The 54466-nt window shown below is 64.7% G+C and carries 59 protein-coding genes (2 of these 59 only partly in view); 31 read left to right on the top strand and 28 right to left on the bottom strand.

Annotation, left to right across the window (positions count from 1 at the left end; genetic code table 11):
• The 6 genes from Q2M23_RS04555 to Q2M23_RS04530 form a co-directional block, all read right to left on the bottom strand.
• Positions 1-1326, bottom strand: partial view of a methylmalonyl-CoA mutase family protein gene (locus Q2M23_RS04555; RefSeq protein ID WP_316394567.1) — the 5' portion only. The gene continues 549 nt to the left of window position 1, outside the view; only the first 1326 of its 1875 coding nucleotides appear in the window; the start codon lies at positions 1324-1326; its stop codon lies off the left edge, out of view.
• Between the two features lie 105 nt (positions 1327-1431).
• Positions 1432-1923 carry a 2-amino-4-hydroxy-6-hydroxymethyldihydropteridine diphosphokinase gene (gene folK, locus Q2M23_RS04550; RefSeq protein WP_028331647.1) on the bottom strand — a complete coding sequence of 164 codons (492 nt, stop codon included), beginning with the start codon at positions 1921-1923 and terminating at the stop codon, positions 1432-1434.
• 6 nt (positions 1924-1929) lie between these two features.
• Positions 1930-2310: a dihydroneopterin aldolase gene (gene folB / locus Q2M23_RS04545; RefSeq protein WP_316394564.1), complete on the bottom strand. Its 381-nt coding sequence runs from the start codon at positions 2308-2310 to the stop codon at positions 1930-1932.
• Positions 2307-3164, bottom strand: coding sequence for a dihydropteroate synthase (gene folP / locus Q2M23_RS04540; protein WP_410469685.1), 858 nt, complete (start codon positions 3162-3164; stop codon positions 2307-2309). Before folP ends, folB begins: the two co-directional genes overlap by 4 nt.
• A gap of 87 nt (positions 3165-3251) precedes the next feature.
• Positions 3252-3659, bottom strand: coding sequence for a DUF4332 domain-containing protein (locus Q2M23_RS04535; protein ID WP_018270650.1), 408 nt, complete (start codon positions 3657-3659; stop codon positions 3252-3254).
• Between the two features lie 57 nt (positions 3660-3716).
• Complete coding sequence (locus Q2M23_RS04530) at positions 3717-4082, bottom strand: hypothetical protein (RefSeq protein ID WP_016841849.1); 366 nt, start codon at positions 4080-4082, stop codon at positions 3717-3719.
• A gap of 352 nt (positions 4083-4434) precedes the next feature.
• On the opposite strand from Q2M23_RS04530, the gene Q2M23_RS04525 reads away from it, so the two are divergent.
• Both Q2M23_RS04525 and Q2M23_RS04520 read left to right on the top strand, forming a co-directional pair.
• Entirely contained in the window at positions 4435-6057 is a 1623-nt protein-coding gene (locus tag Q2M23_RS04525; RefSeq protein WP_316394553.1) for a helicase HerA-like domain-containing protein, read from the top strand.
• A 95-nt stretch (positions 6058-6152) separates the two neighbouring features.
• Positions 6153-7553 (top strand): M20/M25/M40 family metallo-hydrolase, encoded by a 1401-nt coding sequence (locus Q2M23_RS04520; protein WP_316394551.1) that lies wholly within the window; start codon positions 6153-6155, stop codon positions 7551-7553.
• 103 nt (positions 7554-7656) lie between these two features.
• Here the strand turns inward: Q2M23_RS04520 and Q2M23_RS04515 are convergent, their stop codons facing one another.
• Both Q2M23_RS04515 and Q2M23_RS04510 read right to left on the bottom strand, forming a co-directional pair.
• On the bottom strand, positions 7657-8436 hold the full coding sequence (locus Q2M23_RS04515) for a class II aldolase/adducin family protein (RefSeq protein WP_028331642.1): 780 nt from the start codon (positions 8434-8436) through the stop codon (positions 7657-7659).
• 146 nt (positions 8437-8582) lie between these two features.
• Positions 8583-10232 (bottom strand): glycosyltransferase family 39 protein, encoded by a 1650-nt coding sequence (locus Q2M23_RS04510; RefSeq protein ID WP_076833154.1) that lies wholly within the window; start codon positions 10230-10232, stop codon positions 8583-8585.
• Between the two features lie 339 nt (positions 10233-10571).
• On the opposite strand from Q2M23_RS04510, the gene Q2M23_RS04505 reads away from it, so the two are divergent.
• Positions 10572-11462, top strand: coding sequence for a DUF308 domain-containing protein (locus tag Q2M23_RS04505; RefSeq protein ID WP_316394547.1), 891 nt, complete (start codon positions 10572-10574; stop codon positions 11460-11462).
• 177 nt (positions 11463-11639) lie between these two features.
• Positions 11640-12053, top strand: a complete 414-nt coding sequence (locus Q2M23_RS04500) for a MucR family transcriptional regulator (RefSeq protein WP_057015640.1) — start codon at positions 11640-11642, stop codon at positions 12051-12053.
• A 4-nt stretch (positions 12054-12057) separates the two neighbouring features.
• On the opposite strand, the gene Q2M23_RS04495 is transcribed toward Q2M23_RS04500, so the two are convergent.
• The 3 genes from Q2M23_RS04495 to Q2M23_RS04485 all read right to left on the bottom strand — a co-directional run bounded on the left by Q2M23_RS04495 (position 12058) and on the right by Q2M23_RS04485 (position 13337).
• A complete protein-coding gene (locus Q2M23_RS04495) occupies positions 12058-12489 on the bottom strand; it encodes a SufE family protein (protein WP_141343262.1) in 432 nt (143 codons plus the stop codon).
• Positions 12490-12633: 144 nt separating this feature from the next.
• Entirely contained in the window at positions 12634-13014 is a 381-nt protein-coding gene (locus Q2M23_RS04490; RefSeq protein ID WP_316394540.1) for a DUF5330 domain-containing protein, read from the bottom strand.
• Positions 13015-13031: 17 nt separating this feature from the next.
• Positions 13032-13337 (bottom strand): hypothetical protein, encoded by a 306-nt coding sequence (locus Q2M23_RS04485; protein WP_316394539.1) that lies wholly within the window; start codon positions 13335-13337, stop codon positions 13032-13034.
• A gap of 119 nt (positions 13338-13456) precedes the next feature.
• Here Q2M23_RS04485 and Q2M23_RS04480 point away from each other — a divergent pair, with 119 nt between their 5' ends.
• Positions 13457-15259, top strand: coding sequence for a PAS domain-containing sensor histidine kinase (locus Q2M23_RS04480; RefSeq protein WP_410469690.1), 1803 nt, complete (start codon positions 13457-13459; stop codon positions 15257-15259).
• Positions 15252-15992, top strand: coding sequence for a peptidoglycan-binding domain-containing protein (locus Q2M23_RS04475; RefSeq protein WP_199805192.1), 741 nt, complete (start codon positions 15252-15254; stop codon positions 15990-15992). The genes Q2M23_RS04480 and Q2M23_RS04475 overlap by 8 nt, the downstream gene beginning before the upstream one ends.
• A 120-nt stretch (positions 15993-16112) precedes the next feature.
• Here Q2M23_RS04475 and Q2M23_RS04470 read toward each other — a convergent pair whose 3' ends face one another.
• A complete protein-coding gene (locus Q2M23_RS04470; RefSeq protein WP_310885003.1) occupies positions 16113-17756 on the bottom strand; it encodes an ankyrin repeat domain-containing protein in 1644 nt (547 codons plus the stop codon).
• A gap of 225 nt (positions 17757-17981) precedes the next feature.
• Here Q2M23_RS04470 and Q2M23_RS04465 point away from each other — a divergent pair, with 225 nt between their 5' ends.
• On the top strand, positions 17982-18326 hold the full coding sequence (locus Q2M23_RS04465; RefSeq protein ID WP_092079509.1) for a DUF1491 family protein: 345 nt from the start codon (positions 17982-17984) through the stop codon (positions 18324-18326).
• On the opposite strand, the gene Q2M23_RS04460 is transcribed toward Q2M23_RS04465, so the two are convergent.
• Positions 18323-19255: a DUF2336 domain-containing protein gene (locus tag Q2M23_RS04460; protein ID WP_143271184.1), complete on the bottom strand. Its 933-nt coding sequence runs from the start codon at positions 19253-19255 to the stop codon at positions 18323-18325. The two genes, Q2M23_RS04465 and Q2M23_RS04460, sit on opposite strands and share 4 nt — an antisense overlap.
• A gap of 295 nt (positions 19256-19550) precedes the next feature.
• Here Q2M23_RS04460 and Q2M23_RS04455 point away from each other — a divergent pair, with 295 nt between their 5' ends.
• Together Q2M23_RS04455 and Q2M23_RS04450 are read left to right on the top strand one after the other, a co-directional pair.
• Complete coding sequence (locus Q2M23_RS04455) at positions 19551-19745, top strand: hypothetical protein (protein ID WP_316394530.1); 195 nt, start codon at positions 19551-19553, stop codon at positions 19743-19745.
• Positions 19746-19761: 16 nt separating this feature from the next.
• Positions 19762-20529 carry a hypothetical protein gene (locus Q2M23_RS04450; protein WP_038379546.1) on the top strand — a complete coding sequence of 256 codons (768 nt, stop codon included), beginning with the start codon at positions 19762-19764 and terminating at the stop codon, positions 20527-20529.
• A gap of 1 nt (position 20530) precedes the next feature.
• On the opposite strand, the gene Q2M23_RS04445 is transcribed toward Q2M23_RS04450, so the two are convergent.
• Positions 20531-21391: a LysR family transcriptional regulator gene (locus tag Q2M23_RS04445; RefSeq protein WP_316394526.1), complete on the bottom strand. Its 861-nt coding sequence runs from the start codon at positions 21389-21391 to the stop codon at positions 20531-20533.
• 91 nt (positions 21392-21482) lie between these two features.
• Between Q2M23_RS04445 and Q2M23_RS04440 the strand changes: the two genes are divergently transcribed.
• Positions 21483-22325 (top strand): MBL fold metallo-hydrolase, encoded by an 843-nt coding sequence (locus Q2M23_RS04440; RefSeq protein WP_316394524.1) that lies wholly within the window; start codon positions 21483-21485, stop codon positions 22323-22325.
• On the opposite strand, the gene Q2M23_RS04435 is transcribed toward Q2M23_RS04440, so the two are convergent.
• From Q2M23_RS04435 to Q2M23_RS04425, 3 genes are read right to left on the bottom strand one after another with little or no spacing between them, the layout of a single operon-like run.
• The gene (locus Q2M23_RS04435; protein WP_057020197.1) at positions 22322-22942 is read right to left on the bottom strand and encodes a DUF1254 domain-containing protein; all 621 of its coding nucleotides are present in this window, start codon (positions 22940-22942) and stop codon (positions 22322-22324) included. The two genes, Q2M23_RS04440 and Q2M23_RS04435, sit on opposite strands and share 4 nt — an antisense overlap.
• Complete coding sequence (locus Q2M23_RS04430; RefSeq protein ID WP_057020198.1) at positions 22939-23517, bottom strand: DUF1214 domain-containing protein; 579 nt, start codon at positions 23515-23517, stop codon at positions 22939-22941. Before Q2M23_RS04430 ends, Q2M23_RS04435 begins: the two co-directional genes overlap by 4 nt.
• A gap of 1 nt (position 23518) precedes the next feature.
• Positions 23519-25792, bottom strand: coding sequence for a transglycosylase domain-containing protein (locus Q2M23_RS04425; protein WP_253609526.1), 2274 nt, complete (start codon positions 25790-25792; stop codon positions 23519-23521).
• Between the two features lie 288 nt (positions 25793-26080).
• On the opposite strand from Q2M23_RS04425, the gene Q2M23_RS04420 reads away from it, so the two are divergent.
• From Q2M23_RS04420 to Q2M23_RS04390, 7 genes are all read left to right on the top strand, one after another.
• On the top strand, positions 26081-26617 hold the full coding sequence (locus tag Q2M23_RS04420; protein ID WP_092079527.1) for a YcgN family cysteine cluster protein: 537 nt from the start codon (positions 26081-26083) through the stop codon (positions 26615-26617).
• A 159-nt stretch (positions 26618-26776) separates the two neighbouring features.
• A complete protein-coding gene (locus Q2M23_RS04415) occupies positions 26777-28372 on the top strand; it encodes an MDR family MFS transporter (protein WP_316394515.1) in 1596 nt (531 codons plus the stop codon).
• Positions 28373-28850: 478 nt separating this feature from the next.
• The gene (locus tag Q2M23_RS04410) at positions 28851-30074 is read left to right on the top strand and encodes an ABC transporter substrate-binding protein (RefSeq protein ID WP_076833190.1); all 1224 of its coding nucleotides are present in this window, start codon (positions 28851-28853) and stop codon (positions 30072-30074) included.
• A 94-nt stretch (positions 30075-30168) separates the two neighbouring features.
• Complete coding sequence (locus tag Q2M23_RS04405) at positions 30169-31044, top strand: branched-chain amino acid ABC transporter permease (RefSeq protein WP_050424320.1); 876 nt, start codon at positions 30169-30171, stop codon at positions 31042-31044.
• Between the two features lies 1 nt (position 31045).
• Positions 31046-31972: a branched-chain amino acid ABC transporter permease gene (locus tag Q2M23_RS04400; RefSeq protein ID WP_076833577.1), complete on the top strand. Its 927-nt coding sequence runs from the start codon at positions 31046-31048 to the stop codon at positions 31970-31972.
• On the top strand, positions 31973-33451 hold the full coding sequence (locus Q2M23_RS04395; RefSeq protein WP_141342550.1) for an ATP-binding cassette domain-containing protein: 1479 nt from the start codon (positions 31973-31975) through the stop codon (positions 33449-33451).
• Between the two features lie 41 nt (positions 33452-33492).
• Entirely contained in the window at positions 33493-34737 is a 1245-nt protein-coding gene (locus Q2M23_RS04390) for an ABC transporter substrate-binding protein (protein ID WP_076833195.1), read from the top strand.
• A gap of 154 nt (positions 34738-34891) precedes the next feature.
• On the opposite strand, the gene Q2M23_RS04385 is transcribed toward Q2M23_RS04390, so the two are convergent.
• Entirely contained in the window at positions 34892-36100 is a 1209-nt protein-coding gene (locus tag Q2M23_RS04385) for an NAD(P)/FAD-dependent oxidoreductase (RefSeq protein WP_316394504.1), read from the bottom strand.
• An 83-nt stretch (positions 36101-36183) separates the two neighbouring features.
• A complete protein-coding gene (locus tag Q2M23_RS04380) occupies positions 36184-37818 on the bottom strand; it encodes a thiamine pyrophosphate-requiring protein (RefSeq protein ID WP_141342553.1) in 1635 nt (544 codons plus the stop codon).
• A 424-nt stretch (positions 37819-38242) separates the two neighbouring features.
• Here Q2M23_RS04380 and Q2M23_RS04375 point away from each other — a divergent pair, with 424 nt between their 5' ends.
• Positions 38243-38407 carry a Flp family type IVb pilin gene (locus tag Q2M23_RS04375; RefSeq protein WP_016841801.1) on the top strand — a complete coding sequence of 55 codons (165 nt, stop codon included), beginning with the start codon at positions 38243-38245 and terminating at the stop codon, positions 38405-38407.
• Between the two features lie 30 nt (positions 38408-38437).
• On the opposite strand, the gene Q2M23_RS04370 is transcribed toward Q2M23_RS04375, so the two are convergent.
• Positions 38438-38665 carry a hypothetical protein gene (locus Q2M23_RS04370; protein ID WP_016841800.1) on the bottom strand — a complete coding sequence of 76 codons (228 nt, stop codon included), beginning with the start codon at positions 38663-38665 and terminating at the stop codon, positions 38438-38440.
• 54 nt (positions 38666-38719) lie between these two features.
• The gene (locus Q2M23_RS04365; protein ID WP_057020206.1) at positions 38720-39697 is read right to left on the bottom strand and encodes a Ku protein; all 978 of its coding nucleotides are present in this window, start codon (positions 39695-39697) and stop codon (positions 38720-38722) included.
• Positions 39698-39961: 264 nt separating this feature from the next.
• Here Q2M23_RS04365 and Q2M23_RS04360 point away from each other — a divergent pair, with 264 nt between their 5' ends.
• The 8 genes from Q2M23_RS04360 (at position 39962) to Q2M23_RS04325 (ending at position 44513) form a co-directional block, all read left to right on the top strand.
• Positions 39962-40114, top strand: coding sequence for a hypothetical protein (locus tag Q2M23_RS04360; protein WP_016841798.1), 153 nt, complete (start codon positions 39962-39964; stop codon positions 40112-40114).
• Between the two features lie 415 nt (positions 40115-40529).
• The gene (locus Q2M23_RS04355; RefSeq protein ID WP_168856472.1) at positions 40530-40688 is read left to right on the top strand and encodes a hypothetical protein; all 159 of its coding nucleotides are present in this window, start codon (positions 40530-40532) and stop codon (positions 40686-40688) included.
• Positions 40689-40848: 160 nt separating this feature from the next.
• A complete protein-coding gene (locus Q2M23_RS04350; RefSeq protein ID WP_028331616.1) occupies positions 40849-41046 on the top strand; it encodes a hypothetical protein in 198 nt (65 codons plus the stop codon).
• A gap of 169 nt (positions 41047-41215) precedes the next feature.
• On the top strand, positions 41216-41494 hold the full coding sequence (locus tag Q2M23_RS04345; protein WP_057020207.1) for a hypothetical protein: 279 nt from the start codon (positions 41216-41218) through the stop codon (positions 41492-41494).
• 55 nt (positions 41495-41549) lie between these two features.
• Entirely contained in the window at positions 41550-41966 is a 417-nt protein-coding gene (locus tag Q2M23_RS04340; protein WP_057020208.1) for a hypothetical protein, read from the top strand.
• A gap of 94 nt (positions 41967-42060) precedes the next feature.
• Positions 42061-43089, top strand: a complete 1029-nt coding sequence (locus Q2M23_RS04335; RefSeq protein WP_141342556.1) for an NAD-dependent epimerase — start codon at positions 42061-42063, stop codon at positions 43087-43089.
• 182 nt (positions 43090-43271) lie between these two features.
• The gene (locus Q2M23_RS04330) at positions 43272-43529 is read left to right on the top strand and encodes a hypothetical protein (protein ID WP_246786786.1); all 258 of its coding nucleotides are present in this window, start codon (positions 43272-43274) and stop codon (positions 43527-43529) included.
• A 774-nt stretch (positions 43530-44303) separates the two neighbouring features.
• The gene (locus tag Q2M23_RS04325) at positions 44304-44513 is read left to right on the top strand and encodes a hypothetical protein (RefSeq protein ID WP_016841790.1); all 210 of its coding nucleotides are present in this window, start codon (positions 44304-44306) and stop codon (positions 44511-44513) included.
• A gap of 186 nt (positions 44514-44699) precedes the next feature.
• Here the strand turns inward: Q2M23_RS04325 and Q2M23_RS04320 are convergent, their stop codons facing one another.
• Positions 44700-44888 (bottom strand): hypothetical protein, encoded by a 189-nt coding sequence (locus Q2M23_RS04320; RefSeq protein WP_028331611.1) that lies wholly within the window; start codon positions 44886-44888, stop codon positions 44700-44702.
• Positions 44889-45555: 667 nt separating this feature from the next.
• Here Q2M23_RS04320 and Q2M23_RS04315 point away from each other — a divergent pair.
• A complete protein-coding gene (locus Q2M23_RS04315; RefSeq protein WP_018270679.1) occupies positions 45556-45930 on the top strand; it encodes a helix-turn-helix domain-containing protein in 375 nt (124 codons plus the stop codon).
• A gap of 13 nt (positions 45931-45943) precedes the next feature.
• On the opposite strand, the gene Q2M23_RS04310 is transcribed toward Q2M23_RS04315, so the two are convergent.
• Positions 45944-46249 carry a hypothetical protein gene (locus tag Q2M23_RS04310; protein ID WP_016841787.1) on the bottom strand — a complete coding sequence of 102 codons (306 nt, stop codon included), beginning with the start codon at positions 46247-46249 and terminating at the stop codon, positions 45944-45946.
• Positions 46250-46368: 119 nt separating this feature from the next.
• Between Q2M23_RS04310 and Q2M23_RS04305 the strand changes: the two genes are divergently transcribed.
• A complete protein-coding gene (locus Q2M23_RS04305) occupies positions 46369-47787 on the top strand; it encodes an undecaprenyl-phosphate glucose phosphotransferase (protein WP_229193131.1) in 1419 nt (472 codons plus the stop codon).
• 29 nt (positions 47788-47816) lie between these two features.
• Here the strand turns inward: Q2M23_RS04305 and Q2M23_RS04300 are convergent, their stop codons facing one another.
• The 5 genes from Q2M23_RS04300 to Q2M23_RS04280 all read right to left on the bottom strand — a co-directional run bounded on the left by Q2M23_RS04300 (position 47817) and on the right by Q2M23_RS04280 (position 51292).
• Positions 47817-48401 (bottom strand): hypothetical protein, encoded by a 585-nt coding sequence (locus Q2M23_RS04300; protein WP_310880756.1) that lies wholly within the window; start codon positions 48399-48401, stop codon positions 47817-47819.
• Positions 48402-48417: 16 nt separating this feature from the next.
• The gene (locus tag Q2M23_RS04295; protein WP_316394485.1) at positions 48418-49194 is read right to left on the bottom strand and encodes a metallophosphoesterase family protein; all 777 of its coding nucleotides are present in this window, start codon (positions 49192-49194) and stop codon (positions 48418-48420) included.
• Positions 49195-49201: 7 nt separating this feature from the next.
• Positions 49202-50485, bottom strand: coding sequence for a hypothetical protein (locus Q2M23_RS04290; protein WP_316394483.1), 1284 nt, complete (start codon positions 50483-50485; stop codon positions 49202-49204).
• A gap of 109 nt (positions 50486-50594) precedes the next feature.
• The gene (locus Q2M23_RS04285) at positions 50595-50879 is read right to left on the bottom strand and encodes a hypothetical protein (protein WP_316394481.1); all 285 of its coding nucleotides are present in this window, start codon (positions 50877-50879) and stop codon (positions 50595-50597) included.
• Between the two features lie 104 nt (positions 50880-50983).
• Positions 50984-51292 (bottom strand): hypothetical protein, encoded by a 309-nt coding sequence (locus Q2M23_RS04280; RefSeq protein WP_316394479.1) that lies wholly within the window; start codon positions 51290-51292, stop codon positions 50984-50986.
• A gap of 225 nt (positions 51293-51517) precedes the next feature.
• Here Q2M23_RS04280 and Q2M23_RS04275 point away from each other — a divergent pair, with 225 nt between their 5' ends.
• The 3 genes in view from Q2M23_RS04275 to Q2M23_RS04265 are tightly spaced (at most 58 nt apart) and all read left to right on the top strand, a layout consistent with a single transcriptional unit that may run on beyond the window.
• Positions 51518-52702 carry a polysaccharide biosynthesis/export family protein gene (locus Q2M23_RS04275; RefSeq protein WP_194295410.1) on the top strand — a complete coding sequence of 395 codons (1185 nt, stop codon included), beginning with the start codon at positions 51518-51520 and terminating at the stop codon, positions 52700-52702.
• 31 nt (positions 52703-52733) lie between these two features.
• Positions 52734-54248 (top strand): O-antigen ligase family protein, encoded by a 1515-nt coding sequence (locus Q2M23_RS04270; RefSeq protein WP_316394475.1) that lies wholly within the window; start codon positions 52734-52736, stop codon positions 54246-54248.
• Between the two features lie 58 nt (positions 54249-54306).
• Positions 54307-54466: the beginning of a hypothetical protein gene (locus Q2M23_RS04265; RefSeq protein WP_253640270.1), read on the top strand. 503 nt of this gene lie beyond the right edge of the window; the window shows 160 of its 663 coding nt (coding positions 1-160); it begins with the start codon at positions 54307-54309; the stop codon falls past the right edge of the window.

Below are 54466 nucleotides of genomic sequence, written 5' to 3'. Positions count from 1 at the left end.
CGGAAATTCGCTGGCGCCGGTCAGCACGTCGCGGCGCTTCGCCACATTGGTCTCGCGCAGCAATCGCGTCGCGGTGACCTTGTTTTGCAGCAGTCCCTGCTCGAGTGCGGCGAAGATGCCGCCGGCCTTCTCGATCTCCTGGAACAGCGTCCACGCCGCCTCGCAGAGCTGCGAGGTCAGCGTCTCGATGCCGCCGGCGCCGGCCGCGGGATCGGAGACCTTGGCGAGGTTGGACTCATCGAGCAGCACGAGTTGCGTGTTGCGCGCCACGCGCCGGGCGAAGTCATCAGGCAGGCCGAGCGCCAGCGTGTGCGGCAGCACCGTGATCGCATTGGCGCCGCCGAGCCCGGCCGCAAAGGTCGCGATCGTCGCGCGCAGCATGTTCACATTGGGATCGCGCTGGGTCAGCATCCGCCAGGCGGTTTGCGCGTTGACGAAGATCGGCTTCGGCGCAAGTCCGCAGGCTTGCTCGACACGTGCCCACAGCAGCCGCAGCGCGCGAAATTTCGCCATCGTCAGGAACTGGTCGGCGTCGGCGCTGAGGCGGAACGAGATCGCCGCGCGCGCCGCGTCGAGCTCGATGCCGGCGCCCTCCAGCATGCGCAGATAGGCGAGGCCAAGCGCAAGCGTGAACGCGAGTTCCTGCACCTCGGAGCCGCCGGCATCATGGACCGGCCGGCCGTCGGCCAGCACGAACGGCCCCTTGAAGCCGCGCTTGATGAGGCCATTGACGACCTGGCCGAACGACTTTTCGTAGTCGGGCCAGGCGATGGCCGCAGCACCGCGCACGGCCATGGTGCTGAGCGCCTGGTAATTGAAATGCAGATCGAGCTTGGCCGGGTCGAGCTTGCGGGCCTCGACCATGTCGGCAAAGGTCTCGCCGGCGTTCTCGCGGCCGATCACCGGATTGAGCGCGATCATGATGCCGGCATCGAGATGGACGCCGCCGCAGGCGCGCGCCAGCGTCTTCTTGCTGGCGTCGGCAAGACCGAAGCCGCGCGCACCGGGACCCCCGGCGAACTCGAATTCGAGGCCGGTCGCCCCGTTCTCGAGATCCTGCAGCGCTTGCGCATTGGCCTGTGCGGCATCGGGATGATCGACCCGCTGCAGGATCTGCCAGGGTGCAGCGGCGGCGCGGCCGGCAAGCGGGCTTGAATTGGCGGCGCGGCGGTAGATCGGATCGATCTTCAGGCCGTCATAGGTCTTGCCGACCAGCTTCTCGAACGGGGCGCCCTTCAGCACGCCGTCGACCAGCTTGCGCCAGTCGTCATAGGTCGCAGGTCGAAAATCCGAAGCCAGAGCCAAATCGTCAGTCGAGGTCGTCATCCGCCCAAATCGTCCTTCACCGGCCCCGCGCGGGGCCCCTTGATTTGGCCGGAAATTGCCACGGGCGGGCGGCCAAGCCAAACGGTTGTTTGCGGTGGTTTCGCTTTAATCGAGGTCCGCTAGACGGAAAATACCGTCTGTAGAGACCTTCGCCAGCGCATCGGCGACGCGGCGCCCGGCGATGACGCGGTCAGGAACGATCTCGGCGAGCGGCACCAAGACGAAGGCGCGTTCGAACAAACGCGGGTGCGGCAGCGTCAGTTCCGGCTTGTTCAGTGTGACGTCGTCATAGGCGATCAGGTCGAGGTCGAGGGTGCGCGGCCCCCAGCGCTGCTCATTGGCACGGTCGCGGCCGAATTTGGCTTCGATCTTGTGCAGCGTGAACAGCAGCGCATGCGGATCGAGACTGGTCTCGATCTCGATGCAGGCGTTGATGAAGCTGTCCTGCTGCTGCTCGCCCCAGGGCGGCGTCGAATAATCCGACGAGCGTGCGATAAGCGCGGCCTGGGTCATGCCGCAGATATTGGCGATCGCCTTGCGAAACGTGGTGCGGACGTCGCCGACATTGCCGCCGAGGGCGATCAGGACGTCAGCCATCTGCGTTCAACCCTGGGGCGGTTGATGGCGCGAGCGGGTCAGCACGACGCCGACATCGTCGAAGATCGCGGCGATCGGCGCGTGCGGCTTGTGCACCGTGACCTTGACCGCCCGGATGCGCGGGAAGCTCGCCAGGATGTCCTCGGCCACCGCGCCGGCGGCGCGCTCCAGCAGCTTGTAGTTGGTGTTCTTGAATGCCGATGTCGCGGTCGCCACCACGTTGGAATAGGAGACCGTATCTGAAAGGCGGTCGGTGCGCGAGGATTCCGAGAGGTCGGTATAGAGCTTGAGATCGATGACGAAGCGCTGCCCGACCTCCGTTTCATGTTCCATCACGCCATGACGGGCATGGATGACGATCCCGGTGATGAAGATCGTATCGGTCATTGCTGTCCCTCGATTGCTGCGGCCACGCGCAGCGCCTGAACGGTTTCGGCGACGTCATGCGCGCGGATGATACGGGCGCCATTCTGCGCGGCGATCAGATGCGCCGCGATCGAGCCGCCGATCCGCTGTTGCGGCTCCGACGGCGCGACCGTGCTGATGAAGCGCTTGCGCGAGGCGCCGACCAGCAGCGGCAGGTGGAACGCGTCGAGCTCGGCAAGCCGCGCCAGCGCGATCATGCTCTGCTCAGGGGTCTTGCCGAAGCCGATGCCGGGATCGAGCACGATCCGATCGGGCGAAATGCCGGCGCTTGCGGCGATCGCGAGCGAGCGCTCGAAGAAGGCGGCGATGTCCTGCATGATGTCGATCGCCGGATCGGCCTGCTCGCGATTGTGCATGATGATCACGGGCACGCCGCGTGCGGCGACCAGCGGCGCCATGCCGGCATCGCGCTGCAGGCCCCAGACGTCATTGGCGATGACAGCGCCGTGGTCGAGCGCCCAGGCCACGACCTCCGATTTCATGCTGTCGATCGAGACCGGCACGCCAAGCGCGATCACGTCGGCCAACACCGGTTTAAGCCGCGCCATCTCGGCCTCGGCGGTGACCGGCTGCGAGCCGTAGGGACGGGTGGATTCCGCGCCGATGTCGATGATATCGGCGCCCTCGGCGACCAGCTTGCGGGCCTGTGCCAACGCCTCTTCGGGTACGGCGAACTGGCCGCCGTCGGAGAACGAGTCCGGCGTCACGTTCAGGATGCCCATCACGGCCGGATAGGGCCGCGACAACAGCGCCGGCAGCCGCGCCGATACGGCCGGGCCGGTCACCGTCGATGCCATGGGCTTGCTCGCCATCATGCGGTGGCTTTGCGCTGACCGCAGCGGCAAGTCAAGGTGTGGCGATGGCGGGTGACGCGGCCGGCGGCCGAATGCCGTTAAGACAGGCTAATAGGTGATCTTGGGAGGCAGCTTGCGTGCCTCTTCGATCAGCAGCTCGACCGACTTCTCCGACGGCATCACGCGGACGAGCTTACGCCGCACATTGGCGTCCTTCATGCTCTGCGCGAGCCGCGACGGGTTGCGGTGCGCGAGCTCGCGCACGGTGGTGACGCCGGCGGCGCGGACCAGACCGACCTTCGCCTTGCCCATGCCGGGAATCCGCATGTAGTCGGAGATGTTGGCCCATTCGAGCAATTGTTGTTCGCTGATCCCGGTCTTGGCGGCGAGCGCCTTGCGTCCCTTGACGGTGCGGGCGGCTTCAAGCAGTGCGTCGGTCGTGCGGATACCCTGCGATTTCAGTTTGGTGGCGCAATAGGCGGACAGGCCTTCGATCTCGGAGAGGGGGTATGTCATGATACTCGTATGCAGGTAGAAGGGAGCGCACGTGCAATGGCGTTTTGGGAGAATGCTTCAGGCAAACTGGCTGAGGCCCGGCGTCCCCGAGATGATCTCGCCCATTTGATCCGCTCCGATTTTGTCGCGGCCGAACCTGAAAAGTTCACGCGCGACGTTCTGAATCTCACTCATGCTCAATCCGAGCGCCATCAGCCGGGTGCCGACAGCCATCAGACCGCCACCCATCAACCGCGATAGGCCACCGCTGTTGTTGGAGGCGGCGATTGCCGCTTCGGCGCCGGGGATTTGGTCGATCAGAGCCTGAACTTTGTCGGAAGGTCCCTCGTTACGGAGGAAACCCAGAACGATGCCGATGGTTTTTTCAGCGACAGCACCGTCGATGCCGGCCTTCGCGGCCAGCTGCCCAACCAATTCGTCCATATTGCCCCGCCTCAACCGGTTTTTGCCGGATCATTCTTGAAGATTTATCTTGAGCGCCTGTGTCACGAAATACAAGCGATCCGCGCATTTCAGTTCGTTTTCTTTTTCGATCGCGTCGGGAGTGTTGCACCTCTGCAAGATTGAGCGGCGGATTCACACCATCTTGTCGCAATGCGCAATGCCTTTCGTCACTTGGCCCGGAATCTTGGCCGGGAATAAAGTATGAGGAACTGGTGCAGCGACAATATACATCAGTGCGCGCCGATGGTTTCAATCGACCTGCAAGATGCAATATGATGTCATCGGTTCGAATGGATCGAGCCGATTTAAAATCGCGTTAAGAGGCGAAGCGATGGCGACGTCCGACACCAAGTTGGCCGATACCGATGAGAAGATCTTTATCGGCAAGGGCGAGGAAACAGCCTGGCTGACGCTTGCACTGGCCAACCGCCACGGCCTTGTGACCGGTGCGACCGGAACCGGCAAGACCGTCACGCTACAGGTCATGGCTGAAGGATTTGCGCGCGCCGGCGTTCCGGTTTTCGCAGCCGACATCAAGGGCGATCTTTCCGGTATCTCCGAAGTCGGCGAGGCCAAGGACTTTATCCTGAAGCGCGCCAAGGAGATGGACCTGACCTTCCAGCCGGATCAGTTCTCGACCGTATTCTGGGACGTGTTCGGCGAGCAGGGCCATCCGGTGCGTGCCACCGTCACCGAGATGGGACCGTTGTTGCTCTCGCGGATGCTCGATCTGAACGACGTGCAGGAGGGCGTACTCAATGTTGCCTTCCGTGTCGCCGACGAGAACGGTCTCACGCTGATCGACATGAAGGACCTGCGGGCGCTGCTGGATGCGATCGCCCCGGACGGCAGCAAGAAGGCTGCCGACGACGAGGAGGATCCGCTGGCGCCGATCCGTAAGGCCGCGCAAGGCTACGGCAATGTGTCCAAGGCGACCGTCGGAACGATCCAGCGTCAGCTCCTGGTGCTCGAGAACCAGGGCGGTGCCAAGTTCTTTGGCGAGCCGGCGCTGGCGCTCAAGGATTTCATGCGGACCGACCGCGACGGCCGCGGCATCGTCAATATCCTGGTCGCCGACAAGCTGATGCAGAGCCCGCGGCTTTACGCCACCTTCCTGCTCTGGATGCTTTCGGAATTGTTCGAGGAATTGCCGGAGGCCGGCGACCTGCCGAAGCCGAAGCTGGTGTTCTTCTTCGACGAGGCGCATCTCTTGTTCACCGACGCACCGAAGGCGCTGATGGACAAGATCGAGCAGGTGGTGCGGCTGATCCGCTCCAAGGGCGTCGGCGTCTATTTCGTCACGCAGAATCCGATCGACGTGCCGGACAAGGTACTGGCGCAGCTCGGCAACCGCGTGCAGCACGCGCTGCGCGCCTTCACGCCGCGCGATCAGAAGGCGGTTGCCGCGGCCGCACAGACCTTCCGGCCCAATCCGAAGCTCGACACCGCGCGGGTGATCATGGAGCTCGGCAAGGGCGAGGCGCTGGTGTCGTTCCTCGAGGGCGGCGGCACGCCGTCGATGGTCGAGCGCGTCATGGTGCGCCCGCCGTCGGCGCGGATCGGGCCGATCACGCCGGAGGAGCGCAAGGCGATCATGGATGCGAGCCCGGTCAAGGGCAAATACGACACCGCGGTCGATGCCGAATCCGCCTACGAGATCATCCAGAAGCGGCTCGCCGGGACGGCGGCGCCGGCGGACGGCCGCGCTGGCGGCGAGGGTGGCGGCATCCTCGGCCAGCTCGGTTCGATCGCGTCCACGATCTTCGGCACCAACGTCAAGCGCGGCCGCATGTCGACCGGACAGGTGATCGCGCGCAGCGTCACGCGCTCGGTGACCGACAAGGTGATCGGTGGCGTGGCCGCCGATCTCGGCAAATCGCTCGGCGGTTCGGTTGGCGGCTCGATCGGCCGGGCGCTGGTGCGCGGCGCGCTCGGTGGATTGCTGCGCCGATAGCATCGCGCCGGTCGGCTGAAGCGGGAGACCGGCTTTGCCTCCCGCGGCGGGCGCGCTACAACTTGGCGCAACGTCCAACAAAAAGGATATCCGCGATGTCCAACGCCAAGCTGCAGCCCGTCCTCGACCGCATCGACGCCGATTTCGACAACAGTCTCGAGCGGCTGTTCACGCTGCTGCGGATCAAATCGATCTCGGCCGATCCGGCCTTCGCTGATGACTGCAAGGCGGCTGCCGATCATCTCGCCAAGGATATCGCAACCCTCGGCTTCAAGACCGAAGTGCGGCCAACCGCCGGCCATCCGGCCGTGGTCGGCAAGCTGAACGGCTCGAGCGACGGACGCCCGCATGTGCTGTTCTACGGCCACTACGACGTGCAGCCGGTCGATCCGTTGAATCTCTGGCACCGTCCGCCGTTCGAGCCTGTCGTGACCGACCATGCCGACGGGCGCAAGATTATCGTCGCGCGCGGCGCCGAGGACGACAAGGGACAGTTGATGACCTTCGTCGAGGCGTGCCGTGCCTGGAAGACGGTGACGGGATCGCTGCCGGTCGACATCACGATCGTCATCGAGGGTGAAGAGGAGATCGGTTCGAAGAATTTCGTGCCGTTCCTCGAGGCGAACAAGGACGACCTCAAGGCCGACTTCGCGCTGGTCTGCGACACCGGCATGTGGGACCCGAATACGCCGGCGATCACCACCTCATTGCGCGGCCTGGTCTATGACGAGGTCAAGATCAAGGCCGCCAATCGCGACCTGCATTCCGGCGTGTTCGGCGGCGGCGCGCAGAACCCGATCCGCGTGCTGACGCGGATCCTCGGCGGCCTGCATGACGAGAACGGCCACATCACCATCCCCGGTTTCTATGACGGCGTGAAGGATTTGCCGCCGGATATTCTGGCCCAGTGGAAGCAGCTCAATCTGACGCCGGAGAGCTTCCTCAAGCCGATCGGCCTCTCGGTGCCCGCCGGCGAAAAGGACCGGCTCCTGATCGAGCAGGTCTCCTCGCGCCCGACCTGCGACATCAACGGCATCGTCGGCGGCTATACCGGCGAGGGCTCCAAGACGGTGATCGCGGCCGAGGCGTCAGCGAAGGTCTCGTTCCGCCTGGTCGAGGGACAGGATCCCGAGAATATCCGAAAGGCGTTCCGCGACTATGTGAAGGCGCGCCTGCCGGCCGACTGCAAGGCCGAGTTCACCGACCATTCCAGCGCGCCGGCGATCGCGCTCGACTGGAACATGAAGCCGCTGGCAGCCGCGCGCCGTGCGCTGACCGACGAATGGGGCAAGGAGGCGCTGCTGATCGGCTCCGGCGCCTCGATCCCGATCGTCGCCGATTTCAAGCACACGCTCGGCCTCGACAGCGTGCTGATCGGCTTCGGGCTCGACGACGACAACATCCATTCGCTGAACGAGAAGTACGACCTCAAGAGCTACCACAAGGGCATCCGCTCCTGGGCGCGGATCCTGGCGGCGTTCGGCGACGCCAAATAGCGCAACGGCAATTCACGTAAAAACGCCGCCCGGAATTGGGCGGCGTTTTGATTCGGTAGTGCAGAGGATGTTGGCCGATAGCCTACCCGAAGATTGAGAAATTTCAATCACGGTAGCCGGGATTGACCCGGTCGAGCTTGCGCAGCAGCGGCGGCCAGACCAGCTGGGTCGAGCGCAGCTCGGCGCGGTCCGGGTTGGAGAGCAGCTCGGTGTTCTTGTCGATCGCATGCTGGTCGACCGGATAGGCGATCGGTCCGAGCGCGCGGGTCGCCACCTGCATCGAGCAGGCGCGCTCCAGATGGTACATCCGCTCGAACGCGGATGCGACCGAGCGGCCGACCGTCAGGGTGCCGTGATTGCGCAGCAGCATGTGGTTCTTGCTGCCGAGATCGCGCTGCAGGCGCGGGCGCTCGTCATGATCGAGCGCGATGCCTTCATAGTCGTGATAGGCGAGGTCGTGGGTGACGAGCTGCGCGGTCTGGTTCAGCGGCAGCAGCCCGTCGGGGCCGCTCGACACCGCGGTGCCGTCGACGGTGTGCAGATGGAGCACGCAGCCGGCGTCCTCGCGCACCTCGTGGATCGCCGAATGGATGGTGAAGCCGGCCGGGTTGATGCTGTAGTCGCTCTTCGAAAGCTGGTTGCCGTCGAGGTCGACCTTGACGAGGCTCGACGCGGTGATCTCGTCGAACATCAGCCCGTAGGGGTTGATCAGGAAGTGATGCTCGGGCCCCGGTACGCGGGCGGAGATGTGGGTATCGACCAGATCGTCCCAGCCATAGAGCGCGACCAGCCGGTAGCAGGCAGCAAGATTGATCCGCTGCTCCCATTCCGCCGCACTCATATCCGACGGCACTTCCTTCAGGCGCGCTTCCGCTGGCGACATGGCCGATTGCTCCATTGATGGCGTTATTGCTTGATCCAAGCGTAGCGCCGCCGCCGGACCGCAGCAAGGCAGGGTAACGGCGTGACAGTCATGTCGGCATGCGGCCCACGATCCGAACGGCAATCGTCAGTGGGCAGCGTGATGCGCTACGGCGCCGGGATCGCCAGCAGGCTCGAGATGCTGCGGCCGCGGATGTCGTAGACGCGGGCGAACACGACGTCGTCGCGCTTGATCTCGACCATGACAGGCGCGGCCAGGCCCTTGCAGTAGAATTCGCCGAGCGTCATCGCGAAGTCGGCGGCATTGCTGTCCCATCCGATCGTGAAATCAGGGCCGAGCGCCACCTGCGCGGGGCGCTGCGGTCCGCACACCGCGACCTTCCACTTGCGGTTCTGCGGCGGCACTTCCTGCCGCTCCGCCAGCTGTTCGCGCAGTCCGTCGGATGCCTGCTTCAGCGCCAGGCCCCAATAGTCCAGCATGAAGAAGTTGTCCGCGGTCCGCACCGTGCCGGCGATGTGGTTGAAGTGCGTGTACTGATACGGATGCAGGCGGATCATTTCGCTGAGTGGCAGCAAGAGGCCGAACGCGAACATGGCGAGCGCCGCGGGCTGCCAGGCCCGGCGGTTCTCGCCGAGCCAGTCCATGCCGCGCGCGAATGCGACGCCGGCCAGCACCGTCATCGGCGGAATCACGAAGATGAAGTGGCGGATGCCGTTATAGAGCGCCGGCCGCTTCACCATCGCGATCACCAGCGGCAGCGTCGCCGCCAGCGTCAGCATCAGCATGATCGACTTGCGCTTTGCGGTGACGTCGTAGCGCGACAGCGACATCAGGGTGATGACGACGGCGGCTGCCAGCAGCACCAGCAGCACTTCGGGAAGCTGCAGCGCGAACAAGGTGGGCAGATAGGACCACGGCATGTCCGGCACCGACACCAGCGCGCCGTCGAACATCTCCTTCCACGGTTTCTCGAAGAAGTGCGAGAAATAGGTTACCGCTTCGAGCGGATGTCCGGGCTCCATGATCGACCACGGCCAGATCAGGCCCATCACGAGATAGCCCAGCAGAAGTCCCGGCAGCAGCACATAGACGACATGGGCAAAGCGGTGGGTCGCCTCGCGCGGGCCCTGCTTGCGGAATTCCTCGATCAGGAGCGGGACGAAGCCGACCACGGCGTAGATCAATGCGAGCCCGCCAAGCACGCGGCAGCCGATCGACAGGCCTGCCCCCAGGCCGACGATCAGGATGGTGCGCGGCGAGGGCGCCGGATATTCCTCGATCAGGCGGACCAGGCCCATGATCAGGACCACCATCGCCACGGCGAACGGGGCATCCTTCGGATTCATGAACATGTGGCCGTAGAAGGTCGGGCACAGCGCCAGCAGCAGCAGCGCCGCCAGTCCCGCCAGCGGGCCGCCGACACGGCGTGCCAGGCGCCAGGTTACGGCAAGGCCGATAACGCCGACGATCGCGCCGAGCAGGCGGCGCGTCTCGAACAGTTCGAGCGGAATGAGCTTGTGCAGCAAGGCCGCGGCCATGTCGAAGCCGCCGCCGTACATATACAGATTGGCGAACGACAGCGCGCCGGTGTCCTTGAACCCGGACTCGTACATGCGCAGCAGGAGGTCGGCATATTCAGCGTGGGTGTAATCGTCCCAGCCCAGACCGTAATCGCGGAACGTCAAGCCGGCGACCACGGCGACCACGCCGAGGACGAGGACAGCGAGATCGTCGCAGGTCTTCTCCACCGAGCGCCGCGCAGGCGCCTCGAGGGCAGACGTCGTAATCGATGACATAGCTAGTGATACCGGCGTGCCTGTGGCCCAGATTGGCGCTTTAGGGCCTCATTCCCCGGCATCCATAGCGCAGTTCCGTTTCCGAGTAATTGGTAATTGTGGCGTAATTTCCCAGATGCGTTGCAATAAATTGGCAGCAATTCGTAGCCAGTAGATCTACGGGAGCTGGCTGCCCGACAGCCACTGCGGCCGCGGTGAAGCAACGCATCGCGGCTTGGTTAAGCGGGATTTTAGGGAACTCTGTCTACAATTGGCGGTTGGCGGTGTGGGCAATATGACGGTATCGTGGCGTTGGTGGCCCGCGCCGATTTTCGGATGGGTCTCCCGGGGGTTAGTTCGATGAAGGTTGGTCTGTTGGTCGTCGGCGCGGGCCTGGTCGTGGCGGGCTTGGCGGCGATCGGCCTCGGAATTCCAAACAAGGAATTCAGCGTCGGCGGCACGTTGATCGCAACAGGCGTGACCGGCGCATGTACCGGCGTGATTGTTCTCGCCCTTGCCGCCATCCTTCGCGAACTCCAGGCCATGGGCGACCGGCTCGATGCCGTCGTGGCAGTGGGTCTGCGGTCCGGGTCGCCGTCTGCAACTTCCCCGCGCGGCACTCCCGACGATCCGGTGTTCCCGCCGCCTGAGCCGAAGGTCTCGGCGCCTCCGCCGCTGGCTCCAGCGTTCCCGCCATCCGCTCCCGCGGCGCCGCCCTGGCACGACGAGATCGCGTCGCGCGGCGCATCAGGCGAGGTGCCGCCGCCCGCACCGGCGGCCGCGCCCGCGGATGGCGCTGCGCCGCCCAAGCGGCGCAATCTGCTGTTTTCCTCCTCGCGCAAGGAGCGCGAGCGGAGCCAGGGGCGTGCCGCCGAACCGCTCACGCCGGATCTGTTGTCGCCGGAACTGCGTCCGAATCCGGGTGGTTCGGCCGAACCGGCGTCGGCAACCTTCGACGATGCCTGGCCGAAGGCCGACCGGCCGCGGCCGGTCGACGTCGCCCCGCGGCGCGGCCCCCGGACGCCATCCACCTTCGGCGAGGCCCAGTCGGCCGCCGCCGCCTCGCCGTCGTCGGGCCATCCGCCGCCGCCGCAGGAGCAGCCGCCGGTGACCGTGCTCAAATCCGGCGTCGTCGACGGCATGGCCTATTCGCTCTATTCGGACGGATCAATCGAGGCGCAGATGCCGGAGGGCATGATGCGATTTGCCTCGATCGACGAGCTCAGGTCGCATCTGGAGCAGCGGCCTTAAGATCCGGGCCAATACTTGCGCGCGGCCGGCCCGTAGCCGGAAACGCGGCCGTTGTTGTCAGATTTGCTGCAATTCGTGCATATTCGCAAAGTAGTACGCGATTCCATTAATGTATTGCTGCGCATGGATACTGTCCGGTGGGCGCCGGGCTGCCGAGAGCACGGGGAAGATTGAGCCATGTCCGATACGTCAGGCAAAACGCCGGTCGAGCTGACCGCCAACATCGTTTCGGCCTATCTCAGCAACAATCCGACGCCGGCCTCGGACATTCCGAACCTGATCAGCCAGGTCCACTCCGCTTTGCTGCGGGTGTCGAGCGGACGCAACGACACGCCGAGCGAGCCGGCCAAGCCTGCGGTGTCGATGAAGAAGTCGATCACGCCCGAATATCTGGTGTGCCTCGAGGACGGCAAGCGCTTCAAGTCGCTGAAGCGCCATCTGCGCACCCAGTACAACATGACCCCGGAGCAGTATCGCGACAAATGGGGCCTGCCGGCCGACTATCCGATGGTGGCGCCGAACTATGCGGTGGCGCGATCGCAGCTCGCCAAGAAGATGGGTCTCGGTCAGCAGGCGCGGAAGCGGAAGTAAAGATCTACGCGGCGGACGCCAGCGCCTCGCGCGCATCGTTGCGGATGCGGTCAACCATCGAGCGCAGGCCGTTGGAGCGCTGCGGCGTCAGATGGTCGCGGAAGCCGAATTCGTCGAACAGCGCGAGCGCGTCGGTGCCGAGGATTTCCTTGGGCGTTTGCCCGGAAAACAGCGTCAGCACGATCGCGACCAGGCCGCGCACGATGTGGGCGTCGCTGTCGCCGATATAGATCAGGCGCGGTTCGCCGTTGGCATCGCGCTCGATCCGCTTCGACAGCCAGACCTGGCTGACGCAGCCCTGCACCTTGTTCTCGGCCGAGTGCTCCGCCTCCGACAACGGTTCGAGCGTGCGGCCGAGCTCGATGACATAGCGGTAACGGTCGTCCCACTCGTCCAGCAGCGCAAAATTGTCCCTGATTTCGTCGATCGTCGTCATCGTGGCCCGCGTCCTGTCCTTGACGGCTTATATAGGAAGGCGGGCCGCGAAAGCGATGAAAATGGAACCGGTTCCCGGCTGTTTTGACGCGTTTTCTTCACGCGAACCGGTGCCTGCCTCGCTCGACAGCGCCTTGGTTTCCGCTCACGGCGTCGGCGGCAGGCGGAATTCGATCGACTGATCCTCCGCGGTCAGCGTATCGCGGAACGCGGTGGCTGAATCGGTATCGTCCTGGCCGATCGAGCCGGTGTGATCGGGTGGCTTCTTGTCGGTGATGATCTGGTAGAGCTTGCGCGCCCCGTCGGTCGCGCGCTGGCCGATTGCGGTCGCGGCCTGGCCGCCGACCTCGCAGGCGGACGGCTGGCGCTTGCAGAACTGACCCATGTCGTTGATCGTCGCGGTCGCGGCCGACACCGCGTCCGACGCGCTGATCTGCGGCGCCTTGTCCGCTTCAGGTGTTTTGTCTCTCGGCAGCAGCACGAGCACAAGCCCGAGCCAGAATGCCAAACGCAGCAGGAAGAACATGGCGCGATCCCGGTCGTCTATCTTGTCTTGCTTCTTGAGCGGTCGATGCCGCTATTGGCCTTGAGGGTTAGCATCGGTCGATAAATCGGAAGTATCTGCATTGAAGTAAATCCGCCGAAAAATCGCGGAAAATTCGCCTGAATTGATTCGCCGTAAATTTTCGATTGATGGCGGCCGACGCGCGCCGGATACGCAGGATTCGCCGCGTCCACCATTTCGAAACCATAGAATGTCGCATCCGGAAACCAGCCGTTCACCATCCCCGACAAATGGCCGGTGAATAGCGGGTCAAACCCGCTCCAATGCACGGTGTTTGGCGGCACGCCGCCCAGCCTTAGCGTTCGCTTAAGTTCGCTCTGACACGTTGACCTGCAATCACGAAGGAGGCGTTCCGGCGCGTCTGAGTTGACGATTGAGCCGAAGCGCGAGTGCTGTGAGTAGTTTGAGTCTGATCCGCGATTGCCTGGATGCGCTGCTGCATCCGTCGGCGCAATATGATGCGCTGACGCGTGCGCGCCATCGTGCCTTCATGGCGCCGCGGCTGCTCGGCAGCCTGGCGGCGCTTGCCTCGTTCCCTGCCTTTCTTGCGATGCGCGGTGCGCCGACGGCGATCGAGGTCGCGGCATTCGCCTGGCTGATCGCGCCGATCCTGCTGTCGTGGTTCCTGTCGCGCACCGGCCGCTATGAAGGCGCGCATGTGCTGTCGTCGCTGGCGCTCGCCGGTCTCGTGATGATGATCGCGGCGACGACCGGCGGCCTCGCCTCGTTCGCCGCCGTGTGGCTCGTCGTCATTCCGATCGAGGCGGCGCTGTCGGCCTCCCGGCGCGTGGTGGCGTTTGCGTTCGCGCTGGCGATGATCTGCGCGGCGCTGCTGAGCGTGCTCGGCCATTATCATGTACTGCCGGTCGTCGATCCCGCGGTTGCTTCGAACAGCACGCTGGTCGGCTTCGGCGTCGTGTCGGGGATCTTCTACGCCGCCGGGCTCGCCTTCGGTGCGGAGTCGCTGGCGCGCACCAGCGTGGCGCTGCTCTATGTCGAGGAAGAGCGCTACCGCCTGCTCGCGCATAACATGAGCGACGTGCTGTCGCGGCACAGCCGCAACGGCGCGGTGCGCTTCATTTCGCCCGCGGCCGAGAACATGCTCGGCGTGCCGGCATCGCGGCTGTTGGGCCACGGCCTGTTCGACCGCGTTCATGTCGCCGATCGCCCGGCCTATCTCACGGCGCTGTCGGACGCCGCGCGCGGTGACTCCCGCAGCGTCGAGTTCCGCGTGCGCCGTGACGGTGCGCGGGGCGAAGCCGTCGCCGAATTCATCTGGGCCGAGATGCGCTGCCGCCCGCTCGATCAGGCCGCCGCCGATGCCGAGGTCGTCGCCGTGATCCGCGACGTGACCGATCGCAAGGTGCAGGAGCAGGCGCTCGAACAGGCGCGCAATGTGGCCGAGCAGGCCGATGCGTCGAAGACGCGCTTCCTGGCCACCATGAGCCACGAACTGCGCACCCCGCTCAACGCCATCATCGGCTTCTCCGAGATGATCGCGCAGGAAGACGTGCTCGGCCTCGACGTGGCCCGCCGCAAGGAATACGCGCAGCTGATCAACGATTCCGGCCAGCATCTGCTGTCGGTCGTCAACGGCATCCTCGACATGTCGAAGATGGAGTCCGGCAATTTCGAGATTTCGCCGGAGCCGTTTGCGCCGCGGCCGGCGCTGCTCAATTGCTGCAATCTTGTGGCGTTGAAGGCGCGCGAGAGCGGCGTCGATCTCGTCACCCGCGTGCCCGACGATCTGCCGATCGTGAACGGCGATCCGCGCGCGTTCAAGCAGATCGTGCTCAATCTGGTCTCGAACGCCATCAAGTTCACCGAGCGCGGCGGCAAGGTCACCGTGTCGGCCGGTGTCGAGGGATCGCGGCTGGTGCTGCGTGTCTCGGACACTGGCGTCGGCATCGCCGCCGATGATCTCAAGCGGATCGGCGATCCGTTCTTCCAGGCCGGCAAGACTTATCAGCGCCGCCACGAGGGCACCGGTCTTGGTCTTTCCATCGTGAAGGGGCTGGTCGGCCTGCACCACGGCGAAATCAATGTGGAGAGCAAGGTGGGCGAGGGCACCATTGTATCGGTCGCGCTGCCGCTGGCGTTCACCCCGCCCGCCGCCGTCGAGCCGTCCAGCAATGTCTCGACCCTGAAGCCCGCGCTGCGTTCCGGACTACAAGAGCAAACCCATCAGGTGAAGAAGAGTGCCTAGACAGACTTTGGATGACGATGAAACGCCGCGCCGTCGCCGCGGCGCCAAGGCAGTGGCCATCGCGGCCGAGGAGGAACGTGGCCTCGTCCTGCGCCTGCTGCTGCACAGTCCGAAGGATCTGGTCGCCGGCGTGCTGGCGACGTCTGCCATCGTTGCGATCCTGATCAATGCGCTGTTCCTGCAGGCGGGCCGTCATCCGTCGCCGATGTTCGGCGGTTCGGTTGTGACGTTGCCGCCGCCGGCCCCGGTTGCCGCGGCCACCAGCCCGATACCGCGCCCGCGTCCGGCCGAGGCGGCTGCCCGATCGGCCGAGCCCGTCGACGTGAAGCCGGTGGAGACCAAGCCGGCCGAGACCAGGTCCGTCGAAGCCAAGCCGGCAGAACCCAAGGTCGAGGCCAAGCCGGTCGATCCGATGGCCAATCTGGTGCTGAAATCGACCACTGCGCCACCGGCCGCAGCACCGTCCCCGGCCGCCGCGCCGTCCAGCGTCATTCGTCCGCCGGCGTCGATTCCGACACAGCATCTGAGCCCGGCCGGAAAACGCATCGCCGCGGTCCAGCGTACACTGACCGAGTATGGCTACGGCCAGCTCAAGCCGACCGGCACGATCGGCGCCGACACCCAGCACGCGATCGCGAAGTTCGAGCGCGCCCGCAAGCTGCCGGTGACCGGACAGATGTCCGATCGCCTGGTGCGCGAGCTCGGCGCGATGATCGGCCATTCGATCGAGTAGTCTCTCTGCGAAGGCATTGAATATGTATTCGTCATGCCCGGGCTTGTCCCGGGCATTGACGTCTTTGAGACTTGTTGCAGCCAAGACGTGGGTGGCCGGGACAAGCCCGGCCATGACGAGTTAAGGCGCGTCGCCCAGCAGAACGTCCCTGACCTCGTCGGAGAACAGCTTCCTGCGGCCGGCCACCAGCACCCATTCCGGATCGTCGCGATCCGGAATAGCGCGCGGCATGCCGTGATCGAGCAGGGCCTGCGCGCAGGCCACCCAGTCGCCGCCCCTGACCGGCTCGTTGCAGGAGGCCCATGACAAGGAGCCGGACACGTTGTCGCCGAAGCCGTGCTGCTCGGTCCACTCCGCGCCGTGCTCGAGCAGGAATCGCGTCAGGCCGGCATTGCCGCGGAACACCGCGTGATTGAGTGCCGACGCATCCCAATCGCCGCCGCGCACCGTGATCGGCCAGCCGAGCTCGACCATCAGCCGCACCGCATCGTCGCCGCCTGCCGCGGCGAGCTCCGGGAGCAACCGCAATTGCCGCGGTGAAAGTGAACCTGGAAGATCGGGCCGACCGGCCTGGATTCGCCGCGCCTCGCTCTCGTCACCGCTGCTGCACGCCGCGACGAACCGCTCATCATCGGCAAGCGTCTCGTCGCCGGTACGCTCGCGGAGCAACTCGGCGACCTCGGTCAGTCCGAACTGCAGCGCGTACCTGTAGGCGCTGAGCCCGCCTGGTGTCGTGATGCGCGGATCCGCGCCGGCGTCGAGCAGTATCGCGATGCAGGTTCGCGACCGCCGCCGGCGGATCGCCCACAGCAACGGCGAGCCGCATTCGGTCAGCGGCGCGTTGCCGGCGGGTTCGTTTGGATTGCCGCCGTGCCGCAGCAGCAGGTCGAGCGCCGCCACGTTCTCGTCATCGAGCACCTTGTACATCGCGTTGGTGCCGGCGATCCGTGCGCCATGCTCGAGCAGCAGGCCAGTCGTCACCGAGCCTTCGAGCGAGTGGTAGAGCGATTCATTGTCGTTCGGATTGGCGCCCGCTTCGAGCAACAGTTTGGTCAGTTCGAGATCGTGGTTGCGGCCGGCGGCGCCGTACAGCGCTGACAGCGGATTGCTGTCATCGGGTGCGTCGAGCGTTCCGGGCGGCCAGCGGCTGCTGATGTGCTGGTCGGGATCGGCGCCGGCCTGCAGCAGCAGGCGTGCGCAGCGATGCAGCCGCGCTTCAAATTCCGGAATCTGCAGCAGGCTGGAATGCGTCACGGCGACCAGCGGCGGCAGTTTGAACGGACCGCCGGCACGGTTGACCCATGTGGGATCGTCGTTGGCGGTGCGTTGCACTGTCTCCTCGTCACCGATGGCGCAGGCGAGATAGGGATCGTCGGCGACAAGACTGGAATCCTCGGTGAGCATCCGCGCCGCAACGCGCGGATTGGCGCGGTCGGTGGTGCCGGCGACGTCCGCGGCATAGACCAGCTGCAGCCATCGCCGCACGCGATCGGCCTTGCTTTTACCGGACGGCAATTGTGCGTCGACATAGCGCCGCAGGTCCGGCCAGGAGGCGAAGCCGAGATCGCGCGCCACGCAGGACTGCGCATCGTGCAGCCGCAGATTGAGCGCGGCGATTTGAGCGTCGCTGCGCCCGGCCGCAGCCGGAAGCGCATGCCGGAAACGCGCGTAGGCCTCTGGCGCCTGCCGCCGATAAAGGCGAATGAGCTCCTTGGCCTGCTTCTTCAGATGATCGAGATTCAATCGCCCGGGCGATCGGTCCATGGAAACCTCCGTGCATCATCGCCGATGGTCCACAAAACCGGCTGCACAAAGGCTTGGTTGGCCGCTCAATTGGTGCAAGTGGGTTCAACCCTTCCCGTGGACCCGGGCGCGGCTTGCACCGCAGATGCAAGGATATGGGTGACGATTGGTTCGGTCAACCCGCCGCGGCGTGACGACATCTGTGACAATTGGACGTGACCGCGCCGCTGGCCTATAGCTCGGCGCATGCGATTGAAAACCAGCATATGGGTCGCGGCGTATCTGCGCCGCTGCCAGACCGAAGGCGTGTTCGGCGCAGTCCGCAAGAAGGGCGCCGAGGAAGCCGGCGCCGTGTTCGTCAAGGTGGCGCTGATGGACGGCAACGCGATGTTGTATGCGCCGGCGCCGCAGACGGTCTATGATGACAGCCGTCCGGTCGAGCGGCTGTTCGTGCCGACGGCACCACAGCCGGTATCCGAGCCATCTGTCGAGGAGCGCTTGACCAAGGAGCTCCGCTTCGATCCCGACGCCTGGATCGTCGAGACCGAGGACCGTGCCGGGCGGCACTTTCTTGATCTGGCGAAAAACTAGCTTCCGGACTTCTGGTTGCGAATGGCGGGCGCGCTGCCGGGCTGCAACGCGGGGCGCGTCTGCGACGCCGTCGCGCGCACGCGATGACGCTCATCGTCATAGAGCGACGAGCGATACCTGGCGCGGGCCACCGCCATGGTCGAGCCGCGCCACGCCGCCAGCATCACCAACGCCGAGCGCTCGCTCAGGCGATCGTAGAGCCGCGACAGCCGATAGACGTAGTTGACCGAGGAGCCGGCTTCCGGATTGAGGAACATCAGGATCCGCTGGAACGCGGCGCTCGACACGTCAAGCGCCCGCATCGCGCAGGCGAGCGGCTCGCCGCCGGGATCGTTGACGACGTCCGCGGCGATCCGCGACGGCAGGATCAGCGCCTCGCCGAGTTCGAGCGTGAAGTTATCGAGGTCCTCGGCAAACGCTGCCATCTCCAGGATATGGATCGCGCGCGCGGCGCGCGCGGCCGGGATCCGCGCCGCGGCCTTCAGCGGCGTCTCCTGCAGATTGTGCAGGATCTGCGCGCGCTCCCTCGTGCTGGCGGCAAAGAACATGTCGGAGATTTCGGCGGCATCGTTTGGCCGCATGGCAAGGCTCGCGGCCATCCGCAGCTCGGCTTCGGTCGGGACCTTGGCCGGCAGCGCTGACGGGGCGGGCGCGGGAATTGGCGTGGCCGCCGGCATCGGCTGGTCGGGACCGACGCGGCGCAGCCCGAGCTTGTCCACGATCCGCGCGGGCGTCGCCGGATAGATCGCAAGCCGCGCGCGGACCGCGGCACGCGTCGCGTCGTCGACCTCGTCGATCAGGCGCGTCGTCAACTCGACGAACTGGCGCTCTTCATCGGCGGAGTGGGCGCTCGCCTGCACATAGAGGTCGGTCAGGACGCGCAGCAGCGTCGGGCGGATGTCGACGCCCTCGCGACGGGAGAGCGTCATCAGCCCATCGAAACCAGGAAATAGCGGAGCTGCGCTCATCTCGGGCGTACGCGACTTGCCAGTGAACTTCGGTTTGAAAGCCTTGTGGCAGCGAGCCTACGCAGGCTGTTTTAAGAGGCAGTTAAGGAAAACAAGCCGTGAAGGTGAATGCTCGAATTTGCGCGTGTCTATTAAGGCACAGCGCCATATCCGTAACCGTCCGTACCGGCGGCTTAAGATGTCATTAACCATGCGCGTTCTTAACTCGGCATGCGCGGGGCAAATCATGTCCGTGCGGGGCCAGAGAGAACGGAACATGGGCACCATCGTTGAGTTTCCGGCGGATGCGGCTGCACGGCGGCCGAGCATGGCCGGTTCTGCTGGCGAAGGCATGGGGACCGTACTGATCCTTCCCGTCGTCCGGATCGAGCGAACGACGGAGGAGACCGGCGGTGGTCGCGGACCGGAGCAGGGCACTGCGCAGGGCCGCCGTCGCCGACGCCGCTCCTGATCGCGGACATCGGGCAATGCCGGAGCTTGTGCAGCGGACCGTCGCGCGGCGGTCACTCCCGGCGCTGATCCTGCTGCTGGCGGGCTCGGCGCTCGCCGGCTGCAGCGGCGGCGATTTCGGCCGCACCCGGGCCGATTTCCGCAACGACGATATGCATCGCTGGATCGGTGCCGAGGCGACCGGCAGCATCGGCAAGAACGCCTCGCAATTCCAGCTCACCGAACACGAACGTCAGCTGCGCGACCTCGCCTATCAGTTCATCGAGCCGCCGCTGTCGCGTCCGGCGTGGAAGAGCGTATTCGGCGACTACCAGCCGCTGCCTTCGCCGTGGCGGCAGAGGGTCGTGTTCGATCGCACCGCCTATGGCCGCAATTTGATCGACGAGCCGCATCGCTCGTTCGCCTCGCGCTATTCGCTGCTGATCGACGAGGTGCGCGACGACATCACCCGCTTCGAGCCGTTCTTCGCCACCGCGATCCAGGTGATCGAGCTCGATCGCAAGCGCAATGCCAGCCTCCACATGATCGCCGATGTGTCGCCGCGTGAACGCGCCGATGCGGTGGCGCGGATGGAAGAGAACACGCTGATCGTGCAATGGGTCCAGCAGGCCCTGGAGCGGCGCATCTCGTCCTATCGCTGGGCGCTGGAGCGGCTGGTGATCCAGGCGCCAGACGGCATGGCGGCCGACGCCGAGCGCCAGATCAACGAACTCGCCCGGCTCACCGCCAATGCGCCGCTCATCTCCGCGCCGGTGACGGGCCAGGCCGTGGTGACGAAGGGCTAGTCTAGGCACGCTTCGTTTTCTTCGCCGTCGATTTGACCCGGCGACTGTTGGCTTGCCGTGGCAAGCTCGCAATGAATGCCTTCAGCGCATCGGAGGGCGGGTGGGCCGAGGGGTAGGCGAGGCCGACCTGGCGCGTCACGTCGATATCGATCGCGCGCGTCGCGACGTCCGGATTGCCGCGCGCCACGCCCTCGGGGACGATCGCGACGCCGACCCCAGCCGCGACCAGCGCCATCGCCCATTCCTCGGATTCCGCGATCGCCACCGGCTTGCGCGGCGGTGAGGCACCCTTGAAGAATTCCTGCTGCTCGCAATGGCAACGATCGATCATCGGAACGCCGGCGAAGTCGGTGGTCCGGAGCGTCTCCTTCAGCGTCAGCGGATGCGAGGGCGGCAATGCCGCGACATAGCGCTCGCTCCACAGCGGGATGAAGTGCTCGCCGGCGCCGACCATGGTCTTGGCGACGATCCGCGCGTCGGCCTTCTCGCTGGCGCCGACCAGCCGGAGCGCAAGATCGGTATTGCCGGTCAGCGGCTTCAGCAGCGCGATGGTCCGGGTCTGATCGAGCGTCCGCAACAGGCCGAGCGTCAGCGCCTGCCGCGTCGCGGGCTTGCGGAAGAGGTTTCGCGCCGCGTCCGCCTCGTCGATGATCCTGCGGGCGATGCCGTGAAACTGCGCGGCTGAGGCGGTCGGGGCCATGCCCTTCTTGTGCCGGATGAACAGCGTGGTGCCGAGCTCGGCCTCGAGATTGGTGATCGCCGCCGAGATCGACGGCTGCGAGATGAAGCAGCGCTTCGCCGCGGCGGTCAGATTGCGCTCGCGGTAGACTGCGGCGAAGTAGCGGAGTTCGCGGATATCCATAGGCACATCCTATCACATCGATAGAAAGACAATATTTTACCTATGGAAATGCGAGTGGCAAGTCTGCGCCTGTTACAGCGGAGGACTTGTCATGCGCATCCACCATCTCAACACCGGCACGATGTGCCCGATCGGAAAGCGGCTCGTGAACGGCAGCGGCAGCATCTTCCAGCGGGCGCGGATGGTCTGTCATTGCCTGCTGGTCGAGAGCAATGACGGCCTCGTGCTGGTCGACACGGGAATCGGGCTCGACGATATCGGCGACCCACCGCGGCTTGGACGCAAATGGGTGCGGCAGACGACGCCGCGGCTCGATCCGGCCGAGGCGGCGGTGCGGCAGGTCAAGGCGCTCGGCTTTTCGCCGGGCGATGTGCGCCATGTGCTGCTGACGCATCTCGATCGCGATCACGCCGGCGGCGTGCCGGACTTTCCGAAGGCCAGGGTGCACGTCCATCGCAAGGAGTACGACATGGCGGTGACGCATCAGGTCACGCCGCCGCAGGGGCGCTACATCACGGCGCAGTGGCAGCACGGGCCGGACTGGACGTTCTATGGTGCCGGCGGCGAGGACTGGTTCGGCTTCAAGAGCGTGCGCGCGCTCGGCGACCGCGAGCCGGACATTCTGATGATCCCGTTGCCGGGCCACACGCTCGGCCATTGCGGGATCGCGGTGCGCGACAAGGACAGCTGGCTGCTGCACGCCGGCGACGCCTATTTCCACCACTCGCAGCTCGACGCCAGGCCGCGGATCCCGCTGGTGCTCGGCATGTTCCAGCGCCGGGCGGACATGGATCGCGCGATGCGCATCCAGAACCAGGAGCGGCTGCGGCAATTGAAGGCGGCGCATGGCGCTGATGTGACGATCGTCAACAGCCACGATCCCGTCGACTACGAGACCTGCCGCTGCGGCCGGCACGCGCTCGCCGCGAGCTAGCGCTTGCGTGCCGCAGGCGGCGGGGCCGGCACAGGCAGCGGCGGCGGCGCCTCCTGCTTGGCCGCGACCGGCTCGGTCTGCACCTTGCAGGAGGAGGCGGCGAGCGAGGCCTGCGCCTGCGGCATCAGGCCGGGCTCCGGCGCCAGCGCCTTCAGGAGGATCAGGCCGGTTGAGGTCGGCGAGTCGATGATCAGCCGGTCGGCAGCGGTGATTTCCTCGTCCTCCGGCAGCTCGTTGTGCTGCGCTTCCGTCATCAGGTCGAGCTCGATCACCTTCTTGCCGGCCGAGCGGTCGTTGATCGCGTAATAGGCGACCTCGTTGCGGGTGTAGAACGACACCGACGTATAGGCCTGGCTGACCGGCACGGTGAGCTTGAGCGGCCCGGTCGAGAGATCGTAGCGGCAGATCGCCACCGCGAAGGCCGGATCCATCAGCGGCATCGGCGAATGGCTCGGGTCGGCCAGCGGCAGCTGCGTCACCTCGTTAAGCTTGGTCATCGGCGTCAGCCGCGAATAGGCGTCCTGCGAGGCGATGCGCGGCAGCGCCAGCACGCTGACGAGATGCACCACGCCGCCGAGCAGCACGCCTGCGAGGATGGTGAGCAGCACGCGGATCATGGGCAGCCCGTCGTTGTGATCGACGGCATCGGCGCGTCGCGCTGGGTGCGGGTCGCGACCCCGACCGGCGTGTCGTAGAGCCGCAGCATCAGCGCGTAGCGCTCGATGCCGCCGGTCGGCAGCCAGTTGCCGGCGCGCGAGCGCGAGGCGATGTGGATCTCGAACGTGCCGTCGGAGGCGCGCATGATCTCCTGGCTGGTGAAGCCGTAGCGCTGCAGCGTGTTGGCGACCAGGTGCCCCTTGCGGTCGAACAGCGTCAGCGTCCAGAACCGCGCCGCCGGCGTCACGCCGCTGACCACGATGTCGCAGCGGCCGTCGAGCGGCTTGTTCTTGTCGTCTGTGGTCGCCGAGAACGCGATGCCGTCGCCGGTGCCGATCGGCAACTCGCCGCTGCGCGCGATGGTGGCGCGCGAATAGGGATCGACGTCGGAGGTGCCGCTCTTCGGCCGCGCGGTCCAGGCACCGATCTTCAGCGTGCCGAGATCGGTGCCGCGGGTCGCCGTCGCGTAGGTCAGGCCGAGGCCGACGGCGGTGGCGATGACGAGTGCCAACAAGGTGGTGAGGAGGAGCCGCACGTCAGTTCTTGCGTGGCGGTGCCGGTGTCGCGCCGTCCGGCCCGGCCGCGGCAACGTAGTTTTCGGGGAACGCCAGCGCGCTCGAGGACTCGGCCTTGCCGGTCTTCGAGGACTCGTTCAGCGTGGTCTTGCCGGCGGTCCTGGCGGCGTCATCGAGCAGCTTCTCGACCCGCACCAGGATATCCGCGCCGCGCTTGGTCAAAACCGGCGGCGGGCCCGGCTTGGTCTCCAATACGCGCGGCGCCGTGTTGGCCTGGGCATTGGCCTGCGCCGGCTGCGGCGGCAGCTTCTGGCCCATGCCGACGCCGACCAGCTCCTTGACCTCCACGCCCTGATGCGCCGCGACCATGATGTCGTGCCAGGTCTGCGCCGGCAGCGAACCGCCGGTCATGCGGTTGGTCGGCGAATAGTCGTCATTGCCGTACCAGACAGCGCAGGTGAAGTTGCCAGTGTAGCCGACGAACCAGGCGTCGCGATAGGCGTTGGTGGTGCCGGTCTTGCCGGCGGTCGGAATGCCGTCGAGCGCGGCGCGGCGCGCGGTGCCTTCGCTGACCACGTGGCTCATCATGCCCGCCATATCGGCGGCGATGTTCGGCGGAATCGCCTGCCGCGGTTTCGGACCGTCGCGGTCCCAGCGCCATACCAGGTCGCCGGCGCCGGTGCGCACCTCGAGCACCGAATGCGGCGTCACCGCCTTGCCGCGATTCGGGAAGGTCGCATAGGCGACCGCGTGCTCCAGCACCGTGACTTCGTCGGAGCCGATCGGCAACGACGGCGTATCGGGCAGCGGCGCCTTGAGGCCGAAGCGGCGCGCGACCTCGACGATCTTGGCGCGGCCCGCCTTCGGCCCTTCCTTGCCGCCCATCATGATCGAGAGCTTGACCGGCACCACGTTGATCGAGCGGGTGATCGCCTGCGTCAGCGTGACCTGACCCGAATAGGAATGGCCATAGTTCTGCGGGCACCAGTTGCCGATGCAGACCGGGCCGTCGACGATCTTCGAGTTCGGCGTGAAGCCGTTCAGCAGCGCCGTGGTGTAGACATAGGGTTTGAACGACGAGCCCGGCTGGCGATAGGCGTCGGTGGCGCGGTTGAACTGGCTCGCACCGTAGTCGCGGCCGCCGACCATGGCGCGGATGCCGCCGTCGAGATCGGACACCACGGTCGCGGCCTGCGTCGCGTGATAGTCGCGCCCGAACTGTCGCAGCTGGTTCTCGATCGCTTCCTCGGCCGCCTTCTGCACGTTCATGTCGATCGCGGTGCGGACCACGAAGACGCGCTCGGTGTAGGATTTCGGGAAGGTGTCGACCAGCTTGCGCATCTCGTCGAAGGCGTAGTCGAGATAGTAGTTCGGCGAGTTCTCGTCGCGCCGGTCGACCGCGACCGCCGGATTGCGGCGGGCGCCGAACACCTGGCCCTCGGTCATGAAGCCGGCATCGACGAGGTTGTCGAGCACGACATTGGCGCGGGCGCGGGCCGCGGGCAGGTTGATGTGCGGGGCGTATTTGGTCGGCGCCTTGAACAGGCCGGCGAGCATCGCGGCCTCCGCGAGATTCACGTCGCGCACCGACTTGTTGAAATAGAAATGCGCCGCGCCGTCGACGCCGAAGGTGCCGCCGCCCATATAGGCGCGGTCGAGATAGAGCTTCAGGATCTCGTTCTTGGTGAGCCGCGTCTCCAGCCAGATCGCGAGGAAGGCTTCCTTCACCTTGCGCTCGATGGTGCGCTCGTTGTTCAGGAACAGGTTCTTGGCGAGCTGCTGGGTGATCGACGAACCGCCCTGGCGGACGCCGCCGGCCTGCGCGTTGGTGACGAGCGCGCGGGCAAGGCCCGGCACGTCGATGCCGAAATGATCGTAGAAGCGGCGGTCCTCGGTCGCGAGCGTCGCCTTGATCAGATTGTCCGGAAAATCTTCCAGCGGGATCGAGTCATTATGCTTGATGCCGCGGCTGCCGATCGGGTTGCCGTAGCGGTCGAGGAACGTCACCGCGAGGTCGGACTTCTTCAGCCAGTCCTCGTCGGCGGTCTCGCGGAAGGCGGGGATCGCGAGCGTCAGCATCAGGATCATGCCGCCGAGCCCAAGGGTTGCGGCCTCCGACAGCGGCTCGATGAACACCCAGCGCTTCCAGCGGCCGACATAGAAGCGGTCCATGAAGGTGGAATAGCGCTCGTAGAGCTCGCGCAGGCCCTTGCCCGACGAGAACAGCGTCGAGTCGATACGCGCATCGAGGTCCAGGAAGAAGTTCCGGACCCTCTGTTTCCAATGGGACGGCATGATCTGAAAGGACCGGACCCTTGATCAGTTCGACTGCGCTGCGGGCGCCCAAACCGGGCACAGGGCAGCGTCTTGCTTCGATGTTGCGGCAATCCCAAGGCGCTTTTGCGTCGATGGGGACTCGTTCGTTGTTCTATCCGAGCGGCTGCCATAAACCAATGGCGCGGCTTGTGAATTTAATGGGAGCCCTAACGCTGCCCACCGGCTTTTTCGACCCCGCAATACCACCCCCTTGCGCAAGCGTTGCCGGCATCCCAAGAAGAGTTGCACCGCCATTTCAGGGATATCATGACCGCATCGCCCAAGCGCCCGTCGGACCAGGAGGGATTCTTCTGGAAAACCAAGACGTTGGAAGAGATGTCCAACGCCGAATGGGAGAGCCTGTGTGACGGCTGCGCACGGTGCTGCCTGGAGAAGCTCGAGGACGAGGACACCGGCAAGATCTATTTCACCCATATCTCCTGCAAGCTGCTCGATTCCGGCCTCTGCACCTGCAAGGACTACCCGAACCGTTCCGACCAGGTTCCGGATTGCGTCCGCCTGACTCCCGAAAACGTCCGGACGCTGAACTGGCTGCCGCCGAGCTGCGGCTACCGGCTGGTGGCCGAGGGGCGGGACCTCTATTGGTGGCATCCCCTGATCTCGGGCGATCCCAACACCGTCCATGAAGCGGGAGTTTCGGTACGCGGGCGAGTGGAGGGCACCGAGCTCGACGTCAACGACGCCGATCTCGAGGATCATATCGTGCGATGGCCGGCGCTGCTGCCGAAACGGGCACAATTGAAGAAGCGGCCGAAAATGCTGGGCAAGACGACCAAAGCGTGACGTCGTCGCCGCGTCCGCGATCACGTCACCGCGAGAACATCGCCGCGGGATGCACCCATGCGCTGGGGTGCCTGCCTCAGCATTGAATTGCTGCATAAATTGCAAAGCAGAGAATGATTCCATCGCGGGATGCGCCCGCGCAGCAGCATTACGCCTCAAATGAACAAGTATGAACGGCAGAGCCGGATTCCTGCCGACCAAGAGACATTGCCCGACGACATTGCCGAAGAGCTGTCCTGCCTTCCGAGCGAGGTGATCGAACTCAGCGAAGCGCCGCCGCTGGCGCCGCCGGCACCACTCAATCCGGACGAGGTCCGCACCATCGTCATCAGCCTGATGCTGACGATGTTCCTGGCCGCGCTCGACCAGACCATCGTCGCGACCGCGCTGCCGACGATCGGGCGCCAGTTTCACGACGTCACCAATCTGTCCTGGGTGATCACGGCCTATCTCTTGGCCTCGACGGCGGTGGCGCCGGTGTTCGGCACGCTGAGCGACATCTATGGCCGCCGCGTCATGATCATCACCTCGCTCAGCCTGTTCGTGGTCGGCTCGGTGCTATGCGCGATCGCGCCCAGCATGACGATGCTGATCGTTGCCCGCGGTCTGCAGGGGCTCGGCGGCGGCGGCATCATGCCGGTGGTCCAGACCGTGATCTCCGACGTGGTGAGCCCGCGCGAGCGCGGCCGCTATCAGGCCTATTTCTCCAGCGTCTGGATGGCCGGCGGCATCCTCGGCCCGGTGGTCGGCGGCGTGTTCGCCGAGCATCTGCACTGGTCGATGATCTTCTGGATCAACCTGCCGCTCGCGGCGGCGGCGCTGGCGCTGCTGCTGCCGAAGATGGGCAAAATCCCGGTGTTCCACCGCAAGCGCAAGGTCGACTGGCTCGGCGGCATCCTGCTGATGGCCTCGGCCGTCGTGTTGATGCTGGTGCTGACCTGGGGCGGCACCCGTCTGTCCTGGCTGTCGCCGACCATCACCGCGATGGTGGGCGCCTCGATCGCGCTCGCCGGCGCCTTCGTCTGGCACGCGCGCCGCGCCGACGAGCCGTTCCTGCCGCTGTCGCTGCTCGGCGGCTCGGTGGTGCCGTTCGCGATGGGGGCGGGCGGCTGTGCGCTCGGCGCCATGGTCGGCCTCACCGTGCATCTGCCGCTCTATTACGAGGTGGTCTATCATCTCACCGCCAGCGAGGCCGGCCTCGCGCTGATCCCGCTCGCGGCGATCTCGACCTTCGGTGCGGCGATCGCCGGCCGGACCATGGCGAAGGCCAAGCACTACAAGCGCGTCGCCATCGTCGGCACCTCGGTGGCCGCGATCTGTGCCGTCGGCATGGCGGTGACGACGCTGCCGCTGTGGGGATTATTGCTGTTGATGAGCGTGTTCGCGCTCGGCCTCGGCACCACATTCCCGATCAGCGTGGTGTCGTTGCAGAACGCGGTGGCGCGGCCGCAGGTCGGTACCGTGACCGGCGCGATGAACTTCTTCCGCGCGATGATGGCCTCCTTCACGGTCGCCGCCTTCACTACCATCCTGCTGATGACGCTGGGGACCGACATCTCGCTCGCCGGCGAGCATCATGCCGCCTCCGCCGGCACCGTCAGCGCGATCCCGATGGCCGACATGATCCATGCGTTCCGCTACGTGTTCGGCGCCGCCGCCGTGCTGCTGACCACCGCCTCGATCTGCATGATCACGATGGAAGAGCGCCCGCTCGCTGGTCCCGCCGCCCACCCGCCGGCGGAGATGGCGGAGTAGAGGCAGTCGCCTCATACACCGCTGTCGTCGCCGCGGCGGATGTTGTGAATCGGACTCGTCGTTCCAAATCGCGTAACAATGAGCATCCGTGGTTGTGGGTCCCCGCTTTCGCAGGGACGGCATTGAGCTTGTCGCACGGCCAGCGGGCAACAATCCGCGTTCTCGCGACATGAATTGCCCGAGCCGTGCTTTTCGTTCCGCTCTCTCCGCTTCGCTCGCCCCGCGTAATTTGCCAGCGGGGAATGACGATCTGAGCGATCGGTGCACCACCACTTTATTCCCCCGCTGCCTCATGTTTGTTCATTTGGTGAGCGCCGACCCACTACTTTAGTCGCCGTCCTTGCATGGCGATCTGCGCGCAGTTTCACTTGCTGCGCATTTTGTCGCGGCTATAGTCGCGCCCCAAGAGCTCGAAGCAGCCGAAGAAAAAGAGGAGAGAAACAGGGTGACAAGAACATTGCGACTCCCCGTGCACGCGATGCAGAAACTTGCAGGAGCGGCCGTGTTGGGCCTGTTGGCTGCGGCGCCGAGCGGAGCGCTGGCTGCCGACACCCTCAAGATCGGCGTGATCGCCGAAGCGCAGGCGATTGCCGGTGCATCGATCCCGCAGGCGGCGCAGCTGGCCGCCGACGAGATCAATGCCAAGGGCGGCATCGACGGCCGCAAGATCGAGATCGTCAGCTACGACAACCACTCGTCCTCGGCGGATTCGGTGCGCGCGTTCCAGCGCGCGGTCAACGAAGACAAGGTCAACGTCGTCATTTCGAGCTACATCAGCGAAGTGGTGCTGGCGCTCGAGCCCTGGGCTTCGCGCCTGAAGACGCCGTTCGTCACGCCCGGCGCCGCCTCCAACGAGATCAGCAAGAGCGTCCACGCCGATTACGAGAAGAACAAGTACACCTTCCACGGCTACCTGACCTCGGCCGCGCTGGCGCTGTCGGTCTGCGACGCCGCCAAGGAGCTGCTGGTCGATCAGAAGCACATGAAGACCGCGGTCATCATGAGCGAGGATGCCGCGTGGACCAAGCCGCTCGATGTCGGCTACGAGGAGTGCCTGCCGAAGATCGGGCTCAAGGTCGTCGACCATATCCGTTTCTCGCCCGACACCACCGACTTCACGCCGATCTTCAACAAGGTCGAAGGCTCCAAGCCCGACGTGATCATCACCGGCATCTCGCATGTCGGCGTGCAGCCGACGGTGCAGTGGAAGAACCAGCAGGTGCCGATCCCGATGTTCGGCATTTCCTCGCAGGCGACCAACGAGACCTTCGGCAAGGACACCAACGATGCGGCGGAAGGCGTGCTGTATCAGGGCGTGTCCGGCCCGAACGTCGCGGTGACGCCGAAGTCGGTGCCGTTCGCGGAAGGCTTCAAGAAGCGCTACGGCAACTATCCGTCCTACGCGGGCTACACCGCCTATGACGAGGTCTACTACATCGCCGATGCGGTGAAGCGCGCCGGCTCGGTCGAGGCCGACAAGATGGTCGATGCGCTGGAGAAGACCGACTGGGAAGGCACCATCGGACGCGTCCAGTTCTACGGCAAGGACGATCCGTTCACCCATTCGATCAAGTACGGCAAGGGCCTGATCACCGGACTGATGCTGCAGTGGCAGGGCGGCAAGCAGGTCGCGGTCTGGCCGAAGGAGGTCGCCAAGAGCGATCTCAAGTTCCCGAGCTTCATCAAGGTCACCACGAACTGACTGATGATCATGCTCCCGGGCCCCACCCGGGAGCATCCCTGTTCGGTTCTGTGTCCTCCACAACAGGCAGCCCTGCTGCCGCGGCCAATCTGAGATGCTTGCCTTACAAATCCTGATCGATGGCTTTGCCATCAGCGCGCTCTATGCGCTCGGCGCCACCGGTTTCACCCTGATCTTCGGTGTCTCCGGCGTCCTCAATCTCTCCCACGGTGCCATCATGGTGGCCGCGGCGGTCGCGGCCTGGGCCGCGGCCAGCGTGCTGCACCTCGACATCTACACCGGCGCGCTGTTCGGTGTCGGCGTCGCGCTGATCGTGTCGTTCGCGACCTATTTCGCGGTCGTCAAGCCGATCCAGAATTCAACGCGGATCCCCAACGAGGAAAAGGAAATCTTCGTCCTCACCGGCACCCTGCTGTGGGGCATCATGATCCAGGAGCTGATCGCCTATTTCTTCACCAACAACGCCAAGACGGTGCTGCCGATCGTCGAGGGTGTCGTCGATATCTTCGGCAACCGCACACCGCGCAACAATATCTTCACCGCGCTGGTCTGCTGCCTCGTGATCGGCCTGCTGTGGCTACTGGTGAACCGCACCAGGACCGGCAAGGCGGTACTGGCGGCCTCGATGAACCCGCGCGGCGTCACGCTGCTCGGGCTCGAGCTCACCCAAATCTACATCGTGGTGTGGGGCATCTACGGCATTCTCGCCGGCATCGCCGGCGTGCTGCTCGGCATGTTCCTCGGCGTCAGCTCCTACAGCGTCGGGCCGCTGACCGCGAGCGCGTTCTCGATCGTCGTGCTCGGCGGCCTCGGCAGCGTGTCGGGCTCGCTGATCGCAGCCTTCGTCGTCGGCTATCTCGAGACCATCACGGCCTACATGATCTCGCCGGCCTATCGCACCATTCCGGCGCTGCTGCTTCTGGTGTTCGTGATGTATATCCGGCCTCAGGGCCTGCTCGGGAGGCGCTGAGATGGCCAGCTTCTTTTCCTCGCGCCTGTTCTTCATTTCGCTGTTCTGCGTAGTGGTCGCCGCGACGCTACCGTTCTACGTCTCGGGCTACATCCTCGGGCTGCTGACCGTCGCGTTCTATTTCGGCGTGTTCGCGATGGCCTGGGACCTCTTGTTCGGCTTCGCCGGCGAGGTGAACTTCGGCCCGACCTTCCTGATCGGCACCGGCGCCTACACCGCAGGGATCCTCAACAACCAGTTCGGCTGGTCGGTCTATGTCTGTATCCTGCTCGGCGCGCTGGCCTCGGTCGTCGCGGGCTTCGTGCTGGCGCTGCCGGCGCTGCGGGTGAGGGGGCCGTATTTCGGCCTGACCACGCTGGTGGCGGTCTTGATGCTGCAGAACTTCGTCGTGGTGTTCGCAGATCTCACCGGCGGCGAGATCGGGCTCACCATTCCTGACGTCATCACCATCAATGCCGGTGCCAATTACTGGATCGCGCTCGGCTTCATGACCGTGAGCGCGGCCATCCTCTATGGCCTGTCGCAATCGCCGGTCGGTCTCGTGCTGCAGGCGAGCGGGCAGGACCCGGTGCAGGCCGGCGCGCTCGGCTTCAACATCGTCAAGCACAAGCTCGCGGCCTTCATCGTCAGCGCCTTCTTCTCGGGACTGTCGGGCGCGCTGCTCGTGTTCTACTTCGGCACCGCCTCGGTCGGCACCGTGGTCGACGTCGCGGTCGGCGTGAACGTGATCGTGTCCGCCGTGCTCGGCGGCCGGCGCACCGTGCTCGGCGCCGCATTAGGCGCGATCTTCCTGATCGTCGCCGGCGAATTCCTGCGCCCGACCGGCGAGCTTGCGACCTTCATCGTCTCGGCGGTGGCGCTGCTCGTCGTCCTGTTCTTCCCCGGCGGTTTCCTCGGAGCGGCCCTGTCACGCGAGGCGCGCTCTTAAATGGATCAGACTGTGACCACAGCAACGCTCACCGTCCGTGGATTGACCAAAAGATTCGGCGGCCTGACCGCCGTGAAGAATCTCTCGTTCGACCTGCATCCCGGCGAGATTCTCGGCCTGATCGGGCCGAACGGGTCGGGCAAGTCGACCGCGATGAAGAGCGTGATGGGCATCGAGCGTCCGACCGCGGGCGAGGTGCTGTTCGAGGGCGAGAACGTCGCCGGGCTGCCTGCGCACAAGATCGCGCGCAAGGGTTTTGGCATGGTGTTCCAGCACTCGCGGCCCCTGAACCGGCAGACTGTGCTGGAGAACATCATGGTCGCGCTGTTGCCCGACAGCCTGTTCATGCTGTTTCCCGACAAGGCGCTGACTGAGCGCGCCAAGTGGATAGCCGAGCGCGTCGGGTTGGGGGCGGTGATGGACCGCCGCCCGCCGACGCTGCCGTTCGCCGACCTGCGCCGGCTGGAATTGGCCAAAGCGATCGCGCGCGACCCCAAGGTCGTGCTGGTCGACGAGCCCTTTGCTGGTCTCACCAGCGCCGAGGTCGGTACCTTCTCCGCATTGATCCGCAGCTTCCGCGACGAGGGCCGCGCGGTGATGCTGGTCGACCACAACGTCAAGAGCGTCGCGGCGCTGGTCGACCGCGTGCTCGCGATGTATCTCGGCGAGGAGATCACGACCGGCCGCGCCGAGGACGTGATGAAGAACGAGACCGTGCGGCGGGTCTATCTCGGCGGCGCGATCCAGACGCACGCGCGGCCCGAGACCTCGTTCAAGGACAAGGTGCCGCTGCTGCAGGTCGAGAATATCAGCGTGCATTACGGCAAGGCGCAGGCGCTGGAAAACGTCTCGATCCACGTCCATGAGGGCGAGTTCGTCTCCGTCGTCGGCCTCAACGGCGCCGGCAAGACCACGCTGTTCAACACCATCTCGGGTTTCCTGCCGTATACCGGCGAGATCCTGCGCGGCGGACAGCCACTGCGCGGCACGGGACCCGCGAAGATCGCTCGCTCCGGCCTCGTGCAATGTCCGGAATCGCGCGAATTGTTCGGCGAGATGACGGTGCGGGAAAATCTCGACCTCGGCGGCCAACATCTCGACGACGCGGCGCGGGCCAAGCAACTCGCCTGGCTGTTCGAGCTGTTCCCGATCCTGAAGGAACGCCAGGGCCAGATGGCGCAGACGTTGTCCGGCGGCGAGCAGCAGATGCTGGCGATCGGCCGCGCGCTGATGATGCAGCCGCAGATCCTGATCCTGGACGAGCCGACGCTGGGGCTTGCGCCGGTTATCCTCGAGCTGCTGTCGAAGGCGCTGGAGAAGCTGCGCCAGACCACCAAGATCACGGTGCTGCTGGGCGAGCAGAACGTGACGTTTGCGCTTCCGCATGCCGACCGCGTCTATGTGCTGGAGCACGCGCGGATCGTCTGGGAGGGCGATCCGGGCCGGTTCGCCGCGGAGGCCGGCAAGGACTTTCTCTGACGTTCGCAGTTTGAAAAGAAGAAAGCAAAGCAAGGGAGATCATGATGACAGCATATTCAACCGCGACCCGCGTGAGCCTGTTGGCCTCGGCGCTCGCGCTCTGCCTCGCGGCACCGGCCTATGCGCAGTCCAAGGACCCGATCAAGATCGGTATCATTGCCGAAGTGCAGTCGATCGCGGGCGCGGCGACGCCGGGCGGCGCGCAGATCGCAGCCGACGAGATCAACGCCAAGGGCGGCGTGATGGGCCGCAAGATCGAGATCGTCACCTACGACAACAAGAGCTCGTCGGCGGACTCGGTGCGCGCCTTCCAGCGCGCGGTGAGCGAGGACAAGGTTTCGGCCGTGATCGCGAGTTACATCAGCGAGGTCGTGCTGGCGCTCGAGCCGTGGGCTGCGCGGCTGAAGATGCCGCTGATCACGCCCGGCGCCGCCTCGAACGAGATCACCAAGGCGGTGCACAACGACTATGAGAAGAACAAGTACACCTTCCACGGCTACCTGACCTCGGCCGCGCAGGCGCAGCTGGTCTGCGACGCGGCCAAGGAGCTGTTGGTCGACCAGCTCAAGTTCAAGTCGGTCGCGATCATGAGCGAGGACGCGGCCTGGACCAAGCCGCTCGACGTCGGCTACGAGGCCTGCCTGCCGAAAGCGGGCCTGAAGGTGGTCGAGCACATTCGCTTCTCGCCCGACACCACCGACTTCACGCCGATCTTCAACAAGATGGAAGCCGCCAAGCCCGACGTGATCGTCACCGGCATCTCCCATGTCGGCGTGCAGCCGACCGTGCAGTGGAAGAACCAGCAGGTGCCGATCCCGATGTTCGGCATCAGCGCGCAGGCGCTGAGCCCGACCTTCTGGGGCGATACCAACGGCGCGGCCGAGGGCGTGCCCTCGCTCGCGGTGGCGACTCCTGATGTTGCCGTCACGCCGAAGACCAAGCCGTTCGCGGCGGCGTTCAAGGCCAAGTTCGGCACGCCGCCGGCCTATACCGGCTACACCGCCTATGACGAGGTCTACATCATCGCCGAGGCAATCCAGCGCGCCGGCTCGACCGATCCGGACAAGATGGTGACCGAGCTCGAGAAGACCGACTTCGAGGGCACGATCGGCAAGATCCAGTTCTACGGCAAGAACGACGAGTTCACCCACGGCATCAAGTCCGGCCCGGGCGCGGTGACCGGCCTCGTGTTCCAGTGGCAGGGCGGCAAGCAGATCACGGTCTGGCCGAAGGCGATCGCCGAGGGCCAGATGAAGTTTCCGAACTTCGTGAAGCTGTCGCAGTAGCAGGCGTACGCGCCGTCATTGCGAGGAGCTCGCGACAAAGCAATCCATTTATCCCGGCGTGGAGGGGTGGATTGCTTCGCGGAGCCTGTCATCCGGCGGCGCTTCGCGCCGACCGGGTGGCTCGCAATGACGATCGGCGAATGTGAGTCCCAAGCTACTTGCGCGTCGGCGGCGCCGTCTGGATCGTCGGCGCGGCCGCCGCGAGCAGCGCGGCGCGGTCGCCGTTGCGTGGCGGATAGATGCGCTGCTGGTTGATGGTCTGCTTGGTGAGCTTGGCGGCGGCGCCTGTGGTGTGCACCTCGCGGTCCCAGCCGGTGGTGTAGAGCGCACCCCAGGCGCCGAGATCGAGCACCGTCACATACCAGTCGATATTGAGCGGCAGCAACTTCTCGCCAAACAGGTCCGCCACCACATTGTGGCCGGCGAAGCGGCCCATCGGCCGCGCGAACTGGCACGACATCACGGTCGGGTGCTCGCCGTCGATCAGGCAGGCGGCGACGTCGCCGGCGGCGAAGACGTCCGCAAGGCCTTCGACGCGCATGGTATGGTCGACCTTGATGCGGCCGAGCGCGTCGCGCCTGGCCGGCAGCGAGGCGGCGAGGGGGCTGGCGCGCATGCCGGCGCACCACACCACGGTTTTGGTCGGAATGATCTCGCCGCTATCGAGCGTGATGCTGTCGGCGCCGACGGCACTGACCCGGACGTTCAGCCGCGTCTCGACGCCGAGCGTGGCCAGCGCCTCGTTGATGACCGGGCGGCCATGCGCGCCGAAGGTCGCGCCGACGACGGGATTGGGATCGATCAGGATGATCCGATGATCGCCGGTGATGCCGGCGTGCGCCAGCTTGGCCGGCATCTCGGTCGCGACCTCGATCCCGGTGAACCCTGCGCCGACGACCGCGATGCTCGCGCGTGCCTCTGACGGCGGCTCGTTGCCGAGCGCCGCCAGATGCGCGTCGAGCCGCATCGCTGCCTCATACGTGTCGACATCGAAGCCGTGGGCGGCAAGGCCCGAAATGGCGGGGCGGACCAGCTCACTGCCGGTGGTTAGCACCAGCCGGTCGTAGCTCACAACCTCCGCGCCCGCGCTGGTCTTGATCGTGACCGCGCGCGTCGCCGGATCGATCGCCGCGACCTCGGCCACCATGTGGCCGACGCCAACCGGATCGAGCAGGTCCTTGAGCGGCAGCGCGACATCGCCGAGATCGACCTCGTAATTGCGCACCCGGATGTTGTGATAGGCGTTGCGATCGACGACCAGGATCTCGGTGTCCGCTGCCCGTGCACCGTCGCGCTTGCGGGCTGCGCCGAGCGCGGCCCATAGCCCGGCAAAGCCGGCCCCCAGCACCAGGATGCGCGCCATCTCTCCCTCCGAAGTTGCACCGGAGGGAGCTTGCCTGCGCTGGCGCGGTCAAATCAAGTGGCAGAGCGGCGTGTGAGGTGCCGTCACGTCCCCGGCCGCGACACCTCGGTCTCCTTGCTGGTGATGAATTCCAGCAGCACCGGCACGCCCTCCTTGGTCTTCTGGATGCCGCGCTTTATCGCGGGGATGATGTCCTCGGGCTTGGTCACCCGTTCGCCATAGCCGCCGAAGGCGCGGGCCATCGCGGCGTAATCGCCGGAGATGTCGGTCGAGCGGTATTTCTCGGTCGAGATCGGCATCACCTTCAATTCGATCGCCATCGAGAAATTGTTGAGCAGGATCGACATGATCGGAATCCGCTCGCGCACCGCGGTCTCGAAGTCCATCCCCGTAAAGCCGATCGCGGCGTCGCCCCAGACATTGATGCAGAGCTTGTCCGGCTTGGCGAGCTTGGCGCCCATCGCGAGACCAAGGCCGTAGCCGAGCTGCGTGGTCTTGCCCCAGCCGATATAGGACAGCGGCTCGACGGACTTCCAGAACGGCGAAAGCTGGTCGCGCGGGCTGCCGGCGTCGTGGGTGATGACGGTGTTGTGGATGTCGACGGTGTGCTGCAGGTCCCACAGCACGCGGTAGGGATTGAGCGGCGCGTCGTTGTGCGTCAGCTTCGGCATCCACTTGGCGAGCCACTCCTTGTGGGAAGCGGCAATCTCCTCGGCGACCGCACTTGCGTTGCGGTCCGAGGTCACGGTCTTACCGATCTCCTCCAGCAGCGCGTCGAGCACCAGGCCGGCGTCGCCGACCAAACCGACCTTGGCCTCGACATCCTTGTTGATGTGGTTCGGATCGAGCGTCGAATGGATGATGGTCTTGCCCTTCGGCATCGCGATGCCGAATGACGTCTCGGTGAAGGAGCAGCCGACGCCGAAGATCACGTCGGCTTCGGAAAGAAATTTCGGCACCGCGCGCGGCACCGCGAGGCCGCCGGAGCCGAGCGAGAGCGGGTGCGTCTCGGGGAAGGACGACTTGCCGCCGAGGCTGGTGGTGACCGGGATCGCGAGCCGTTCGGCGAGGCGCTTCAGCTGCGGCCAGGCCTTTGCATAGTGCACGCCCTGGCCGGCATAGATCACCGGACGCTTGGCGCCAACGAGCAGGGCGGCTGCTTCCTTCACATGGACGGGGTCGGCGCCGTAGCGGGTGCGCAGCACCGGCGTGTAGTTCAAAGGCTCCGGCACCTCCTCGTTCCACATGTCGGCGGGGATTTCGACGATGACCGGCCCGCCGCGGCCGTTCTTCAATTTTGTAAACGCCCGCCGAAAGATGTTGCAGACCTCGGCTGCGATGTTGATCGGCTCCGACGATTTTGAAAACGCCTTCATCGCCTGGCTGGAATTGAAGTTCGGGTCGATATTCGCCAGCCGACGCGCATAGCCCATCGGCAGCACCAGGACGGGCACGGATTCGCCGTAGCACTGCGCGACGCCGCCCATCGCGTTCTCCGCGCCGGGGCCGTGCTGCATGCAGAAGGCGCCGATCTTCTCGCCCGAGGTGACGCGGGAGATCGCGTCTGCCATGTGCACGCCGATGCGCTCCTGGCGCACCATCACCGGGCGGATGTCGGCATTGGCGGCGTATTCGATCAGGTGGTTGACCGGGTAGCCCGTGAGGATCTCGATCCCCTCGCGCTTCATGATTTCCGCGATCGCGGTGCCGAGCTTCATGACGGTCACTCCCTTTGCATGCGGCCGGTTCGTTCCGGCCTCGTTGTCGCCTGTCCGATAAAGGAACAGGATTCCGCGGCACCGGTAAAGCGCGGCCGGGGCCGGATCAGGTAGTTCTGATATGCGTTTACGACTGGAGCTGTTTCCGCTCAGACAGGATCAGAACGGAGCTCTAGATACTTGTTTTGACGCGTTTTCTTTGCGCGAGCCGGTGTCCACTTCGCTGGAAAGCGCTCCGGCCGCGGCCAAGTGCCTCGCCCGGCGGCAACCCGATGCAGGCAGAACTAGCACGGAAATTCGCTGCAACTTTTAAGCGACCGTTCATCCTTTCCCTCAATGGGCCGTCAACCAATGTGGCCTAGTTTGGCCGGCATATTACTACGGCGCGGGAGAAAAAGCCGCGAGCGTCGGACAGGAGCTTTTCATGCGCGCGTTGATGGCAAGGTTTCTGCGTGATGAGGTCGGGGCAACGGCCATTGAATACGCCATCATCGCCGGAGGCATCAGCATCGTGATCGTCGCCGGCGTCAGGGGCATCGGCACCAGCGTGAGCGGCCAATTCAATGCCGTCAGCTCGGCATTCAAGTAAGCCCTGCCGGCAGCTCGGCATTTTCCGGATTCAGTCGTCCCCGTTCAACGCGCGCAGCATCGCGATGCGCGCGAACATCAACCAGCCGGCGCCTTGTTCCGCCGCATTGATCAGATGCTCGACCGCGATCTGCCAGCGCGTTTCCTGCTGGGTGTCTTCCGATAGCTTCATGATGTAGTCGGCGGCGTGCTGCAGCGTCACCAGTGTGCCGCCGCGATGCAGCGCGATCGGTTCGTCAAACGGCGTCGACCAGGGCATCTCGACCGGAACATCTCAGGCGCTGTGGACCGGGCTCATCTTGCGGTCGCTGCGCTAGCCTGCCTTCTTGCGCGCCGCGGTGCCCTGGGCGCGCGTTGTCTTCTCGGCCTTCTTCGGCTCGGGTTTGGCGGCCTCCTTGGGCTCGCGCTTGCCGCTGCCCGAGATCGGCAGCAGCATTTCGCGCTGGCCCTCGATGCGCTTCTTCGGCTTCTTGCCCTTCGCGGCCTTTGCCTCGGCCTTGGCGGGCGCGGCCTGCTTCTCGTTGGCAAGGCTCTTCTTCAGCGCGTCCATCAGGTTGATGACGTTGCCGCTGGTCTTCGCCGCGGGCTTAGCGACCTTGATGCCGTTGCGCTTCTGGTTGATCAGGTCGATCAGCGCCTGCTCGTAGCGGTCCTCGAACTCCTCCGGATCGAAGTCGGCGGACTTCTGCTCGACGATGTGCCTGGCGAGATCGAGCATGTCCTTGGTGATCTTCACATCCTGGATGTCGTCGAAATACTCCTTCTCGCTGCGCACTTCATATGGGTAGCGCAACAGTGTGCCCATCAGCCCGTTGTCGAGCGGCTCGAGCGCGATGATGTGCTCGCGATTGGTCAACACCACGCGGCCGATCGCGACCTTGTTCAGGCTGCGGATGGTCTCGCGGATCACCGCAAAGGCGTCGTGGCCGACCTTGCCGTCGGGAACGAGGTAGTAGGGGCGGATCAGATAGCGGCTGTCGATCTCGCTGCGCGGCACGAATTCGTCGATCTCGATGGTGCGGGTCGAATCCAGCGCGATGTCGTCGAGCTCTTCCTTGGTGACCTCGATATAGGTGTCGGTGTCGACCTTGTAGCCCTTCATGATGTCTTCGGTGGAGACTTCCTCGCCGGTCTCCGCGTCGACCTTGGCGTATTTGATCCGGTGGCCGGTCTTGCGGTTGATCTGGTTGAAGGAGACCTTTTCGGTATCCGATGTCGCCGGGTACAGGGCAACCGGGCAAGTCACGAGCGAAAGGCGCAAAAAGCCCTTCCAATTGGCGCGAGGGGCCATGGGGAAACTCCAGGGAAACTCCGATTACGCAACCGACGGAACGGTCAAGGATAACACCGGGAACCCCAGTTTGAAACAACACGGCCCGGTGAATCTCGCAACGGCGTTAACCGTGTCCTCGCGCTGCGCCCGTTTGACGCGGCGGGCGGGACTGCCGTCGGCCCAGCCGTCAACGCTCTCGGAACATCGCTCCCGATCACGCGTTGGCTGTCGAAGGGGCGCGGCAAACGCCGGAATTACAGGCACTTAAGCAAAGAGGTTGCCATGGCAACGGAACGACACGGTCAAATCGTCGAAACCCCGACCGAGGCACGGCAGGCCGAGCCTGGACCTTCGGTTCTCGCGCTGCTCACGGCCTCGACAGGGCTGGCCGTCCTGATCCTCGGCATTGTCTGGTTCGCCTTTTTCCGCGTGTGAGGCGATTATCATTGGTTGACCGCGTGCGAGGACTTGATTGTTAAACTGAGAGGCAGGGCGAAGCGGGCAGATTGCTCCCGGGAAGAATCCGTTCGGTCGCGCCGGCCTCCGGCGCGCGGCTATCCTGCATGCCGGCCACATCGCCTGGTCAAGCTGCACGACCGTCTTGATCGACGTATGTGACGTCGATCGGGCGAGGATCCGAAGGGAAATTCCGGCGCGCGGGCCGCCGCGATCGCCGACGTAAAATTCCTGATCGTGTCGAACGGAATTTCCACTGCGCGATGGCGTGCGGCCTGGCGGCGTTTTGCAGCGGTGATCTGTGATGCGCGATGCGAATGGCTGCTGCGACGCGTCACGAGATCATCGAAATTGACTGCTAGCTGATTTGAATCAGCTACGCCTTGAGCCTGAGATGTTCTACTCGCAAGAAGAAAAAAACTCGTTGCTGGCGCGCTTCAAGGAGAAAAGCGTTTCAGGTGTCTTCGTCGGACTGACGGTGCTGGCGATGGCGGGGTGGATTTATCTTCTCAGCTCGATGTTCCTGAAATTCATGCTCTGGTGGTTCTCCTGAGACGTTCTCTCGCGAGAACAATTATTGTCGACGCTGATCATTGATGCGTCGTTCGATTGCACAAAAATTCCAGCGGCTGAACAATCTTTCGGCGCGTCCAATCATGATGTCGTCACAACTTCGAATGTTAATAACATCGGGGCGAACGTGAACGGTTGTGATGGTTTCTCCTGCTCTGATTCTCGCGGCGGTGTTCGTCGCAGGCTTCTTCTCCGGTTTCGCCGCGCGCTCGTGGCGGTCGCACAAGCGCCGCGCGCAATATCGGATCTATGCACCGTATGTGGCGCCATCAGCCGCGAAATCGTCGAGGCGGGAACAGCCGGTCAGTGCGTTCGGCCACATGCGTCGCGCGTTCTAGCGGAGTAGTTCGATCGAGGTAGCGCGACGGTGTGCGGTGAGTTGGGGTTGGCTGGCAACATGCAATCGGTCATCATGTCGGCGTCCGTCGCGGCAGGCGGGTTGGTTGCATGCCAGCGTGCCCCTGATCTCGTCGCCAGCCCCGCGGATCGCAAGGGAACTTTCACGTCATGAGTGATCTCAGGGGGCATTCGCCAAGGCGGTATGTCGTCGATGTCAGTGGCAAGCGTGTGCTGGTCGGGCTGACGCTTGAGGAGACGTCGGAGTTCGAGGACCTGGACTCCTCGCTGCCGGGACTGGCGGACGGGCACGATAACGGGACGGGCCTGGTGCCGTCAGCCGGTGAGGGACGGTGGCTCGAGCTCTATGACAAGCACGACAAGGCCTGGATCAAGTGGAAAGCCGACCTGAGGGCCGGGCACGAGGGCAATTCACCCTTTTTTAACTAAGACCGGGCGATTTTGACCTGTGCTGCCTCAATGGGCCCGAACCGGATACTGACAGATGTTTCAGCTGTTTTTGCGGTCTCGCGCGCAGGACCTGATCAAATCGCGGCGCGGCGAGGAAGGTTTCAAGGCACGCTCGGCCGAGCGCGATGCCGAGACCGATCGCGCCCGGATCGGATCGATCATGGCCGCGATCGAGGCCGCGTTGCAGGCGGCCGAAAGCGAGCAATCCGGTCTTGGCCGCCGCGTCGATGATGTTCTGGCCCGTGCCGCGGTGACTCTCGGCAACGGCACCGACGAATATCTGGAACGCGAGGCGCTTGACAACTATCATCAAGACCTGTTTGACGCCGAGATCTCCAACGGCCAGCGCCGGCTGAAGGAATTGGCGACCGAGATTGCGCACTTCAAGTTCATGAAGGCCGCGGTCCTGAGCCGCTTTCCGGACTACAAGCCTCCGGCCGCCAGCAACTGACGCCTGGCGGCGCGCAACGCGAAGACAGCTGCGGCTGCCGCGTGTAACGGCTTATTCGAATGGTCCGGCGCAAGGCGAAAGGCACGGGCAAGACGTGGTGATCGCAGGCAATCTACTCGTCACGGGCTGCGCCGGCTTCATCGGCTTCCATCTGGCGGAGCATCTGCTGCGGGCAGGGCAGCCGGTCATCGGCCTCGACAATCTGAACGACTATTACGACCCCGCGCTCAAGCGCGCGCGCCTCGATCTGCTCAAGCAGCACCGTGGCTTCACCTTCGTGGAGCTCGACCTCGCCGACCGAGCCGGCATGAAGGCGCTATTCGAGCGTTATCGCTTCGAGGTCGTGGTGCATCTCGCCGCGCAGGCCGGCGTGCGCTATTCCCTGCAGAACCCGCACGCCTATGCGGATTCCAATCTGGAGGGCTTCCTCAACGTCCTCGAGGGCTGCCGACACACCGCGTGCAAGCACCTGTTGTTTGCGTCCTCATCGTCGGTCTATGGCGCCAACACCAAGTTGCCGTTTTCGGTCCACGACAATGTCGACCATCCGGTCAGCCTGTACGCCGCGACCAAGAAGGCCAACGAGCTGATCGCCCATTCCTATAGCCATCTGTATCGCGTACCGGCAACCGGGCTGCGGTTTTTCACCGTGTATGGGACGTGGTATCGGCCGGACATGGCGCTCTATGCGTTCGCCGACGCGATCACCAAGGGCAAGCCGATCCAGCTGTTCAACAATGGCAACATGCGGCGCGACTTCACCTATGTCGACGACGTGGTCGAGGCGATGGTGCGGTTGATCGGCCGCGCGCCGGAAGGCGATGTCAACTGGTCGGGAGCGCATCCCGATCCGGGCTCGAGCCGGGCGCCGTGGCGGGTCTACAATATCGGCAACAGCAGGCCGGAAGAACTGATGCATGTGGTGGCGCTGCTCGAGCAGGGCTTGGGGCGGCAGGCCGAAAAGCAGTTGATGCCGATGCAACCGGGAGATGTACTGGAGACGTCGGCCGACGTCTCCGACCTGGAGCGTGAAATCGGCTTCCGCCCGCAGACGCGGATCGAGGATGGCATTGCCAGGTTTGTCGCCTGGTATCGGGCCTATCACGACGTCGATCGGACCTAGGCGCCGCGAGAAGCGTCGTCGTGTTCCAGCTCGCGGTCAGAGCTTGATCTTCGCGCAAACGCGATCCGCGTTTTGTTGCGACGGAAGACCGCTTCGCACTTCTCCGGATCATGCTTTAGTGCGCTCATTGCGAGTCCGGGCTCGAGAGAAAAAACTGATTCAGTTTGGAACGGAGTGTGGCAATGCGAGTTATCTGGGGTTTTGCGATCGTCTCAGCCGTGATCATGATCTCCAGCGCAATGGTTCCCGCGCATGCGATCGACGTGCAGGTGGCGCGCGCCTGCGATGCCTTGGTCGCGAAGGCATTTCCGCCGCTACAGCCCGGCAATCCCGCTTCCGGGAGCGCGCGGGGAGGCGCCAAAGCCCAGCGGGACTATTTCAACAAGTGCGTCGCCAATGGTGGCAAGATGGACGACGATACGCCTCCTAAATCGAAATAGCGCGCGATCGCGACGCGTGGCGAATTAGCGATGCTTATGGCGAATCTTCGCTGTCGCTGCTGTTCGTGAGGGCTGTGCAAGCGCGTGCGAATGCAGCGACAAGCGCGCGAAAGGCGTCCGCTCCCTCTGTTCAAGCCGGACGCTTCGGTCCCGCTCATTTTAATTTTAATTAGAATAGCGTTAGCGCGGTTGGGTCCGGCGGAGGCGAAATCGCGCTTGATCCGATGTCCAGCGTTGAATTCATTTCGCTGGATTGCTCGAGCGCTTCAAGGCACCGTCAGCCGCTTCAATATTCGCAACCGGTCGAAACACTCTGCGATCCTTGATGGACGTGGCAGCAGCAGATTTTGCGTCTAAGGAGCAGCTTTGGTGGAATATCTTGTGTGCACCTGAGCGCGTCCCTTGAAGCGCGATCGCTGTAACACGGCGACATTGTGATAGCCGGACAATGCACGTTCGGTTGAACGACTTGGCAGCCATCAATGATCACCAAGCAATATCATGCGCTTGGTAGAGCTTCCGACCCACATTGAGCCGCGTTGTCCAGCCGCGCGCCTCATAGCTGCCGCTGCCAACTCATCTGTACGACACATCAAAGGCCGCCGATCGGGCGCTTCGCGATCAGGTTGTGGAACCTGATTGAGAAAATTTAACTCGGAGCCATGTTGGTCGCAAACCTGCCCCATTAACCGCCTTCCATGTGCGCGGAATAACCCTGTCATCGAAACTTCAATCACATCGCTCATACCCTTAACCGCAGAGCGAGGGCGCGCCATGAAGCAGCACAAAGTTCAACATTTGCATCAGCCGATCGAAGAGGCGTTGCTCGCGACCAATCAATCGCTGCGCAACGAAGTCGTTGCGCTGATGCTTGATATCGCTGAGTTACGTGAAATCCAGGAACGCCCGGGCTCGTCGCGTTCGTTCGGCATGTCTCGAGAGCAGAACACCCCGCGCGTCGCGCTGCGCCGGGTTCACAGCTGAAGTCCGTCAGCCTCTTTCTCATCGGCAGAATATGCGGCCACATCCTCGCCAATCCGGCGAGCATGCTCGCGCGCCTGCAGTTGCGGACATTTCAATTCTAAATTGAATGATGCGCTGGCCCGATGCTCGTTTAGGCGAGCTGGCGGACGTTGCTGCGGATAATCGCGGTCGTGAGGGTGGGGGCGGTCAGTGCTCCAGCGGCACGGACTTGCGTGCCCCGACATCGGACAGACGCTCGCGCAGGATCCAATTCTGCAAGACCAGTTCGACCGCGGTATGCCGGAGCTCGCAATTCTCCGCGACGAGGCGTTCCAGGATGTCGGCCGCCTCGCTTGACGCGGGTTGGTTCCCCTCGAAGACCTTGAGACGCGCCATGGTGTCGATCCTCGCAAAAATGTTGATCAGAGGCTGGCTCTGACAAGCGTCAGCACAGAATGGTTCGCGGATTATCGGGCGGACGTGGTTCCGCCTGATGGCCTCGGGTGGGAAAGCGCTTAATTGATAATTCGTGGATCGAGATATGAGCGTTAGGTTTCGTGAAAATAATCCTCAAATATGTTGAAACCCTCGTGACACCTAACATCCTAGTAACTACTGCTGGGCGTGTACGCCCGCAAGCGGCCGGACGCGAAACTCGCGGGATTAATTTGTTAGAAATTTGTGAAAGTTGCGCTTGACCGGTGGGGCGATTATCGCGGCGAGGCATGGCGCACTCACAATCTGTCGAGAGACCGATTGAATATTCTCATTTGCTTCCCGTTTGAGAATGCAAACAGTGCGCCAGTTATCCCGATCAAACTCTCATACACAGAAAGTCGTATAACTTTTTTTATCGGGCCCTTTCAGCGGAGGAATATTCCCCGTATATTCCGCTCAATACCTTGCAGCTTCGGCGTTTCTTCGCACTATGTGTTGCTGCCGACCGGCAAGTTCGAGGCTCCCGAAAGGCCCCCGGGAAACCCTCAATTTGAATTTCCTGTTGCATTTACATAGCTTATAGGCCATGCGATGATTGCTAATCTAGGGGGCAATGAGATGACCAATGAGGCGTCATTCTACTGAGGAGATCAGTTCCAAGGTCAAACAGGCCGAGGAACTCATGGCGCGGGGGCAGTCCCAGGCCCAAGCGTGCAAGGTGCTGGGCGTTAGCGTGATGACGTTTCATCGCTGGCGCAAGCAGGAGGCCGCACGCGGCCACCAGGCGAATGGTACTGTTACCGAATTCGCCGCTCGCACCGATGATAGAGATGGGATCCCCCCTGTCCATAACCGTATTGATGAATTACGGCTGGAAAATGAACGGCTGCGCCGGATCGTGACCGACTTGCTGCTCGAGAAAATGAAGATCGAGGAAAAGCTTGCGCTCAGGTCCGGCGGCGGGAGCGGCTTGCCCCGCCGTGGTGAAGCCCAAAGCTGACGTAAGCTATCCGTTAGTGGATGCGTGAAGGCCTGGGAGCCAGCAGCAGCTGGTCGCTCAGATGTGCCTTCTCCGACCTTGCGCGCAGCTCTTCGAAGATCGGACGCAGTCTGGCCTGCGCAAGGTCCAGGCCCCTGACGATGTCCTGATTCGGCATGTCGGCCGGGAAGCGGGCCGCGCGCAGCTTTGTCTCGATCGCCTTGACCAGCACCTCGACGTCGTCGCGGTGCTGGCCCGCGACGAGCTCGGCGCCCATCAGGCGGATGAGATGGAGGAGGGCCACCAGCGCGGCCTCGGTTTCGCCAGCCGATGAACTCATGCGCGCTCTCTATCCGATATCCGCAGCAGCTCTTGCGAGCTCACGACCCGCCTGATAATACACATATGAATTGTTAACACGAATGTTAATTCCCGATGGCCGACCTTTCGGACGCTCGATTGGCGAAGGTACCGGTTAACTTCGGCGCCTTCTCGTTCGCTTTCGCCTCCCTCGAGGCGTTTGCCGTCGCGTTCGAGATGATAATCGTCGTGCTGTCCAGCATCGTCGGCGGCGCGGCCTATCACCTCTTTTACTACCACACGGTTTATAGCAACAGCTTCGAGGGTTTTCTAGGGATCGGGGTCCTCGCCGCCATCCTTCACATGTTCGTGGCGAAGTCGCAGGGCCTTTACAATGCGCAGGTGCTGGCCGGTCTCGACCGGCGCTGGAGCAGCCTGCTCGGCGGATGGCTGCTGGTCGTTCTGCTGATGACCCTGATCATCTTCCTTTTGAAGGTGGGTTCCGGCGTCTCGCGCGGGTCGGTGCTGTCATTTGGCCTGATCGGCGGCCTCGGGCTGGTCGGCGGACGGATGCTGCTGCAGGCGCCGCTGCAACGCGCGATCGACCGCGGCATGCTGGCCACGCGCCGCGCGGTCGTGGTCGGGATGGCGGACGAATTGTCCCGGGTGCGGCAAGCGAGCCTGCTGCGCGATTTCGGCCTCAGCGAGGTGCGACGGGTCCAGCTCTCCGGATCGTCCGACGACGCCGGCGACCGCGCCGCCGTCGCGTCGGCCATTCTTGCAGCCCGCGAGTGCGGCGCCGACGAGATCATCCTGGCCATGCCCTGGCAGCAGGAGCCGCGCATCCAGTTCGTGTGCGATCAGCTGCGGGCATCGCCGCTGCCGGTGCGGCTGCTGCCGGACCGGACCGCGGAGCGGTTCCTGGCGCTGCGGATGGTGGCGACCGGCCCGATCCCGACGCTGGAAATGCAGCGCTCGCCGCTTACTTCGCTCGAGCGCGCCGGCAAGCGACTGTTCGACATCGTGGCGTCCAGCGGCCTCCTGGTGCTGTTCGCGCCGCTGCTGATCGGAACGGCGATTGCGATCAAGCTCGACTCCAGGGGGCCGGTCCTGTTCCGGCAGCGCCGCAACGGCTTCGACGGCAAGCAATTCACCATTCTCAAATTCCGCTCGATGCACGTGCTCGAGGATGGCGATATCATCACGCAGGCCCGCCCGAACGATCCGCGGCTGACCGGGATCGGCGCGACCCTGCGCCGCCGCAGCATCGACGAACTGCCGCAGCTGGTGAACGTATTGCGCGGCGACATGTCGCTGGTCGGGCCGCGGCCGCACGCGCTGGCGCATGACGACAAATATTCGAAGCTGATCGCGAGCTATGCAGAGCGCCAGCACGTCAAGCCCGGCATCACCGGTCTCGCGCAGGTGCAAGGGCTGCGCGGCGCGACGCCGGCGATCGAGGACATGCAGCTGCGGGTGGCGCATGACCTCATCTACATCAAGAGCTGGAGCTTCGTGCTCGACCTGCGCATCCTGCTGCGCACGGTCGGCGCGGTGTTGCGTCACAAGGGTATCTGACGGCTGGGCATCTGGGCGCCAGGCGCGCGTTACTGCGGAATGCTCTGGTTGGCGTCCTTGAACTCCGCCTCGATGATGCGCCGGTTGGCGTCGCCAGCCACGCGATAGGCCTGCCCGATCGCGCCCTTCAGTTCCGGCGCCCGCGTGAGGATCAGGCGGATCTGCCGCTGCAGCAGGTCGACCAATTCGACATCGCGCGTGGTGTCGACTTGCGCCAGGAGGATCAGGCGCGGCGCGATCAGATCGCTGCGGTTGAAGCCGGTATAGTAGGACATCTTGAGCGCCTTCGACGCGGTCGGGTTCAGCCAGTCGAACCGTCCGGTTGCCGAGGCGAGGCCGAACCAGGCGCCGGCGTCCATCGGCGAGAGGCGAAGCGCCCGCGTGAACGCGGCTTCGGCCGCCTCCGGTGACGTCTGCAATTGGCTCCAGCCGTCGCGCAGCCACAGCTCGCCTCTGACCATGCCGACCTCTGCGGCGATCGCCGGTTTGGCGCGCAATGCATCGGCGGCAAGCCACCAGGTCGACAAGGCGAGCGTCGCCGCGCCGATCGCAGCGGCGGCCGGCACGAAGGCCGGCGAGAGACGCCTCGCATTCCGGCCGATCGCGTCAGCCATCGTGTTAGCCATCGCATTAGCCATGGCGCGCGGCCCGGTTGCCGGTCATCAGCAGGGTTCGCCGGGCTCCCTCGAGCTTGACGCAGGTCAGGCGGCCGGTCGCATAGGCACCGGTGTCGACATTGATGCGGTTGCGCAGCAGCTCGGCCTCATGCACCGGCGTATGGCCGTGGACCACGACCTTGCCGAAGTCATCTTCCGAGATCAGGAAGTCGTCGCGGATCCAGAGCAGATCCTCCTTGCGCTGCTGGTTGAGCGCGACGCCGGGCCTGACGCCGGCATGGACGAAGAAATAGCGTTTGTGCACATAACAGAGCGGCAGCGAGCGCAGGAAGGCGAGATGGGCCGGCGGCATCTGGCGGATCAATTGCCGGGCGAGCGCCCTCCGTTCGGAAGCGTCGGGATTGGGCGAGGGCGTCAGGCCGTAGGACATCAGCGTTTGCAAGCCGCCAAACTGCCGCCATTGCGCGAGCATGTCGGGATTGACGAGAAATTCCAGCAGGCAGGCCTCGTGATTGCCGAGCAGGCAGACTATGCTGCGGGTGCGGCGGCGTTGTTCGAGCATGGCGATGACATCGCGCGAATCCGGTCCGCGATCGATATAGTCGCCGAGGAACACCTGGATCGGTCGCGCCGGCCGGAACCGACGGATGTCGGCATCGATGCGGGCGCAGATCTCGTGCAGCAGGTCGGCGTGACCGTGGATATCGCCGACGGCGTAGATGCAGGTCTCGTCGCCCTCATGTTCGAGATCGCCGGTCTGGCCGACAAGACGCTGGAGGAAGCTGCGCATCTGGCGTCTAGCCCGCCTGCGACCGTGAACGGCTGATCCGCTGTGCCAGTCCTGTTCCGATCACGGCTCCCAACACGATCACTCCGGGCAGCGCCGGCAATTCCGGCAAGGTGAAGCCAGCAAGCAGCAGCGTCAGCAGGACGGCTGCCGCCGATGCAGGGTAGGACCAGTCGCGGCCGCGATTGCGCGCACCGGCCGTGAACGCTGCGATGCCGACGATGATAGCCGCGACTAAAGTCCAGAACATGGCGGAACCGAATTGCGCGATCAAGGCCGCGGCGCTGGTCGCAACCACGGGCCGCGTGGTGGCGCCCTGCCAGTCCATATAGGTCGACGCCAGCGTTGCCGTGGTGCCGGCGCCGCTGCCGAGCGCGGGCAGGTCGGCGAGCAGATTGTGGGTCGATTGCACGAACTCGGACGGTGCATGAACAAAGGCGACCGCAAGCGGAATGTCGGGATGACGATTGCCGATCGCCGTCGCCAGGGCGATCAGCGCGATCGCTGTCGCCGCAGCAGCGCTGCTCCTGCGGTGCAGATGAAGTTTCCGCGCGGCGAAGGTCATCAGGACGAGGGCGATGCCCGCGGCGATCGCGATCGCGGCGCCGCGCCGCCCAACCCAGCAGGCGCTGGCGGCGCAGAGCAGCGCGCCGGCAGCGAGCAGCCAGCGCAGCCGTCTCAATTGGGCGGCGGTGCGGCCATCGGCGTGTCCGCCGACGTCGAGCGCGCGCGCAAGGCCGAGCGGAACGCCAACGAGAACGACGACAAGGAATCCGTTTGCCGTCTCATCGCGTGCAGCGCCAGACCAGACTTTGACCGGATCGCTTGATAGCAGCAGGATCAGGGCCGCGACGGCCGCGGTTGCTGCAACGGTGCGGGCCACCATATCGGCGCGGCGGGCGTCGATCGCGACAGCGGCGGCGGTGATCATGGCTGACATGAGTGACAGCCAGATCAGCAGCGCGCCGAAGCTTGCGCCGGTGTCGATCGTGATGCTGCCGCTGAGCTGTGCTCCCAGCGTTTCGCCGGCGAACTTCCACACCGGATGCGCCAGGGCCGCCAGCGGAAACATCTGCAGGACGATCCAGAGCACCGGCAGAAGCGCCGCCGCAACAGCGGGACCGGCGACCGACTTCAGGAACGACAGCTCACCCGGACGGATCGCCAGCAGGCTTGCGAGCAGCCCTAGCGACGTCGCCGCGCCGACGAGACCCGTCGCGAGCGATGCGTCGATGAGACCGAGCGGAATCGACGCCCCGATCAAGATGCAGATGAAGGCCGTGACGTTCCACACGAGAGGGGGAGGTCCTGCAGAGGATGAGACGCAAGGCAGCGGGATGCCCCGGGCTTGCCGCGAGGTCAACGGAAATCGGCCACGCCAAAGCGGGCAGTGTCATGCCCTGCTATTGCGAACGGCGCAGGGCGAGACGTGGCGTCGAGGTGCGAGACCAGAACAGCGGCGCGAAGGCGCCTGCCAGATATCCGATTTGCAGCGCTACGATCGCAGCGATCATGAGCAGCGCGGTTTCCGACCACGACAGGCGCCCGACTCCGATGGCGGCCAACAGCGCGAGTTCCGCGAGCGCCACCGGCGCCAGCACCAGACAGTGCTGGCGCAGACCGAGAACGGTGCCGCCGATCAAATTGCCAAGGAAAACAAATAACATAACCAAACCCTGCGCCCGCATGGTATCGGGCCGGGCCTAAGCCGGGGTTAACCCGCGCGTCGCCAGCGGGCCGGCGCGGTGCCGGCCGAGCTCGATGGCCTGTGGTTTTGTTAGTCGATTAACATTCAGAACGGGCGCAGATCGCCGTAACTATAGGCAGCCCAATAATCGCGGCCGCCAAACGGTCCATAGGCGCCGTAGAGCGGCGCGCAGGAGTAGCGATCGGGACAGCCGTGCCAGCAAACCCGTTTCCACTGGCAGACGTCGCCACGACAATATTGCAGCCGCTGACAATTGCCGCTGACCCGTTGCACGGCGCGCGGGGCCGGGGAAACGCTTAGTTCTGCGGCGAAAACCCCGGAGCCGCCGAGGGCGCCTATCAGCGGCAAGGCGACCATTCCCAACGCGATCGCGGGTAGCTTCCTGCGGGCCATCGAACCCTCAATCGGTTAACTCAAACCATCTCATTCACAGATAACGGGGAGATCGGACGAAAGCAAAGCCGGAGTGACGGCGCGCGGGGCTTTGTCTCACGGCGGTGCGCCGGTGTCGCCGAATTGCCTCACCTCGCTAACATTATTTATCAATTGCATCGCAATATATCGCGGAAACTTGTGATTGTGATGGTCGGCGTGTTACGGCACGGCCGGAGTATTTAGATGTCGCGTGCGATTTTCATTCGGGTGATGTTATTGCTTGCGGCCGCCTGTTGGGTCAGCGGTTGCCATTACATGCCGACCAACGGTCCGACGAGCTCCGATGTCGTGGCCGGGCAGCGCGATCCTGAAAGCCTGCCCTATGCGATGGTCAAGATCACACCGCAGATCGAGAACGTGCTGGCGTCGTTCGCGCCGCAACTCGCCGGTGGCATCCAGGGCCCGCCGCCGAAGGACATCCGCTTCGGCATCGGCGACGTCGTCAGCGTCACGATCTTCGAGGCCGCCGCCGGCGGCCTGTTCATTCCGGTCGAGGCCGGCGTGCGTCCCGGCAACTACATCACGCTGCCGAACCAGAACGTCGATACCGACGGCAATATCTCGGTGCCCTATGCCGGCGCGATCCGCGCCAAGAACCGCACACCGACCGAAGTGCAGCGCTCGATCGTCGATGCGTTGAAGAATCGCGCGATCGAGCCGCAGGCCGTGGTCGCCCTGATCGAGCAGCGCACCTCGCTGATCTCCGTGCTCGGCGAGGTCAATTCGCCGAACCGCTTCCCCGCCAATGCCGCGGGTGAGCACGTGCTTGACGCGATCACGCGCGCCGGCGGCCCGAAAGGGCAGGGTTTTGACACATGGGTCATGCTCGAGCGCGACGGCAAACGTACTACGGTGCCGTTCGGCCAGCTGGTCTACGAGCCCAAGAGCAATATCTACGCCCATCCCGGCGACACCATTTATGTCTACCGCGAGCCGCAAACCTTCGTCGCCTTCGGCGCGTCGGGCGCGCAGGGCCAGTTCAATTTCGAGGCCTGGCGCATCTCGCTCGCCGAAGCCGTTGCCAAGGCGGGCGGCCTGAACGACTCCTCGGCCGATCCGGCCTCGGTGTTCGTCTATCGCGGCGAACTGCCGGAAGTGGCCGCCAAGCTTGGTGTCGACGTCAGCAAATATTCAGGGCCGATCATCCCGGTCGTCTACAACATCAATTTCCGCGATCCGGCCGGCTATTTCCTGGCCACGCGTTTCCAGTTGCGCAACAAGGACGTGCTCTATGCGTCGAACGCGGCATCCGTCGAGGACGCCAAGGTGATGCAGCAGATCCGCCTCGTGACCGCAACGGCGAACGATCCGATCGTGGCCGCCTACAACGCAACCTTACTTCGTAATTCGATCAAGCTTGCGCCCTGATATTGGGGCGTGAGCCGGCACGGCCGGCTTCATGACACGTTTGCGATTAGCTTCCGGCTCAAGCGAGGCGACGGCGTTGCCGTGGCCGGTGCGCTGGTCATCGTGGCTGTTCTGCGCCGTCGTCGCTTTGGCGCCGCTGCCGCTCGGCTCGGTCGGTACGGTTGCGCCCGCGATCTGGTCGATCCTGCTCGGGATTGCACTGCTCGGGGTGTTGCCGATGCGCCTGCGCGGCAGTCAGCTCATGATCCTCGCCGTGACGGCGTTGTTGACGGCGCTTGCCATGCTGGTGCTGCACGAGCAGTCGGTCGTCCGGCCCTGGTCGGGTGCGGCGCCGAACGCGTTGTGGGCGCAGGCCGGCAGATTGCTGCCTGCCGAGCTGCCGCCGGCCGTGTCGATCGCGCGCGGTCAGCCGTTCTATTCGATCGGCGTCGGAATCGTTTGCCTGCTCAGCTTCGCCATCGGCGTCGTGCTCGGTGCCAACCGCGGACTGGCGCGCGGGTTGTTGCGGGCGGTGGCCGCAGCGGGGCTGGTTTATGCGATCTGCGGCATCATCACTTTCACGATCGATCCCACCCAGATCTACCTGCTGCACGAGAAGCAGGCGCAGCTGGCGTGGCTGACATCTCCCTTCGTCAATCGCAACACTGCCGGCATCTATTACGGTTGCTGTGCGCTGATCTGGCTGTTGTTCGGCTGCGAGCTGATCGAGCGGCATTGGCCGCCGCGCCGTGCCGGCCTGTCACGGCTGCTCGCGCGCCTCGATATGCCGGCGCGGCGCCGGCTCGCCGGCCATGCGTTCGGCTGGCTCGCTTGCCTGCTGGCGATGTTTCTGACCGGCTCGCGCGGCGGCGTCGGGGTCTCGCTGCTCGCCGCGGTCGCGGCTGTCGCGATCTTTTTTCGCAACCGGGTGCCGCGCCGCTGCGGCATGATCGTGGCGCTCGGGGTCGGCAGCCTGGTCGCACTGGCACTGCTGCAGCTTCTCGGCGGCGGTGTCGGCGCGCGCTTCAGCACGATGGGCCTGTCCGATGAGGGACGGTTCTCGACCTATCGCGCAACGTTGCGGATGATCTGGGATCACCCGTGGCTCGGCGATGGTTTCGGGACCTTCGAATGGGTTTACCCGGCCTATCGCACCGACGACATCTCGCTGCGCGGGACTTGGAACCGGGCACACAACAGCTGGCTCGAACTGGCGTCCGACGGCGGAATGTTAATGGCCGGCGCCGCCATGATCGCGCTGCTCGCGGCGTTCGTCGTGCTCGCGCATGGCGTGCGGACCCGTCGCCGCGACGTGATCGTGCCGCTCGCGGCGCTCTGCGCGTCGGTCGCCGGCGCACTCCATTCGATGATCGATTTCTCGCTCCAGATCACCGGCTATGCCGTTGTTATCGCGGCCTTGCTCGGGGCAGGCCTGTCGCAATCCTTCCGCTCCGGCCGGGGCGCCGGCGGTGGCGGCTCCGACCGTGACGCCAGTGTTACGGTCGGGCTGCCGGTTAACGTTGATTTCGCGCGCCACGGCCCGGCCGCGGCCGGCGCGGCTATTTAATTGGCGCGATAACTCTGACTATGCTAACGAACTGTTAGTATTCGTTAGGGAGATAGCTGTGTTCACATTTGAGCGATCCGGCGGCTTTTCCGCCCCGCGCCTTGCGATGTTGGTGATGCTGGTGCTCGCGACACCCGGTGGCGCGGCGCTGGCGGAGACACCTGGCGGGCTGATACAGCCGTCCCAGGCGGTCACCAATTTCAAGGCCAATCCCGAGC

This window comes from Bradyrhizobium sp. 33ap4 (assembly GCF_032654765.1).
In the GTDB taxonomy this organism is placed as follows: domain Bacteria; phylum Pseudomonadota; class Alphaproteobacteria; order Rhizobiales; family Xanthobacteraceae; genus Bradyrhizobium; species Bradyrhizobium australafricanum.
This window is presented reverse-complemented; position numbering and strand designations above follow the sequence as displayed.

Bases quoted from the DNA above. Each gene is read 5' to 3' on its own strand.
- Q2M23_RS04330 (WP_246786786.1), top strand. From the start codon at position 43,272: ATGCGAGTTATCTGGGGTTTTGCGATCGTCTCAGCCGTGATCATGATC.
- Q2M23_RS04310 (WP_016841787.1), bottom strand. From the start codon at position 46,249: ATGAGTTCATCGGCTGGCGAAACCGAGGCCGCGCTGGTGGCCCTCCTC.
- Q2M23_RS04275 (WP_194295410.1), top strand. From the start codon at position 51,518: ATGTCGCGTGCGATTTTCATTCGGGTGATGTTATTGCTTGCGGCCGCC.
- Q2M23_RS04410 (WP_076833190.1), top strand. From the start codon at position 28,851: ATGCAGAAACTTGCAGGAGCGGCCGTGTTGGGCCTGTTGGCTGCGGCG.
- Q2M23_RS04295 (WP_316394485.1), bottom strand. From the start codon at position 49,194: ATGCGCAGCTTCCTCCAGCGTCTTGTCGGCCAGACCGGCGATCTCGAA.
- Q2M23_RS04500 (WP_057015640.1), top strand. From the start codon at position 11,640: ATGTCCGATACGTCAGGCAAAACGCCGGTCGAGCTGACCGCCAACATC.
- Q2M23_RS04285 (WP_316394481.1), bottom strand. From the start codon at position 50,879: ATGCGGGCGCAGGGTTTGGTTATGTTATTTGTTTTCCTTGGCAATTTG.
- Q2M23_RS04460 (WP_143271184.1), bottom strand. From the start codon at position 19,255: ATGACGCTCTCCCGTCGCGAGGGCGTCGACATCCGCCCGACGCTGCTG.
- Q2M23_RS04325 (WP_016841790.1), top strand. From the start codon at position 44,304: ATGAAGCAGCACAAAGTTCAACATTTGCATCAGCCGATCGAAGAGGCG.
- Q2M23_RS04515 (WP_028331642.1), bottom strand. From the start codon at position 8,436: ATGTCGCCAGCGGAAGCGCGCCTGAAGGAAGTGCCGTCGGATATGAGT.
- Q2M23_RS04270 (WP_316394475.1), top strand. From the start codon at position 52,734: ATGACACGTTTGCGATTAGCTTCCGGCTCAAGCGAGGCGACGGCGTTG.
- Q2M23_RS04405 (WP_050424320.1), top strand. From the start codon at position 30,169: ATGCTTGCCTTACAAATCCTGATCGATGGCTTTGCCATCAGCGCGCTC.
- Q2M23_RS04300 (WP_310880756.1), bottom strand. From the start codon at position 48,401: ATGGCTGACGCGATCGGCCGGAATGCGAGGCGTCTCTCGCCGGCCTTC.
- Q2M23_RS04400 (WP_076833577.1), top strand. From the start codon at position 31,046: ATGGCCAGCTTCTTTTCCTCGCGCCTGTTCTTCATTTCGCTGTTCTGC.
- Q2M23_RS04345 (WP_057020207.1), top strand. From the start codon at position 41,216: ATGAGTGATCTCAGGGGGCATTCGCCAAGGCGGTATGTCGTCGATGTC.
- Q2M23_RS04320 (WP_028331611.1), bottom strand. From the start codon at position 44,888: ATGGCGCGTCTCAAGGTCTTCGAGGGGAACCAACCCGCGTCAAGCGAG.
- Q2M23_RS04490 (WP_316394540.1), bottom strand. From the start codon at position 13,014: ATGTTCTTCCTGCTGCGTTTGGCATTCTGGCTCGGGCTTGTGCTCGTG.
- Q2M23_RS04520 (WP_316394551.1), top strand. From the start codon at position 6,153: ATGTCCAACGCCAAGCTGCAGCCCGTCCTCGACCGCATCGACGCCGAT.
- Q2M23_RS04360 (WP_016841798.1), top strand. From the start codon at position 39,962: ATGGCAACGGAACGACACGGTCAAATCGTCGAAACCCCGACCGAGGCA.
- Q2M23_RS04525 (WP_316394553.1), top strand. From the start codon at position 4,435: ATGGCGACGTCCGACACCAAGTTGGCCGATACCGATGAGAAGATCTTT.
- Q2M23_RS04435 (WP_057020197.1), bottom strand. From the start codon at position 22,942: ATGATCCGCGTGCTGCTCACCATCCTCGCAGGCGTGCTGCTCGGCGGC.
- Q2M23_RS04505 (WP_316394547.1), top strand. From the start codon at position 10,572: ATGAAGGTTGGTCTGTTGGTCGTCGGCGCGGGCCTGGTCGTGGCGGGC.
- Q2M23_RS04425 (WP_253609526.1), bottom strand. From the start codon at position 25,792: ATGCCGTCCCATTGGAAACAGAGGGTCCGGAACTTCTTCCTGGACCTC.
- Q2M23_RS04385 (WP_316394504.1), bottom strand. From the start codon at position 36,100: ATGGCGCGCATCCTGGTGCTGGGGGCCGGCTTTGCCGGGCTATGGGCC.
- Q2M23_RS04355 (WP_168856472.1), top strand. From the start codon at position 40,530: ATGTTCTACTCGCAAGAAGAAAAAAACTCGTTGCTGGCGCGCTTCAAG.
- Q2M23_RS04380 (WP_141342553.1), bottom strand. From the start codon at position 37,818: ATGAAGCTCGGCACCGCGATCGCGGAAATCATGAAGCGCGAGGGGATC.
- Q2M23_RS04440 (WP_316394524.1), top strand. From the start codon at position 21,483: ATGCGCATCCACCATCTCAACACCGGCACGATGTGCCCGATCGGAAAG.
- Q2M23_RS04445 (WP_316394526.1), bottom strand. From the start codon at position 21,391: ATGGATATCCGCGAACTCCGCTACTTCGCCGCAGTCTACCGCGAGCGC.
- Q2M23_RS04350 (WP_028331616.1), top strand. From the start codon at position 40,849: ATGGTTTCTCCTGCTCTGATTCTCGCGGCGGTGTTCGTCGCAGGCTTC.
- Q2M23_RS04365 (WP_057020206.1), bottom strand. From the start codon at position 39,697: ATGGCCCCTCGCGCCAATTGGAAGGGCTTTTTGCGCCTTTCGCTCGTG.
- Q2M23_RS04420 (WP_092079527.1), top strand. From the start codon at position 26,081: ATGACCGCATCGCCCAAGCGCCCGTCGGACCAGGAGGGATTCTTCTGG.
- Q2M23_RS04455 (WP_316394530.1), top strand. From the start codon at position 19,551: ATGGGCACCATCGTTGAGTTTCCGGCGGATGCGGCTGCACGGCGGCCG.
- Q2M23_RS04535 (WP_018270650.1), bottom strand. From the start codon at position 3,659: ATGACATACCCCCTCTCCGAGATCGAAGGCCTGTCCGCCTATTGCGCC.
- Q2M23_RS04395 (WP_141342550.1), top strand. From the start codon at position 31,973: ATGGATCAGACTGTGACCACAGCAACGCTCACCGTCCGTGGATTGACC.
- Q2M23_RS04340 (WP_057020208.1), top strand. From the start codon at position 41,550: ATGTTTCAGCTGTTTTTGCGGTCTCGCGCGCAGGACCTGATCAAATCG.
- Q2M23_RS04495 (WP_141343262.1), bottom strand. From the start codon at position 12,489: ATGACGACGATCGACGAAATCAGGGACAATTTTGCGCTGCTGGACGAG.
- Q2M23_RS04375 (WP_016841801.1), top strand. From the start codon at position 38,243: ATGCGCGCGTTGATGGCAAGGTTTCTGCGTGATGAGGTCGGGGCAACG.
- Q2M23_RS04470 (WP_310885003.1), bottom strand. From the start codon at position 17,756: ATGGACCGATCGCCCGGGCGATTGAATCTCGATCATCTGAAGAAGCAG.
- Q2M23_RS04280 (WP_316394479.1), bottom strand. From the start codon at position 51,292: ATGGCCCGCAGGAAGCTACCCGCGATCGCGTTGGGAATGGTCGCCTTG.
- Q2M23_RS04415 (WP_316394515.1), top strand. From the start codon at position 26,777: ATGAACAAGTATGAACGGCAGAGCCGGATTCCTGCCGACCAAGAGACA.
- Q2M23_RS04370 (WP_016841800.1), bottom strand. From the start codon at position 38,665: ATGCCCTGGTCGACGCCGTTTGACGAACCGATCGCGCTGCATCGCGGC.
- Q2M23_RS04450 (WP_038379546.1), top strand. From the start codon at position 19,762: ATGCCGGAGCTTGTGCAGCGGACCGTCGCGCGGCGGTCACTCCCGGCG.
- folP (WP_410469685.1), bottom strand. From the start codon at position 3,164: ATGATGGCGAGCAAGCCCATGGCATCGACGGTGACCGGCCCGGCCGTA.
- folK (WP_028331647.1), bottom strand. From the start codon at position 1,923: ATGGCTGACGTCCTGATCGCCCTCGGCGGCAATGTCGGCGACGTCCGC.
- Q2M23_RS04530 (WP_016841849.1), bottom strand. From the start codon at position 4,082: ATGGACGAATTGGTTGGGCAGCTGGCCGCGAAGGCCGGCATCGACGGT.
- Q2M23_RS04510 (WP_076833154.1), bottom strand. From the start codon at position 10,232: ATGTCATCGATTACGACGTCTGCCCTCGAGGCGCCTGCGCGGCGCTCG.
- Q2M23_RS04315 (WP_018270679.1), top strand. From the start codon at position 45,556: ATGAGGCGTCATTCTACTGAGGAGATCAGTTCCAAGGTCAAACAGGCC.
- folB (WP_316394564.1), bottom strand. From the start codon at position 2,310: ATGACCGATACGATCTTCATCACCGGGATCGTCATCCATGCCCGTCAT.
- Q2M23_RS04390 (WP_076833195.1), top strand. From the start codon at position 33,493: ATGATGACAGCATATTCAACCGCGACCCGCGTGAGCCTGTTGGCCTCG.
- Q2M23_RS04465 (WP_092079509.1), top strand. From the start codon at position 17,982: ATGCGATTGAAAACCAGCATATGGGTCGCGGCGTATCTGCGCCGCTGC.